Origin of the sequence: Sphingobacterium haloxyli (assembly GCF_002980525.1) — a bacterium.
Classification (GTDB): domain Bacteria; phylum Bacteroidota; class Bacteroidia; order Sphingobacteriales; family Sphingobacteriaceae; genus Sphingobacterium; species Sphingobacterium haloxyli.
Genome location: NZ_PVBQ01000001.1, coordinates 403,700 through 461,370 on the forward strand (window position 1 = coordinate 403,700; position 57,671 = coordinate 461,370).

Below are 57,671 nucleotides of genomic sequence, written 5' to 3' on the forward strand. Positions count from 1 at the left end.
GGCGATACGTCCGGTAAGCGCTGCCCCGATATTAGTGGCAGGTAAATCCTGGATGGCTTCCATGTCCACTGTCTCCACCGCACCCGTCAAGTGGGCTTTTTTCTGTGTGCCGTATCCTACTACCACGACTTCGTCCAATGCATCAACAGGTTCTAAAGTCACGGATACGTTCTTCTGGTTGTTTACTGGATACTCTTGGGTTTTATACCCCACGTAGCTAATCACCAATATCTCATCTCCCTGTGGTAGGTTTATTCTAAAAACACCATCTACGTCTGTTTTAGTGCCCGTCGTCGTCCCTTTTATAGAAACAGTGGCTCCTATCACAGGATTTCCGTCCGGGTCTATTACCTTTCCTGTGACGTTTACAAAAAGTTCCGAATGTATCGCTTCACGATGAAACGACCCTGCCGCCATCGCCATTTGCAAAGAAAATATAGCAAGCAAAAGGCAAAGCAACCCGACTCCTCTTCGCAAAAGTTCCCTTCTCAAAAAAAATTGACTCTTCATGGTTTATCTGATTCTCTATGAAATAATATAGGTTTAACGCTAAATTTATAATTGCTGTGTGTAGGTAAGTTTACTTTCAGTTTGACACCTTACTTAGCTCCTGTTTTCTCTTTTTCCCGACGCGCTTTCCATGCATCACCTTCTTTTTGCAGATCGTATCCCCGTTTTGACAGGTAGTTATTAATACGTCCTTTGTATTTACCAAAAATCTGATGTTTTCCCTTCGAATCCGGCGCGTCCATCGCCAGCTCACGTGCTTCTGTAAGCCAGAGTAATATCCATGCTTTCTCTTCGCTCTTTAATGTCGGAATCATCTCCTGAAATGCACGATAGGTTAGCGGCAATACACCATACGTCATTCCGTTCTTCACGCCTTCAATCTGCATAGGTGCTAGCACGTCTTCCAACTTCTTGATAAATGCTGCATGTAATACCCCCAGCCTCGCATCTTCTTCCGCTTCGTAAGCCGCACGTGTCTGGTCAAGCAAAGCTTCCTGCCCTGCGAACTTCTCTTTAATTTTTTTAATCTCCGCCTCCCGCGCTTCATGATGTGCGTTGATCGCCGCATATTGGTTTACGACAAGCGCCCGTGCCCGATAATAAGTTATGGAATCTAGAATCCCCAATTCCGCGATAATCTTGTCGGACCGCTCGGTAATTACCTTGATATACTCGTCCTGTTCTGTCTGAGCAAAACCTTTACTCAAAAAAAGCAAAAATAGTATTCCTGCGAACCATTTCATCCTAATTTTCATATATACAAATGATTATATCGTGTTTGGCTATTCGGGTGAAGAGAGAACTGTTAAAAACGTACAATAAAATCTACCCCTAACTGATAAACGGGAAAGCATAGAGCAATACTAGCAATCACCTCTCATTACAACCAACAACCTAAAAAACAACCGATTAACATTAAACAAACTCACCATAGCTCAAATAAAGCTAATCGTAGGATCAAAATAACGTAACATTATCGTGTTAATAATGTGTTAATTTAGCCAATTAATATAATATATTATCATTAATCTATTCTAACACTTAGGTTCATGCGGAACCATGGCTTCGTTATCATATTAGAAAAAAAACAAAACACCGTCCAAAAGGTTGCACATTATATTATCTGGAAGCCCGCTCTTTGTACTGAATTTAGCCGCCGACGATTACTACTAGCACGGCGCCAACACCTGTTAGAAAATCTATACATCAATGTAACAATCTCCTTTCATTGTAGCATATTGTCATTTAAAGACAAAGAAAAACGCTATATTCGAAAAATAAAATGATAATCGTACATAATTCATAAACTTCATGCATAATTAGTAGGTAGCATATGAAGCCTTTATATCGAAAACTTCCTGCAGAGTTAGAAAACTCATTTTCCGCCCGACATGACATCATGCCCAATTTTGGGAATGTATGGCATTATCACGCTGAACTGGAGTTACATTATACCATCCGTGGTGAGGGCATTCGTTTTATAGGTGATAATATCAGTCAGTTCGCACCGGACGAAATTATCTTGGTTGGCGAGAAGCTTTCGCATGCCTGGCGGTGCAAGGACGAGTATTTTCAGAACAATCCGGACTACAATATCGAAGCGATCGTGTTACAGTTTCTTCCAGATTGTCTGGGGAAACAATTACTCCAACTCCCAGAGTCTTACTTGATTCCGAAGTTATTTGAAAAAGCTAAAAGTGGATTGCTCGTTAAAGGCGAAACGAAACGGATAGTCGCTCAGTTGATGTATGAATGTGTGAACGAGACGGGGCTCGGCAAGGTAATTTCTTTATTGCAAATTTTGAAAACACTCGCTGAAAGTGATGAGTGCGAAACGATTGTCAAAACACAGACGACCTTCCATCAATCTAATGAAGCAGACAACATCCGCTTGAATAATATTTTTAACTATACCCATACCCATTACAAAAACGATATCACGCTGGAGGAGGTTGCTAATATTGCGAACCTAAGTATTACTTCGTTTTGTCGGTACTTCAAAATGATGACCCGTAAGACGTATTACGATTTCCTGGTAGAAATCCGTATTAGCCATGCTTGCCGGCTGTTAGTTGAAAATAAGTTGCCGACAGAGGTTATCTGCTTTGAATGCGGATTTAACAATGTATCGAATTTCTATCGCCATTTCAAAAAAGTTATGGGATTGACCCCGTTGGAGTATAAAAAGAGATATCTTAATCGCAATTGATTTATGTTCTTTTTTCCCTCAAAAAAGAACCAAAAAAATCGTCGCTTCGGATCTTTGACAGAGGGGATATTACTAAGAATGAATTTCTACAGATGTCAAAGTTCCGGAGGCGACATTTAGTGTTAAAGAAGGGATAGTACAATACGTAACTAAAAGCGGCTAACATCGCTTCGCGATTACACGAGTAAAACGGCCTTGTATTGTTCGGCGGCCATCTTTGAGCTGGCTATTCCGTTAAAAACAGAATAATGCCTGAACGAAGTGAGTTTTATTCTGTTTAGGAATAGTCAAACAAAGATAGCCGAACCATACTCAGCCTTGATTTTTTTGCTTCGTTTTTTTATCAAGAAAAAAATGAAGAAAAGACTACTTGACTTCAATAGCATCAATATAAATATCCTTGGCGTCAATAGACTTTACCCTGACCCGGTAAGTACCTGCATTGATCATCGTGCCGGTATCGGTATCGATATAATTCCATTTACCGTCTCGGGTAGGCTCTAAACGAACGCGCTCCTCGGGTTTCAGTACCACATCATCCATCGTGATCAGCTCAATAGTGGCTTCCCTCGTCTCGTCGAATGGGTTATGGTATTTTAACATGAGGGCGTACACATCGGCTACTCCTACCTTAATTTCGAATTCTACCCAACCGTCATTTTCCGTATACTGTAAACGTTCTTGCTTCTGAAAATCTACTTTTTTCATGTCCTGATGGGCCGTAGCTTGATTCGCTTTATATGTCACAGATTCTTTGAGATCAAACGCCGGTTGCAAACCACTCTGCTGCTGGAATACCACGAGGTCGGCTTTGGTGCCTTCCGACAAGTGCCACTCTTCGTCATTATCCAATACCTTTCGGTACACCTGTAAATATTCACCTCTGTTATTCATTATGGAATCTCCCATAAACTCGTATCCAGGTTGCTCTTCATTCGAGAGGAGATAGAAGTTTGTCGGCCGACGGAAAGAAAGGGTGAGATCGCCTTCCACGTCGCTGATCGGAAAATAGTCTGCACCATAGAGATATCCAGGCAATTGTTGGAAAGATAGCTTTTGTAGAGAGTCATACTCCAGTCCGATATCCATCCAACGTTTTATGTCAAGATTTTCTCCGCCTTTCAGCATCGCATTAAAGTGCGTTAATTTCTTGTCGTTTGCAGGCTGCGTCTCTGCAGAAGCGATAGCAATGGCGTGAATTACGGCCTGCCCCGCCGCTACGTGCGGAAAATGAATTTTCAACTGCCCGTCTTGCACAGTTACCTCATAAACACGTTTTAGGGCAGCGTCGTGGCCTACGCTTTTCCATATATCGAGATCTTTTTCTTGTGCGACATCATTGATTGCTACATCAAAAAGCCGCATCGCGGTGCCGTCTTTTAGTCCTGCTCCCCCCACCCACGGTTCGGCAAAATACAGCTCTACACGGTACTTCCCATCAGGTACGTCAAAACGGTAAGCTAATTTATCCAGACCATAGCGAAATGTTTGAAACAGCGGCCAGTCGGCTACTCCCTTAATCGGGTCAAAGATGCGCCGTTGGCTTGCAAAAGTTGAGGAAATATCCTCGTAGCTGTCCGCCCAAGATATCGATCCCCAACCTACTTCGTTTGTATACGGCTGATCTGCCATCCAATGCTGCTCGAATCTATCGGTATAGGCTGGTCCGCCGCTGTTCACGCGATATAGATAATGCATATCTGCTTCACCCTTCAACAACCTTGACGATACATCGCGCATCTGTTCAAAATTCGGGCTCTGCGGTAAGGTGAACAGAACAATAGTGTCCCGGACGACGGTCTTGCCGCCATTTCTTCCTTCTGCGTATAACACGTTATACTGTATATCCACTCCATTGAACTCAAATGGCCTACCAAATCCTGGGTGCTTTTGCACGCCTAAGGAAACATTCTCCAAATCATTGAAGAGCTCTACCTCTTCACAATTGGAGAAGATGCGGATAGCATCTTTAGTACCTGCCGTCAACCAGCGGTTGGGCCATGTATGCGATGCGATGTGAACCATCGGATCCTGCTTATTACTGTAATGTGCGCGGTACATATAATACGCATCAGTCGGTTCCCCCCAAGGCGTTAGCAACCCTTTGTAATTAACCGGCCCAATCTTGTCTAGATCGCGAAGCCCCTCGCCCCCTTGTATTCGGCCGGGGTTATCGTGCGAATTCCACAACCATTGATAGTGCCCGATGGCTTCATTTTTCACGGAATCGGCTAACCGCAGTTTGGTTTCCAATATTTCCGTAAAACGCGCCTCGCTGTAGACCGGGTGATTGGGGAGATAGGGAGGTTCGGCATGTAGCTCCAAGGTACGCCACGCCCCGTATTCGCCTACCAACAGTTGCCGCTTTAAGTCTTCGCCGTAGGTATTATGATCTCCGCCGTACGTGCCTGTCCAGTTTTGCGGCACGTCCCAATCGGTACCACTGCCGCCGTTACAAGTTGTCACCAATCGTTGAATAGACGCAGTAGGATCTAGGGAGCGTATAATTTCCATACATTCTCGTGTAAATTCTTCTGGCAAGGTACTTTCGTTCTCTATACCCCAAAGAAAAACAGATGGACTGTTTCTACGCTCTTTCACCCAATCGCGCAGCAGGTCTTTGAAGTTGGTCCGGAACGCTTCGTTGTCGAACCAGATGTGCGCTGCCATTTGTGTCCATAGCAGGATGCCGTTTTCATCCCAAAATTGCTGATAGCGGAGGTTGTGAGGCTGGTGGGCATCCCGGAAGGAATTGAAGCCTAAGGCTTTCATATCCCGGACGCGCGCCGATATCTCTTCTGCTGTGAAGGCATGGGAGCCGCCTAGTTTATGCTCATATTCTGCAATGCCATGGATGAACACCGGTTTCCCGTTAACGATCAACTGATTGGTACCGACCGGTTTTAACCCTTTCGGCCAACGTATCGAGCGTATCCCATAAGGTGTTTCCACCCTATCAAGCACACGGCGTCCTTCCTTTACAATGGTTTCCATTGTATACAAGTAGGGATCTTCCGTATCCCACAGCGATGGTCTAGCCACATGAATGGCCGACAACTTAAACTCGTTCGTTGTCCGCGCATCGATTTGCTGCACATCTTTGCTACTATATACTTTTTTTCCCTTTGCATTACGCATCTCCGTCACAATGGTCAACCGTCGAGCTTTGTTTGACGTATTCTGTATCTCTACTGTTTGCTGTATATCTGCGTCGTTTTCGTCCGCCGTTTCATCATTCCAATAATGCACACCAAAAGGCGCAATATTGACGTCATTTTTTACAATGAGGCTGACAGGCCTAAAAATTCCCATGGGTTGAGAACCTTCGGAAAATCCACGCTCGGCAGATCCTCCACCGTCTACCCAAGGTAGGTCCCGAATCAGTGTCGGATGATCGGCACGAACGGCTAATAGATTTGGCCGTCCATCAGCGTATATCGCGTCGGTCACATCCAACGTAAATGTCGTCCGTCCACCGGCATGATACCCTACCTGCTTTCCATTCAGCCAAACGGTAGCATACGATCCTACCCCTTCAAAGAAAACGTAGAAACGCTTTCCCTCGGGTTTCTGTCGGATGGTAAATTCTTTACGGTACCAAGCGTATCCAAATTGGTTTCCGCGAAGCAAACGACGATATCCGCCATACTGGTCCCAATTATGTGGAACGTCTACGGATTTCCAATCCCCAGTTTCTACGAAGGATACTTGCTCAAAACCTTGATAACGGGACGAATCATGTTCGTCCATAATCGTTTGCCAACCTTCATCAAGTGATACCATTTGACGCGGCGATTGGGCAAAAGCGGAGGTTATGAAAATAAGAAATAAAGAAATACCGGCAACAATGTTACGCATTATTTTAAGAGATTAAGTTCGGTATCGAACATATATGTTTTATTCTTTTTTGTGGGAATCTCGACGACCTTCCCGTTGTATCGAAGTTTGAGAGGCTTACCTGCAAGTGAACGCAAAGTCACTGATGTTAACTGATGATTTTCCCACGCAAGGTCAATTTCAAAATTACCCCGCGCTTTGAGCCCACTAACTTTCCCTTGAGAAAGCTCTTTGGGAAGAGCGGGTAAAATATCCACAATATCCGTATGGCTCTGCACCAACATCTCGCCAATACCCGCTGCTCCACCAAAATTCCCATCTATCTGGAACGGCGGATGGGCATCAAACAAGTTTGGATAAGAACCGCCTGCACTTCCCGCAGGTCGCAATAGCATTTTTATCATTTTATACGTATGCTGTGCATCTTTTAGCCGCGCCCAAAAGTTTATTTTCCATGCCAAACTCCAGCCAGTCCCATCATCGCCACGCATAATTAAGGATTGCTTCGCGGCTTCAACTAGCTCGGGTGTTTGGTCCATATTGATTTCGTTGCCGGGATGTAACCCCCATAAATGGGAAACGTGTCGATGTTTATTATCTGGATCATCAATATCCTCCAACCATTCTTGCAACTGCCCATATTGACCAATTTGGTTTGGTGCAATCTGCGGGATCATCGTTTGTATGGAATCCCTCAATGGCGCATCTTTATTCACCAGTTTTGAAGACTCGGTGAAAATATGGAACAATGCCCGGATAATCTGATGATCCATGGTTGGTCCTTTTACTAATCCGCCATTCTCCGGAGAATTGGAAGGCGTGCTCACCAGCCAGCCCGTTTTCTTGTCTTTGATCAAAAAGTCTTTAAAGAAAAGGGTCGCACCTTTTATGACATCGTAATATTCGGCAAGGAATTTTGGATCTTGGTTGAACCGATAATGTTCCCACAAGTGGGTAACCAACCACGCGCCACCAGTAGGCCATATGCCGTGATTAGAATTGTTAATCGGAGCTGTTCCTCGCCATAGATCCGTATTATGGTGATGAACCCAGCCCCGTGCGCCGTAGTATTCCCGCGCTGTTTCTGTTCCTGCCTCACTTAATTCCCGGATCATTTGAAACAAAGAATGATGTAATTCGCCTAATTGGAGCATTTCTGTGGGCCAGTAGTTCATCTCCAAGTTGATATTGGTGGTGTACTTGCTCCCCCACGAAGGCTCTAGCCAAGGGTTCCATATCCCTTGCAGGTTGGCGGGACGGGTCCCTTCGCGCGCGCTGGCTATCTGCAAATAACGCCCGTACTGTATGTAAAGCGCTATCAGATCGGGATCTGTTCCGGTGACAAATCGTTCGAGACGCTCGTCGGTCGGCGTAGCGCGCACCTCTGTTCCGCCGAGATTTATATTAAAGCGACCATATAACTGCTGGTAATCATGCTCGTGAGCACGCAGTAATTGGAGAAAACCTTTTTTTCGCACGTTTTGATGGTGGTCCTGGGCCGAGCGCTTATATGCAGGAATCAATTGTCTATAGTTACCATAATTGGTAGCTCCTGTTAGCAAGATATCGGCGGTATTCGCACCTTGGACATGCAGCTGACCATCTTTCTCGGTCATCGTTCCACCCTGCAACTTCACCGTAAGATAGGAAGTTCCCTCTAAGGCGCCACCTTTGACGTGGACCGTCATGGCAAGCGTTTGGTCATCTACTTTCCAGACGCGGTGTTTTTCGTGTTTTGTTTCCAGCGCTAACGCGAAGGAGACTTGTTGCGGTTTATCTGCTGCTATACGAATAGCGATTGCGTTATCAGGGTGACTAGCAAAATAAGTGCGGGTATATTCAACACCGCCTTGTTTATAGAGAACTTCCGACACGCCACGCTCTATATCCAACCTACGTTTATAGGATTCGGTATCTCCTTCGGGGAAACGGAATTTCAATATCCCAAAAGGTTGATATGACGCCTGATACGAGCCCACCTTTGGTACATCAGAATCCTGTATCCAATATTTCCATCGCCCGACCAAGGAAATAAATTTTCCCGATGCGTTTTTTACGCCGATGTGGTTCGTGGTGTCTTTATATCCAGCTATCCCCCCCTTCCCGGTAAGATTAATGATCTGGACTGCCACGACATTCTTACCTTCGCGAAGAAGCTTCTTGGGGATCTTGTATAGACGTTTTGTATGGTCACCACGCTCATGCCCGATCAATTGCCCATTGACGTAAGTATAGTCCTCCTGCCTAGCTTTATTTAAATCCAATAGCCAGTCGTCACTAGCGAGATCTTCCGCAGTCAGTTCAAAGGTCGTTCGGAACCAAACGGCGCCATCAAGTGCTTCCAAACCAATTTCCTCCCAGCCTTCATAGCTTGGTACCGGAAAGCTGGGCCATTGACTATCATCAAATGCAAAAGTATACGCTCCGTTTGGCTTTTCACGCTCTGTGCCTACACGATCTAACCATGGTTTCGGATCTTCCGTTTCGCTCTTCAAGCCCATGAACTCGCGCATGGCTAACTCTTCTGCATCCTGTTGCTTGCCCTGTTCGAGCAGAAGTCTAATGGTATCCAAGTACTGGCTTGCGTTAGCCTTGTTGTAATTCCGCGGCTCCCCCGTCCAAAGCGTTTCCTCGTTGAACTGGACCTCTTCTACCGTATCTCCCCCAAATATCATAGCTCCCAGGCGCCCGTTTCCGATAGGTAAGGCTTCTTCCCACTGCTTAGCGGGCTCATCATACCATAGTTGGTGCTGCCCGTGCACATGCAGGTTTGCGGTTATTATTACAAAAAGGATAAAAAACGTTAAACGCATATTATATTATTTCTTTTGTGCTTCGATATTGTTGGTTATAACAGTAGACGTCGTAGAACCCTTGACGGTGTTTTCTACATGCATAAGATTATTGCCATGTATAAAGACTTCGCTGTTTTCATCCCCAATAAGCTCCAAAAATGTATTCGTACCTAAGCTTGGGTAATTTTGCTGTATATTAGCTTTTTGCACACCTTCAAACACCAACATTGGCCGGTCTACTTTTGGTGTATTATTTTGGACACTGGTAATGTGTAAACCTTCAATATTCTTCGCCTTGATAAGCGATTCATCTACCACATCTACCTGTACATTATTAAACGAGATATTCTTTGCATTTTCAATCGAAAAACCAGATTTCGATTGCATATTGATGTTGTTAAAGCTCACGTTTTCCACCGGCATTTCCTCCAGTCCGAGTATTAAACCCACGCGATTGGCCGTTCCTGCCATATCACTGATATAGACATTTTTAAACAACGGTGTACGTTCAGAAACTGGCTCGTTGTCAGTTTTTGCATACTGCATATTTAATACAATTGCTTGATCGCGTATGTTACGCATCACAATATTGCTTACGCGAATATTTTCCACCACACCGCCACGACCGCGAGCAGTTTTTAACCGTATACCGCGATCTGTTCCGTCAAATATACAATTGGAAATGACGATATTCTTTACGCCGCCTGACATTTCACTACCAATGACTACACCACCATGTCCACGCAACATGGTGCAGTTGGTGATTGTGTAGTTTTCTGCCGGAATATTCACTTTACGACCAGAGCGATCTTTTCCGGATTTGATGGTGATACAGTCATCCCCAACGGAGATATGACAGTTAGCGATATGCACGTTGCTGCAAGATTCTGGGTTAATCCCGTCGGTATTTGGTGAAGGCGGGTTGTCTATGGTCACACCATCAACTGTTACATTATCACAATACTGCGGATTGACTGTCCAGAAAGGCGAGTTTTGAATCTTGATGTCTTTTATTTGTACGTTATTACAATGTAGAAACTGTATAAAAGGCGGGCGTAAAAAACCGCGTTCAACCCATCCCGGCAAATCCGGCGCCAACACGTCCTTGTTTAGGCGTTTAAACTCCTTTTGCCATTTGGTTAATTCTCCCTCTTTTTGTTCACGAATAGTCACTTCGGAGTACCCCCACCATTTCTTGCCGTGTCCGTCAATCAAACCGCGGCCAACAATAGCTATATTTTCGAGATCTTTACCATAGATTAGTGGAGAGAAGTTAGTCACTTCGGTTCCTTCCCAACGAGATTCCACCATCGGAAGATAGTGATCGAAATCATCGCTGAAATGCAGCTCTGCGCCCGCGTCAATAAAAAGGGTTATGTTGCTTTTAAAATGGATGGGGCCGGTAATATACTTACCTGCCGGAAAATAGACCGTTCCGCCTCCCTTGCTCGCGGCGGCGTCAATGGCTTTGGCAATAGCTTCGGTATTAAGCCCGGTACTGTCATTGCTTCCGCCGTAATCCAATACGTTGTAAAATTGTTGTGCCTGCACCGACATACCCATAGCGGCAACAAACAACCATAATGCAATAATTCCTCTCTTTATCATCTTAAGTTAACTTTTAACGATTTTAATTTTTTAGACCTAGCAACACGCTCGCCGTCCACGTAGACGGTCAGTCCTTTTCCTTTTCCATACGTTGACCCGTTCTGGTCCCAATAGATATCTACTACCTTATCCTTGTAGGACACACCTTGTAGGGTAAAATAAGCCCATTGATCCTGTGGAATAAGGGGCTTTAATTCGAAACTGTTACCCAGCTGCGGCTTGAACCCGACAAGATCTTGAATAACCACATCCGCGAACGTCGAGTGATTATAAAATTTGCTACGAGGGTGGTCTCCTTTCAACCAGTAGCCAGTGCGCTCGTCTTGATATTCACCAATATATGGCTTACCATCCATGACGTGAGATGCGGCATACTGTTGTACGGCTTCATAGAAGTCATCTTTTGTGATCGTGTTGCCGCGTTTGTAGTCTACAAGAAAGTTCGCCATCCCCCGTAAGGTTTGCGTACTGGCGAACGGCCAGATAGCGCCGTCCCACTCGCAGCCATGACCGGATCCACGCGTGCGGAAGGTTGGCTCTCTGCGTTCGGCGGTGGTGAGCCCCCAGGGAGCCTTAAACCCTGCCGTATCAGTAACCTGCGACCATGCTTCGGCATAGGAACGATGGTCAGGCACAATATGAAAGCTCCAGGGAATAAATCCGATAGCTTCCCGTGCTGGGTGTAAACCCTTGCCGTTCTCAAGGCGTGTCTTAAAGAAACTATCTTTTTCATCCCAAAGTGAATCTACTAACAATGTTGCTAGCCGCTCCGCCTTTGTTTCGTAATTACGCTTCAAGCTATCATTACCGACCATTTCTGCAATCGTCGACAGCGCTCGTGCATTGGCAACCATATAGCTATTGATGGTTGGCCGCATGTTTTCCTCTCGGCGCCCGCCGGATACGGATTCTTCCATACCGTCCTTAACATCATGCTGCCAAAATAGGCCGCTCGGCAACTGGCGTTCTTCTTCCCATTTCAAATAGTCTTTATCCAGATCGTTCAAACGACTGGCTAAGTATTCTTCGTCGTCTTGCACCATGTGATAGGCCAGCAAAGCATCCGGCAACCAAGAGCTAAATTGATGAAAACGTGGCCTGCTTTCACCTTTATCAGCGTGGTACAACCAAAAGTCAACATACTCTTTCAAAAAAGCATTGTTGCGCAGCCATCTTCCTTCATAGATATGATGACCCAGTGCGCAACTGATAGCATTATATCTAGCAGCGTGTTTTACGGGTTCGATAAATTCCGTCACAATCGTCCCCTCTGGCGTCTCTTTGATATGTTTTCGGTAAGACCACCACCGGAAATAATAAGTTTCTTCTATCGCACTGTCAGGACAGGCAAATAACGGAATGTTGTCTTTCATCCAAGCTGCGGAGCTCTTGTTATCAATCTTGTTAACGACAGCCTCGTTGTCTTGATTATTAAATTTATCGACGTAGGTATCGAGCTTTCTGTTCAATTCCTCCTGAGCAGCTAGGGTACCTGGCAAAAAGAACAGCAGCATACCTGCAAGTTTATTCATTCTCATTTGTTTTCTTTTTTATTACAGTTTAGTCTCTTCATAATAACCGAAGAGGTCATCCATATCATCGCCCTGATTATCGACATCGGCGTTATAAGCGTGTTGGAGCTCGTCGTCCGCAACAAAGCCTAAAATCAATGCTTCTCCTTTCGGAATTTTCAACTCATTTTTCCCTTTGGGAAACGAATAGGTGTGGATGTCGAGCATCGGCATGTACTGCACACGTAGCGCGTTACGAATTTTAGCTTCTGCCTGCCCGTAATCATTCGCAGAGGCATCAATTTCCAATACTGGCTTAGGCGCAAATACCTTATCCGTATTATTAAAATATCCTACCAAAACTTTCACGTTTTGATCACTTTCAAATTTCAACGTCGTGCCATTCAATTTCTGTTCTTCCGAATTGATCATTACGGCCTTCATCCCTTCCAGTTCATTAGCCAAGTGTGTAACAACCAATTCCTGATCTAAATGCAGTTTAGCGCCTTTCTTTAAAACCGCATACTGAACATCTGCCTTTACTGCAACTTCTTTATCGTTGAGCAACTTCCGCTCTTTTTTAGGTTGACCAACCGTGGCGGCTATCGAGTCTATTGCTTCCTGGAAATTACGCAATTCGGTTTCGAATACGGGCAGCATCTCTGTCCAATGTTTGAATGTGGCGTCTACACCACGCATCGGAATTTTCCGTTGTTTTGTCTGCATACTATTTGCATACAAATAGGTGTCCTTCGTCAAGTCCGTCAATCTTTTGTAGGCCACTACACTTTTTTCAAAATCGGGCAGTGCTTTTCGAAGCGACTCAACATCCGCGGTGTACTTGTATTCCAACAGCTGAATAGCCGCTTTTACTTTAGAACTATAATGCACGGCAAGTGCTTGATGGATATAAATATCATTTATCAGACGCTCAAACTCTGCCTTGTTTTTGTGTACCGCTTTTTGCATACCTTGTATGGCCTGTACCGCTTTATCCGCATGAGCTACAATCTCATCGGCAACCCGCATCGGCGTTTCGCCAATGTGCTGCTCGCCCTTAAATTGTTTTTCGGCATATTCGATAATCATTTCGCCTTCGGGTGCTTCTGATTCATACAGCAATGTAAAGAGCCCGTAGCGGTATGGATTGATAAGCTGTGTCATCAGCATTCCTAGAGATGACGTCTGTCGATTGCCATCGGTAATACCGAAACGTCGGAGGATCTTAGGTGATATTTCGCCAACTTCGTCCAACGCTGTTAGTAGATTTGTTGCCGCCTCGGCGGAAAGACCATAGTATCCACTTAAAACAGATGCCCAATAGGCTTTCTCTTCGCTATTAGAGCGATCAGCTTTCCATGCGTAGCGTGCCCAGGCTTTATACCACATCCAATCCCTTTCCACCTGCAATAATCGTTCGTCTGCTTTATCCGCCGTGTACGGCCAATCCCAATAAGAAGCTTGGGGATAGAGGTGAAGACCATTGGAAAAATGGGTCTTGTGCATCGATTTAACCGATTTCTGTATAAAGTCGGGAGCGGCATACCTAAACGGTTCCAGATTGGCCAGAATGTGTACATTCTGTATATGTACCGTACCGATACTACCTAATGTCTGATGAAGTTCAGCCCATTTTCCACGTGTTTCATAGGTGGTGAGCGCCTCTCCATTAAATTTGGCCGTTGTGTATAAATTTCTGTAAATGGGCAACGCAGCCTTCATCACCGCCGGCGCATCGGTATCGTGGGCTCTCAAGATGATAGGTGGCTCTATTCCACTTTTTATGGTAGCCAACCCGTCCTTTACCCCTGGAATAATCGTCTTTGTAAACCAATCAACATCGTCTTGCCCCACACCTTCCATAGCCTCTCCTAGCGTAACCAACAGGCCTACGTTGGGGTACTTTTCGACAAACGCTGCTATGGATTTGCGGGTATAATCTTCGATCAATGGTGTGATGATCCGATTTCTTTCTTGCGTTTTCAGACCGTGCTTATCAGCAAAAGGTTTGGGCAACAAAATATTGTAAAACATTTGGATAACCCAGATTCCACGTTTATTTGCCTCTTCGGTCAGAAAACGATAGATTTCCTCGTTCTTCACAAAAGTTGCCTCGTCGACTTCCAGTGCATACGGATAATCCTTTAATTTAACCAAAGAGGAAAAGGGATGCCCGTTCCATAAATACAATGTATTGTAACGGTTTTCGAGCATCATATCTAAATACTGTATCCAAAGCTCTTTATCGTAGAACCATGGAAACAGATCTTCGGTGTAAGGATACTCATACACATCGCGCCCCGGAAGGTATTCCGTTTTCTGCAAACCGATGGCCGTTCCTCGCAACACCATTTCGGGTGCGTCTGCAAAGGAAACAGGATCCTTCCCGTAAAAGGTATTTTTGGATGCCTCCTCACAGCCATATAGCAGCCCCGTTTCGTCCTTTCCAAGGATAATGAGAGGCGATGTTTCATCCTTTCTATAAATAATGAAGGACTCTTTGTGTTCGAGGTTTTTTAGTAAAACCGCGGGCACTAACTTTTTCCACTGCTCCCCTGTACCCAGCACACCGATTAAAAGATCATCTTTCTGCAGCTTATTTTCTTGAAAGTGATAAACGTTTGCCTCTAGCCCTGTAATCGCAGCTATTTTATCTACCGCGTACCGTAACCGATGTTCATTCGCCACAGCGTCCCGGACGTATAGGATGCGGAGGGGCTTGGCAATTAGATCTGTCAGACCCGCCAATCCACTTAAACAAAAAACTAAAACATATCTATAAAACCAATTCATTTTTTCTATCCCTCATGTTAAATGCATCCGTCAGGGCAACAACGTGTCTTATATAAAGTTTAAACGCTAAAGCACCTTGATATTGGCTATTCAAAACAACAATTAAAATTGCAATTATTCCTCTGTATAATTATCTTATTATTACAGAATGTTATCATCACAATCCTTTATAACACGGAAGTTACAAACAAAAGAAGCAAACATGATATAAAAAACATCATCCCGAAGAGCAAAAATTTGCAAATACCTTATTTATTTTTCAACTTTAGCGTTCTATTAAGAAGAAATTATTTTAGATACCTCCATGTTTATGTTAAAAAAACTCATGTTTTTCGCTTTTATCGTATTGTCAACCACTCTATTCGGACAACAAAAACGCATGCTGCCTTACGCCATACAAGAAGGCACATTGAATGAACAGTTCACCAACCTCAGCACGATGTCGAGATCGCAGGCCGGTGATTTCAAGCTTATCCGCAGGACGAATTTAGAAATTGTTCAAAAAAATGTATTGGACTCTATAGCACGGTACCAAAAAGAGATTACAACGCTAAAAGCAAACACTTCTTCATCGACAGGCACCATAAATGCGTTGCGGGATTCGGTTACCACATTGGATGCTGAATTGCAAGCGGAACGACATAAGACGGATAGCATTTCTTTTTTGGGTATTGATTTTGCTAAAGGATCGTACCATACCATGGTGTGGAGTATTATTATTGTCTTTTTATTGGCCTTTTTAATAACGCTAGCTTCCTTCAGAAAGGCAAAGGTAGACACAAACGAACACCAAAAGACCGCAGCTGAACTACAGGAGGAATTGCAGAATTTACGCAAGAAATCACTGGAAAAAGAGCAGCTGCTCAAACGCCAATTGCTCGACGAGCAGATGAAGCGGAATTCGTAAAAAATCATGTTTATCCCCGATTATTTCCAATAGAGGCATAAAATTTTATGCCTCTATTGTAGTGGCACCTCTCTTCTCTACAAGCCCATTTTACACATTATATTTTAATAACCTTTTGTTAACATACCCTTAACACGAGATATCTACTATTGCAACAATTTTCTAAAACGATCATTTGCAATCATGTTATTACGTTCGACAGATAAAAACACACTACTAAGCTTTCGTTTTGCTGCGGTTATAATATATTTATTTACGATATTTTTGCGTATTAACTTTTTTATAATTAACATTGCATTTGAAACTGACTATTTCTCTAATAAATTAAAGAACAACAAGTAAGCCTCAAGCAGTAAGCATAATAATACGACAGAGACAGGAATATATTATGGTCTAAAACGTAAACCTTTCGTAGAGTTTCGTTTCAAGAAAAAGGACGCACGTTAAAATGACTAACACTAGTTTACACACTAACTCGAAATAATAACAAAACACACCAAATATGATGAAGACTTTACTCGACCAAAGAGCATTAAGCCGCCATATAGTTTCCAAGCGAAGTTGTATGCTACAGCTGTCTGCGCTTTTATTATTCGCTCCGTTTGCATCGGCAGATGCAAATAATACCGAGCGAATGCACATCTACCAACAGAATCAGGAACACGTAACTGTACGGGGCCAAGTGCTAGAGGCCGCTAATAGCAATCCGCTAGGATCAGTCACTATAACGAGCCAAGGCAAAACCTTAGGGACAACCGATGCTTCTGGAAATTTTTCTATTAGGGTGCCACGGGGAAACGAGGTGACATTTTCCAGCATCGGATACACCGCCCATACACAACGGATCACCGTTGGAGGAGAAATTATAATCCGCTTAACATCTGCTATGCAGGAAGTTGAAGAGGTTGTGGTGACGGCATTGGGAATAGAACGCGAGAAAAAAGCATTAGGCTATGCCGCAACTGAGTTAAAAGGGGAGCAACTTACCGAAGCGCTTCCTAATAACTGGTCAGAGGCATTATCCGGTCGCGTTGCTGGTGTAAACCTCGTTCGTTCTGGTGGTGGCCCTGCCGGGTCTAATAAAATTATCCTACGTGGGGAAAATAACTTAACCGGATACAACGAAGCTTTAATCGTAGTCGATGGGGTTGTCATATCTCACAGTAGCGGAAATCAGGTCGGCACAGGTCATGGAGCTTACCTAGGCGGCGATTCACCTTCCGATTTCGGTACAGGCATCAACGATATCAACCCAGAAGACATCGAGTCACTAACCGTATTAAAGGGTGCCAATGCAACGGCATTATATGGACAGCGCGGAGCCAACGGCGCGATTGTTATCACGACAAAGAAAGGCCGCTCAAGAAAAGGTGTTGGTGTTACAATAACTTCTAACGCTACTATGGAATCGATTTCTAGATGGCCGGATTATCAATTTGAATATGGCCAGGGAACAGAGGGGGTACGCTATTATTCGTTCTTGGCTGGACCAGATGGCGGTAGTACGCGGAGCACGAGTTCAGCATGGGGTCCCAAATTTGACGGACAGTATTATTTCCAATACGACCCCTTAACGCAAACACGTGCAACAGAACGAACTTTATGGCAAGCCTACCCGGATGAGCGCAAAAAGTTTTTCAATACGGGCACGACGTTTACAAACTCGATCAGTCTAGATGGCGGCGACGACAAAACCCAGTTCCGTTTCTCCCTTACTGACTTACGAAACAACTGGATTATTCCCAATACAGGATATGAAAGAAACAACGTTTCCCTGACGGCAAACCATAGCGTAACCGATAAACTAAAAATACAGGCAAGAATTAATTATCGTCAAAACCGCAGTGATAATTTACCTTCTACAGGATATAACAACCAATCGCTTATGTACTGGAATATGTTCTGGCAGCCTAACGCTCCTTTGGATTGGTTACGACAATATTGGCAAACCGGACAAGAAGACCAATTGCAAAACTATCCTTTCAGTAGTTTAGTAGATAATCCATTCTTGATCGTCAATGAAATGCTAAATAAAAACAAGCGCCATGGATTAACAGGTAGCGTAGAAGCATCGTATCAATTCTCAGACAACTGGCAATTGATGGCACGTACTTCCATGGATCTAAATGCAGAACAACGTAGCCAACAACGGCCATACGATACGGAGAAATTCCGAAAAGGTATGTTTCGCACACAAACAATAAACAATACGGAAATTTCCTCAGATATCATGCTAACATATAACAAGGAAATCAATGAAGATATCAAAATTAGTGTGACTGCCGGAGGAAGTAGCCTGCGAAACGAAGGTTTATTGGAACGCAATGCTGCAGATTCATTGGCCTACCCCGGTATCTATAATTTAGGGAATGCAGCAGGTATACTGGTAAGCACTCCTTACCGTTCTCACTATGCATTCAATAGTATATACGCATTAGGTACTATATCCTATAAAGATTATTTATTTGCAGATTTTTCACTTAGAAACGATTGGTCAAGTACCCTTGCATCACCGCTGAGTAAAGGGAAACCGTTCCAGTACCCATCTTTCAATCTTAGCTTTGTACTGTCCGATGTTGTGGAATTGCCTAGGCAGTTTTCTCTTGTCAAATTTAGAGCATCAGCTGCAGAAGTTGGTAGCGGTTCGATGACACCTTTCCGAACTTCTTACAATTATACGGTCGATCCTACGTTTCCCGGCGGACGATCCAACCCGACCTCCATGCCAAATCTATACTTACAGCCGTTGTCGACGTGGAGCTACGAAGCTGGTACAGATATTAATATGTTCCAGAACCGCTTTTCGCTAAACATGACGTGGTACACGGCCAAGACCTCATATCAGCATCTAACGGCCCAAGTAGACCGTTCTTCCGGTGCAAATAGTGTCCTTGTGAACGCTGGCCTCCTGCAAAACACCGGGCTTGAGATCGAATCTAGAATCGTTCCGATACGCATACAGGACGGCCTGCAATGGACGGTGAGCCCAACATTTAGCACGAATAAAAATAAGGTGCTTGAATTAACGGATAATCTAGACACCGAGATGATACTCCAAAATGGACCTGGAAGCCGCGGAACGATTCTTGCACGGGTAGGCGGCCGCATGGATGAGTTATGGGGTCGTGGCTATAAACGTGCACCTGATGGACAGATCATCTATGAAAATGGGCTGCCCGCCATTACCGAAGAGGTACAATATATCGGGCAGACCAATCCCGCTTGGCGTGTTGGATTGCATAATGAATTCCAATACAAACAGTTTCGCTTAGGATTCATGTTTGATGCTGCTTTTGGCGCCGTGGGGTACTCCCTTACTTCTGCCGTATTATCCGAGCAGGGAAAAACGAAAAACACCCTTCCAGGTCGCTATAACGGCATTATCGGGAATGGGGTTATTGACAATGGCGATGGCACATATCGTCCAAACGATGTTATTGCGACCAATGTATGGGATTACTACAATGCCCATTTAGGACGCGACAATGTAGAAGGAACATCCTATTCCACAGATTTCCTAAAGCTTCGCGAAGTACGTTTTGATTACAGCTTAAACAAGACGCTACTTAGTCGTATAGGCTTACAACGTGCGACGGTAGGTGTTTTCGGCAGAGACCTATTCATCTGGTCTGATTGGCCAGCTTTCGACCCCGAATTTGGTACACTCGGAAATGGAGAGATTACACGCGGGTTCGAATTAGGGCAGTTCCCGGCTACACGTACGTTCGGTTTTAATTTAGTAGTTGGTTTATAATAAATACTGTTATGAAAAAGACATTCATTTTTAAAACGATATATTTTCTCGCCATGGGTTTGGCCAGCATGGTCTTATCTATATCATGTAATAAGGGCTTTCAAGAATTAAATACCAACCCGAATACAAGCCCCAAAGTACAGCCCGAAAACCTGTTGGCACCGGCAATCACAAAATCCGTCAGTTATGGCATGAGCCGAGCGCAGCGTGTCACCAACGAACTCATGCAGGTAACGGTAAACATGGGGGATGGTGAAGGCAGAATATTTCGATACGACATCCGGGAAACAGAAGCGGTTTACCTTTGGAACAACCTGTACCTCCAGTTACGAAACTTTAGAGACGTCTATGAATTCGGTGAAGAACTCAACCAACCCGAGTACATGGGGATCGCGCAGATATGTGAAGCTTGGCTATTTTCCATATTGACGGATACCTACGGTGACATCCCTTTTTCCGAAGCTCTACGAGGTAAAGATCTTAACAATTTCACGCCTGCATTTGACAAACAAGAAGATATTTATCCGGCTTTGTTTGAGAAATTAGAAGAAGCCAATGAGTTGTTAGGAGGCTTAGCTCCTGATTTTAAAATTTCAGAGAATGCAGACCCGATCTTCGGTGGTAATATTAGAAAATGGCGACAATTCGGAAACTCTCTTTATCTCCGGTTAGCGTTACGCTTATCCCATAAAACAGAACTAAATACATCTGCCATCATCACCAAGATTGTAGATCAAGCGCCACTAGACTATCCTATCATGATCAGTAACGATGATTCGGCGATTCTACGATGGACAGGGTCTGCGCCATACGTATCACCTTTTGCTACGTGGCGACCGGCGGATTGGTACGCTCCTAAATCGGCTAGCTTTTTCGTTGATAATTTGAACGAAAGAAGTGATCCCCGGATAAAAACATGGTTAGCATTAGCGGGTGGAGATTATTTCGGCGTGCCGAGCGGATACCCCATTGGCCAACCTCCCGTGGCCGGTTCAACGCTTCATACGGGACTATTGTCACACCCTCTAATGGGAAATATTCTAAATTACGGCGAGCTTCAATTTATTCTGGCTGAGGCGGCAGTTAAAGGATGGGTAAGTGCTAAACCAGCCCAAACGTATTATGAAGAGGGCATCATATCCAGCATTCATCTCTGGAATCACGAAGTACCGCCCTTTTATCTGACAACAGAACTTACCGCATGGGATGATGGCTACAGCGAATATGAGAAAATGGAGCTAATCCATTTACAAAAATATTATGCTCTATTTTTTACAGATTTGCAATCATGGTTTGAATACCGCCGTACCGGACATCCGACCCTTCCAATAGGCCCAGGACATCTCAATGATGGAAAAATGCCGGCACGATTAATCTATCCGGTATATGTACAAACAGCCAATCGCGACAATTATCAGAAAGCGGTAACCGAACAGGGACCAGATAATATCAACACCTTGGTTTGGTGGCAACGACCATAATTTAGATGAATAAAAAACTTATACAGATGAAAAAGAAATTATTATACATACTTCTGTTGCCCGTCTACTTACTACTCTCCCAGTCGTGCGAGAAAAGAGACTTTATCAACGGCACTCCAAGTCCCTATATTGCCATCGAAGATCTAAGGCAGATACATAAGGGCGATGATGTACAGATGACAGCGGAGAAGCTTTCCGAAGCACATATGACAACCGGCGTAGTCATATCCGACTACGAATCAGGCAACTCACCAGAGGGTGTCATCGTGGTACAGCAGGCTCGGCCCGGTAAGTTACATGGAATAGCTCTGAAGGTCGGCAGCATCGCGTCCAATTATGGACTAGGTGACTCGATTTTGATTCGTATTCAAGATAAGCAATTAAAACGACAGGGATTTTTGCTAATCGATGGTATTAATGCATCGGATATTGAAGTCGTCGGTAGAGCATCGTCTTTTTACAGAAGGAACGTAACAGGATCCGCTATCTATCAACGTCCTAACGAATATGAAAGTACTTTAGTAAAGGTAGTCGGTGGCGAAATGTTTCCTCGCCCGGAGGCCGGACAAACATTCAACGGTGTCAAAAGAATGGTCAACGGTGCTGATACTTTAAATATTCGAACCTTAGCCTCCGCACCATTTTCAGGTATGGAGGTCCCTCGAAATATCAATGTGCAAGGTATTCTTTTAGGAGATCCTGACAAGGAGGGGATTATGGCAATATGGCCACGATATACCACTGATATTGAAGATATATCTGACCCCGAAATACCCGGTGATTTGGGCGATATGCCTCTTATATTCACCGGCTATTGTGCTGACCCGGAGGGGGGCGATGGTAATTATGAGTACATCCAACTTCGTGCAAACGCCGATATCGACTTCTCCGAAATACCGTTCTCTGTCGTTACGACCAACAACGCGGGCGGAAACCAACCAAATGCAGGTGCGCCTCCGGGAGCTGGATGGGCAACAGGCGGCATGCGTACATTAAAATTCAACTTAACTGAAGGTACCGTGAGAAAAGGAGAATTCTTCTATGTCGGAGGGCATCAGAAACGTATCAATGGAGCAAACTCTACACAAATTACCGAGCTAAACTGGATTAGAGCTATTCCTTATGCGACAAGTGGAGGGGATGGATTAGGTGATGCCAATGCCAACATATTGGCAAATAGTGGTCATCCAAGTGGCATGGCATTATTCGTTGGAACAAATATTAACGAAGCAAGCGTGCCGGTTGATCTCGTGATGTTCGGCGGGACAGGAACTGTTACAACGATCGATTCTGTCAATAACTTAGGCTATCGCGTAGCGAACAACGACCATTATAGCCCGTTCCACAGAGAGACCGGAGACGCTCAGCCGTTCTTCTCTATGGGTACCAATCAATATAGAATACCACACTTTTTGCCAGCTAACATAGGAATATTCGTACAGCTGGGAGGTGTATTTAACACGACATTGCGGAAATGGGAAACCCCGAGAGGTTACAATGGGCACATATTAACGAAACAATCTTCCGCAAGCGAACTTGAGGAAGGTGAATTCATCACGCAACAAATTGAATAGCTAAAAACGGCTCAACTTCTACAGATACCTGTCGTCATTTAGCGACAGGTATCTTATTTTTTCGCTAATTATGAATGGCTAAACTTTAATACTAACCGAAAATGAAGAAACAATACCTAAAATATACCTCCTGTCGGTCGTTACATTTATATACGCTTTTCCTTGTAATTTCATTTTTTACCTTCTCGTGTGAGAAAACAACAACAAAGCCTAACGAAGATGAAAAACCACCGGAACAGATTGACAAATTACAACTGACCGAGGTTTCCATTCCAGCCGCATTTGATATAAAAAAGGGCGCAAAAGCAAAAATAACCGGCAAGGGATACCAAGCTAACGATGTTATTGCGCTTACACCCCTAGATGAGTTAACGAAATCGTATACCATAACTGTAACAAAAATAGAAGGCGATCACATTGTCGTCGTTTTTCCCGAAGATCTCATTGAAGGACGATACACTTTGGTGGTTAAACGTGGGGAGCTAAGCCAGACATTGGGCACAACGACGTTCAATTACGTATTACGTACAGATATTCCTGATCGTGAAGGCAAAAACGTGAAAGGTGTCGTGCACATTAACGGAGAAGGCCTCGCCAATGTCGTCGTCTCTGACGGTTACAATGTTACCAAAACTAATGAAGAAGGCGTATATTACCTTAACTCCAATAAAAGAACAGGATATGTATTTATTTCTATTCCCGGAAATTACGAGATAGTCAGCACAAACAACAATCTCCCGCTGTTTTATCGTTATTTGAACGCGAACCCTAATATAATTGACACCAAAGATTTCGAGCTAAAACCCGTTGATAACGACAGCCACGTATTGCTTAGTTTGGGAGATATGCATCTAGCCGCTAGAAACGACGATCTAGCTCAATTTCATAATGGTTTTTTGAGCGATGCAAATCAACAAATAACCCACTATCAAGCACAAGGAAAGAAAGTGTATGCAATCACATTGGGAGATCTCACCTGGGAAACGTATTGGTACAGTAACAACTTTACACTGCCCGAATATGTACAACAGATCAGCAACCTCAAGGCTCCCGTATTCAATGCGATGGGCAACCATGACAACGACCCTTACTTCGCTAGTGATTGGCTCGCTGAAAATGCTTACCGTCGCACCCTAGGGCCTACATATTATTCTTTCAATCTAGGCAAAGTACATTATGTGATACTGGACAATACCGAATATGTCAACATTGGCGGATCTACAGGCAATGTAGGACAAAGAAACTATAATGCTAAAATCGCAGACCAACAGTTGACTTGGCTGGAAAAAGATTTAGCAGCAGTCAGTTCTTCAACGCCCATTATTATCGTTACACATATCCAATTGCACAACGCGCCATCGGCTAATGGAAATACACCTAACTACCGCACAAGCAATGCACAGCAGCTTGTGGACTTATTAAGCCGATTCAATGAAGTACATGTTATGACCGGCCATACCCACGTCAACTACCGGGTACCGAGGGGCGAGAAATTTATGGAACACAACACAGCGGCGATCTGTGCAACCTGGTGGTGGACAGGCCGAAACGGTTATTCCGGCAATCACATTTCTCCCGACGGTAGTCCAGGAGGGTACGGAGTTTGGGAAATGAACTCCACCAGCATCAAATGGCATTATAAATCCATCGGTTACGAAAATAAATATCAATTTCGAACCTACGATCTTAATAATGTCCATATAACTGCTGACAAATATGCCTCCGCTGCGAATAGCCAACACAAAGGCATGGTTCCCCAATATGCATTTGACTTCGCTACGGAAAACAAAAATGATGAAGTATTAATCAATATTTGGGGTTACGACCCAAAATGGAACATTTCAGTTACCGAGAATGGATCATCATTGACCGTACAGCGTATTGATTCGCGAGATCCCCTGCATATTATATCTTATGCTATGCAACGACTAAACGTAAATGCTGTACCCACTTTCAGTTCAGCAAACACATCACATATGTTTAAGGTAAAGGCGAGTGCCCCTACTACCACGTTAGATATAAAAGTAACAGACAGATTCGGCAACGTCTATTCCGAAACAATGGAAAGGCCCAAAGCATTTAATTACAGTGTGCGCTAGAATCTCTCTTACATTAAAACGATTGTTAAAATGAACAGAAGACACTTCTTAAAATCATCCGGACTCCTCATCGGCGGGCTCTACCTTTCGGGTAAAGCTTTTGCTGTCATACCCCCGCAAGATCAGGGCAAATTAGTCAAAGGACGAATTAGAGCACGCCGGAAAAATATCGCCAACGCCATCGTATCCGACGGGTACAATGTGGCCGTAAGCGACAGAAGAGGAAGATATACGTTACAGCTGCACAACAAGGCTAAACATATTTTCTTATCGAATCCATCGGGCTATAATATAAAAAACGTGGATGGTTTCGCAGCTATTTACCGTTCCCCCAACAGTGGCGCCTATAATTTTGAGCTGGAAAAAACAACCTATAACGACAATCACCACTATTTCCTCGCCCTAGGCGACCCCCAAATACGGGATAAGGAAGACGCCCAGCAATTTAAGGAAGAATCACTTCGGGACATAGCACAATTCCTCACGTCCATGCCCAAGGAAAAATTTCACGGTATCAGTTTGGGGGATTCCATTTGGGATAAACCAAAGTTGTGGCAAGATTACAAAGAAACAATAGGTAAGGTAGGCATTCCTTTCTTTCAGACGATTGGGAACCACGATAAACAGGAAATAACAGCCGATGAACCCGATGATGCTGCACTCTTTAAAGCACATTTTGGTCCCTCCTATTATTCGTTTAACCGAGGAAAAATACATTATATAGTATTAGATACAATTCGCTACACCAACATCAAACAATACGACGGCCATATCAGTGCCGAACAGCTTTCCTGGCTGGAAAAGGATCTGCAGCACGTCCCCAAAGACCGCGTGTTGATTATTAGTGTGCATATCCCTATATACAATAGTATAAAAAACCGAGACGAGCTGTACACACTTCTCGAGGGGTTTCAGCAGATTCATGTTCTTTCCGGCCATACACACAGGAACGCAAACCATGTTAATGGGCATATATACGAACATACCCATGCCACGTTATGTGGTGCTTGGTGGACAGGCCCTATTTGCACAGACGGTACACCCCGCGGTTATGGTGTCTTTGAGATAAACGGCACATCAGTAAACTGGTTTTATAAATCCATCGGTAAAGACCGCAGCTATCAATTCCGTAGCACCGTCCAAAAACTTAACGGAGGCATGAACCGCGTGATGGTTAATGTATGGAATTACGACCCCGCTTGGAAAGTGACCTGGTTTGCCGATGGCCTTGCCAAGGGCGAATTAGAACAAACGAAAGGTTTCGATGAACTGGCTGTTGCCTTATATAAAGGTAAGGAATTACCCAAGGACCGAAGGGGCTGGGTAGAACCCGGACGTACGGATCATCTATTCTACACCCAAACCGATGCTAAAACAGTGAAAATTGTGGTCATCGACCGTTTTGGCAATGAATATACGGAGGATATTCAACTTTCTTAACCGTTCAATACATTGAACTATACAAGATTGTCAATACAAGTACTGCCCCTCCCCTCAAAGATTTGAAGCGACGATTTTTATGAACAAGTGTTTATTTTGGTGTTCACGAGCTCCCGTTGATCGGTTTTTATTTCTTTTTTTGGAGTAAAATCACGAAGTGCTCATCCATACATTTAAACACAAACACTAATGGATAAAAAGAAAAATAAAATATTATCAATAAGCGTTTTGCTTTTAATAAGATATAGCTTATTTTTGCCATCCAAAATGCGGGTGTATAAAAACCATCTGCTGTAAATTGATTAATAATTATTTAGTCCCTTATAATATGCCCAATATTGGTAAAATAGCGCAAATTATCGGTCCAGTAGTTGATGTCAACTTCGCCGATAATGAGAATCTTCCTAAGATTTACGACGCCTTGTATATTGAAAAAGACAATGGACAACGCATCGTTCTAGAAGTTCAACAACACTTAGGCGAGGATCGTGTTCGTACTATCGCGATGGATGCAACTGAAGGTTTGGTACGTGGAATGAAAGTGGTTGACACTGGCGCTCCGATTAAAATGCCTATTGGTGAAGAAATCAAAGGTCGCGTATTTAACGTAGTTGGTGGTGCCATCGATGGTATCCAAGACTTGGACACAACAAACGGGCGTCCTATCCACAACGAACCTCCAAAATTCGAAGATCTTTCTACCGAAACGGAAGTATTGTTTACAGGTATTAAAGTTATTGACTTGTTAGAACCTTATGCTAAAGGTGGTAAGATCGGTTTATTTGGTGGTGCCGGAGTTGGAAAAACGGTATTGATCCAAGAATTGATCAACAACATTGCTAAAGGGCACGGTGGTCTTTCTGTATTTGCGGGTGTTGGAGAACGTACACGTGAAGGAAACGATCTATTGCGTGAGATGCTTGAGTCAGGCATTATTAAATATGGAGAGCATTTCATGGAGGGCATGGAAAAAGGTGAATGGCCATTAGACAAGGTAGACAATGAACTGCTTAAAGATTCAAAATGTACCTTCGTTTTCGGCCAGATGAATGAGCCTCCTGGAGCACGTGCTCGTGTAGCATTGTCGGGACTTACGGTGGCGGAATATTTCCGCGACGGTGACGGACAGGGTCAAGGACGTGATGTACTTTTCTTTATCGATAACATTTTCCGTTTCACGCAAGCAGGTTCCGAGGTATCCGCACTTTTAGGTCGTATGCCATCGGCAGTAGGTTATCAACCTACATTAGCAACAGAGATGGGTTTGATGCAAGAGCGTATTACCTCGACTAAAAACGGGTCTATTACATCGGTACAAGCGGTATATGTACCTGCCGATGACTTAACTGACCCTGCACCAGCGACAACTTTCGCTCACTTGGATGCGACAACCGTATTGTCACGGAAAATTGCTGAATTAGGTATTTATCCTGCGGTTGATCCATTGGATTCAACTTCTCGTATTTTGACTCCGACCGTACTAGGTGACGAACACTACAATACGGCACAACGTGTAAAAGAAATCCTGCAACGTTATAAAGAACTTCAGGATATCATCGCAATTCTAGGTATGGACGAATTGTCAGAAGAAGATAAGCTGACTGTCCACCGCGCACGCCGTGTACAACGTTTCCTATCACAGCCGTTTCACGTAGCAGAACAATTTACGGGCCTAAAAGGTGTGCTTGTTGATATCAAAGATACAATCAAAGGCTTCAACATGATTATTGACGGTGAAGTAGATGAGTATCCAGAAGCGGCATTCAACTTAGTAGGTAACATCGAAGAAGCTATCGAAAAAGGTAAAAAATTATTGGCGGAAGCCGTTTAATTACGTTATAGAAGCAAGTGTATATACTACAAACATGAAATTAACAATTATTACTCCAGATAAATTAGCTTACGAAGGTGACGCTACAGCGGTAACAGTACCTGGCAGCGCCGGTTCTTTTCAAATTTTGCAGGACCACGCTCCTATTGTGTCGACGTTGGAAGACGGAAAAGTTATCATTCGGGAAGCGCAGGGCCAAACTGTCTTCGTCATTCAAGGTGGTGTTGTAGAAGCAAAAGACAATAATATTACGGTCTTAGCGGAAGGAATCGTGGAAGAATAATAGTTAAAAAAATACATTTTAATTTATAGCCCACGGTTTAAACCGCGGGCTATTTTTTTTAACTTTCCTTTGACTTTTGTCCATTTTAAGAAGAATTTTGCACTTTTTCGGTAAAGACGTCATTTTGAACAACTATACCAATTTTAATTTTAGTCTACCAACATAAAAATTTTAAATCACAAAATCATAATATATCAAAACAACATTCTTTACAACTCAATAAATCAAAATAATAAACTTTTTCAAAATACTTTGTTTTCCTATTGTAAAGAATTTTTAATAGCGCTAACTTGACCATAGCGAAAAGGGGAGGGCTCTAGCATGCAGTATTATAATCAAGACACTTACATTTATTTGGACGGAAATTTTGTAAAGGCTACAGATGCTGGAATAGATTTATTCGGTCAATCGTTGCATTATGGGTACGGCGCTTTCGAAGGGTTGAGAGCGTACAGTACACATCATGGCACAAGAATTTTTAAAGCTGAAGAACATTTCGCCCGTTTACAGCGATCATGTCAAGCCATCGATCTTCCTTACCATTGGAACGTTCCGGTATTGATAGAAAAATCGTACGCGTTATTAGAGGCAAATAATCTGCGATCTGCTTATATCCGCCCGCTTGTGTTTTCTGGCTCAAACATGCACCTTACTTCGGCAAAAGACGCACATATCATGATTGCTGCGTGGGAATGGGGACCGTATCTAGGACAAAATCTTCTCCGCGTGTGCACTTCTGAAATTCAGCGGCCCAATCCGAAGTCTTTTCGGATAGAAGCAAAAGTATCGGGGCAATACATCAATGCTATCCTTGCTTCAAGCGATGCTATCAAACAAGGGTTTGATGAAGCGCTTATGTTGAGCCAAGATGGATATATTGCGCAGGCCTCCAGTGAAAATCTTTTTATCGAAAAGGATTTTAAGCTATACACACCACCATTGGATCATGTATTCCCGGGAATTACCCGGCAGACCGTCATGGAGTTGTGCAAGAACTTAAACATTGAGGTAGTGGAAAAAAAATTGACCGTTCAAGATGTCCACGAAGCAGATAGTGCTTTTTTGTGTGGAACTGCAGCTGAAATTATCGGCATCAAAGAAGTGGACGGCATTACATATAGAGAAGACTGGGAGCATACAATAGGCGCTTCCGTACAAAGGAAATATAAAAAATTAGTTTTAGAAGAAGAGAATTATGAAGTCATCATCTGACGAGAAAAATGTCATGAACAAGTACAGTCGCATCTTTACACAAGATGAAACACAGCCTGCAGCAAAAGCTATGTTGTACGGCATCGGGCTTACGGATGCCGATATGGATAAAGCGCAAGTAGGTATAGCCAGCATGGGGTACGATGGGAATACCTGTAACATGCACTTGAATGATCTGGCCCAGTTGGTAAAGCAAGGCGTATGGGGTAGTGATTTAGTCGGACTTACTTTTGGAACAATCGGTGTAAGTGATGGCATGAGCAACGGTACAGAAGGAATGCGCTATTCGTTGGTATCACGTGATGTCATTGCAGACAGTATCGAAACAATTTGCGGTGGTCAATATTATGATGGTGTGGTAGCGATTCCTGGTTGTGATAAGAACATGCCGGGCGCCATTATGGCGATGGGTAGATTGAACCGTCCTTCTATTATGGTATACGGAGGCACGATAGCTCCGGGTCATTACAAAGGTGAAGAATTAAATATTGTATCCGCCTTTGAAGCCTTGGGCAAAAAAATTGCGGGCACCATTTCGGATGAGGATTACGATGGTGTTATCCGTCATACTTGCCCCGGCGCAGGTGCTTGTGGCGGAATGTACACCGCCAACACGATGGCATCTGCTATTGAGGCCTTAGGCATGAGCTTACCATACTCCTCTTCTAACCCTGCGATATCAGAGGAGAAAAAGAACGAATGTTTAGCGGTTGGAAAATACATGCACACGCTTTTGGAGAGAGACATCAAACCCACGGACATTATGACGCGCAAAGCGTTCGAAAATGCAATGCGTGTAATTGTTGTCATGGGTGGATCGACAAATGCGGTCTTGCATTTTATCGCGATCGGCAAAGCGGTCGGTGTTGATATCACACCAGACGACTTCCAGCGTATGTCTGACGAAACACCTGTGTTAGCAGACTTCAAGCCATCGGGCAAATTCTTGATGCAAGACCTACAGCAGTACGGTGGCACTCCTGCCGTCATGAGGTATCTGCTAGATGAGGGTCTACTACACGGGGAGTGTCTAACCGTAACTGGAAAAACCGTGGCGGAAAATTTAGCGGGTGTCAAATCGATTATGGCATACGATCAATCGATTATACAACCGTTGGACAACCCGATCAAGAAAACAGGACACTTACAAATTCTTTACGGAAACTTAGCTGAAGAAGGTTCGGTAGCGAAAATTTCAGGTAAAGAAGGGGAGAAATTTACGGGTACAGCCCGCGTGTTTGACGGAGAACAGGATTTGGCAAAAGGCGTGGCTTCTGGCCGTGTTAAGCCAGGCGATGTTATTGTCATCAAAAACGAAGGTCCGAAAGGTGCGCCTGGCATGCCTGAAATGCTGAAACCAACTTCTTTGATTATAGGAGCAGGTCTCGGGAAATCCGTTGCTTTGATTACAGACGGCCGTTTCTCTGGGGGTACTCACGGTTTCGTCGTCGGTCACATCACCCCTGAAGCATACGAGGGCGGACTTATTGGCCTCGTCCAAGATGATGATATCATCGAAATTGATGCGATAAACAACACCATAAATGTAAACTTGTCGGATGATGAGATTGCTGCTCGCAGAGCAAACTGGAAGCAACCGGCGTTAAAAGTAAACAAAGGTGTATTATATAAATATGCGAAGACTGTTGCCAACGCTTCACAGGGATGTGTAACGGATCTTTAAAAGAGTGATGAGTGAAGCGCGATAAGTAAAAGTACTAAAACATAGATACTAAAGGAATATGAGTACACTGGAAAAAACACGATCAAAGCCACAAGAACCCAAAGCTTCCACCACCCAAATCAGTGGATCGCAAGCTGTATTGGAGGCTTTGATTCAAGAGGGAGTAGATACCCTATTTGGTTATCCCGGGGGGGCGATTATGCCTATATACGATGCATTATACGATTATAATGACAGACTAAAACATATCTTGGTTCGCCATGAACAGGGAGGGATTCATGCTGCCCAGGGCTATGCCCGTACCTCCGGCCGTGTTGGTGTCGCTTTTGCGACAAGTGGCCCAGGGGCAACTAATCTAGTTACCGGTCTAGCTGACGCCATGATCGATAGTAATCCTATCGTATGCGTTACGGGACAAGTGTTTGCCTCCTTATTGGGAACAGATGCCTTCCAGGAAACGGACGTCATCAATATTACCACACCGGTCACTAAATGGAACTATCAAGTTACCGATGCTACAGAGATCCCAAGTGTGTTAGCAAAAGCTTTCTATATAGCAAAAACCGGACGTCCCGGTCCCGTTTTAATTGATATTACAAAAAACGCACAAATACAATTGTTTGATTACAAGGGCTATGAAAAATGTGATCATGTTCGCAGCTACAGGCCAAAGCCGATTGTGCGCAACGAATATATAGAAAAGGCAGCTGAGCTTATAAACAGCGCGAAGAAACCTTTCGTTTTGTTCGGGCAAGGTGTCATTTTAGGCAGAGCAGAACAAGATCTCAAAAACTTCATCGAAAAGGGAGGATTTCCCGCAGCTTCGACGGTGATGGGATTGAGTGCTTTGGAAACCGATCATCCATTACATGTTGGCATGTTAGGTATGCATGGGAATTATGCTCCTAATGTCATGACGAATGAATGTGATGTTTTAATTGCCGTTGGGATGCGCTTTGACGATCGGGTAACCGGTCGATTGGACAAATATGCCAAACAGGCAAAAATCGTCCACTTGGATATTGACCCGGCTGAAATAGACAAAAATGTGGCAACCACCGTGCCCGTATGGGGTGATTGTAAGGAGACTCTTCCTATACTCACACAACTCATCCAACGGCATGATCATAGTGCGTGGGTGACGGAATTTCGGGAATTAGAAAAAAAGGAACTTAAAGAAGTCATCCAGGATGAACTGAACCCAACATCGGACGTTATGACGATGGGAGAAGTAATCAAAGTATTAAATGAGCTGACCGGAGGCGATGCCGTTATCGTCACAGATGTAGGACAGCATCAAATGGTTACTTGCCGCTACGCAAAATTCAATAAATCGAAGTCGAACGTTACTTCCGGAGGATTAGGCACGATGGGCTTTGGATTACCTGCGGCTATCGGCGCATGGTATGGAACCCCAGAACGTGATGTCGTAGCGATCATTGGCGACGGTGGAATTCAGATGACCATTCAAGAACTAGGAACAATCATGCAGTTCGGCGCGAAAGTCAAAATTCTGATCCTCAACAACGAGTTTCTAGGCATGGTGCGTCAATGGCAGCAATTATTTAACGATAAACGGTATTCATTTGTCGACATAACGAGTCCAGATTTTGTAACAGTGGCCAAAGGATATCATATTGAAGGAAATAAAATCTCCGAACGTAAAGATCTACGTTCAGCATTAAAGACTATGCTCGACCACGATGGATCATATTTATTGGAGGTTATGGTTGGCAAAGAAAACAATGTTTTCCCGATGGTTCCACAAGGTGCATCGGTATCGGAAATACGTTTAAAGTAAAAACAAAGAAAATGGAAAAACAAGAATATACGATCACGTTATACACAGAGAATTCTATCGGTATGATAGGACGTATCTCTGGCATCTTTTCCAGAAGAAAAATCAACGTAGAAAGCTTGAACACCTCACCCTCAGAGGTAGAAGGGATCCACCGATTCACAATTTTGATTAACGAGAGTGAAGACGTGGTCCGCAAACTGTGTCGACAGATCGAAAAACAAGTGGAGGTCTTAAAAGCTTATTACAATACAGACGAAGAATTAATTTGGCAAGAGCAAGCTCTTTACAAAGTTCCAACAGAGGTTATTGCCGAAAAAGCATCGGTGGAGCGTTTGCTCCGCGAGTACGGCGCCTCCGCCGTGGTTATCCGGCATGATTATACCGTGTTTGAAACGGCAGGCCACCGCGAAGAAATCGACCGTCTAACAGCGGCCCTAGGTGAATATGGACTTATTGAATTTGTGCGTGGTGCGCGTATCGCCATCATCAAAGACAGTGCTGGCTTTCATACCAAAATAAAACAATTTGAACGCGAAGAACCTTCTCCAGAGATCGTAGAAAATGAATATCTTGATCAGCAGGAGAGAGTGTTTACTATGTAGATGGAAAGAAAATGACAGAAACTTTTAAATTTATCCTAGATACGAGGAAAGCTTTTATCCAGTTACTAGAGGGACTTTCTTTAGAACAAATCAACCAAATTCCAACTGGCTTTAATAATAACATCGCCTGGAACTTTGGACATATCGTTGTGAGTACACAAACTTTGTGTTATGTGCGGACAGGCATAACCTCCGATACATCATCCGTCAAATATCTAGAAGCCTATAAAAAAGGGTCAAAACCCACCTATTTTGTCTCGGAGGAAGAAGTAGCGGAACTTAAAAATCTAGCGCTTTCTACGATAGAAAAAATCGAAGCGGACTATAAAAAAGGAATATTCCAAAATATCCAGCCGTACGATACAGCAACTTATGGCGCAACGTTGCATAGCTTCGCCGAAGTGCTGATCACCACTTCGGGGCACGACAACCTGCATTTAGGTTACGCCATAGCGCAACGCCGAGCAATAACAAAATAAATCAATCAAAAACAACGTATTATAATAACAGAAACAATGGCAAATTATTTTAACACATTACCTCTTAGAGAGCAATTAAACCAATTGGGACACGCTGAATTTATGGATTCAAATGAATTTTCAGATGGCGTCAATGCTTTAAAAGGTAAAAAAATCGTAATCGTAGGGTGTGGTGCCCAAGGCTTGAACCAAGGTCTAAACCTTAGGGATAGCGGATTGGATGTTTCTTATGCATTACGTAAGGAAGCTATTGAACAAAAAAGAGATTCTTGGAAAAATGCAACAGACAACAACTTCAATGTAGGAACCTACGAAGAATTGATTCCAACGGCAGATTTAGTAATCAACCTAACGCCTGATAAACAACACACATCGGTTATCAATGCTGTTCAACCATTAATGAAACAAGGTGCTACGCTATCCTACTCACACGGTTTTAACATTGTGGAAGAAGGTATGCAGATACGTGAAGACATTACGGTTATCATGGTAGCACCAAAATGTCCTGGCTCTGAAGTCCGTGCTGAATATTTGAGAGGTTTCGGTGTTCCTACGTTAATTGCGGTACACCCAGAAAATGACCCGGAAGGTAAGGGGTGGCCTTACGCAAAAGCATATTGTGTAGGCACAGGTGGACACCGCGCAGGTGTATTGAAGTCTTCCTTTGTCGCCGAAGTTAAATCTGACTTGATGGGCGAGCAAACAATCCTTTGTGGCCTGTTACAAACCGGCTCGATCTTATCCTTTGATAAAATGGTAGAAAAAGGTATCGAACCAGGTTACGCTTCGAAATTAGTACAATATGGCGTGGAGGTCATCACAGAAGCTTTGAAACACGGTGGTGTGAGCGGCATGATGGATCGTTTGTCTAACCCTGCAAAAATCAAAGCTTTCCAAGTATCTGAAGAACTAAAAGATATTATGCGTCCATTGTTCCAAAAACACCAAGACGATATCATGTCAGGCGAATTTAGCAAAACGATGATGACAGATTGGGCAAACGGAGATGCCAATTTATTAAAGTGGAGAGCAGAAACAGGAGAAACGGCTTTTGAAAAAACGCCTGCCGGTGACGTAAAAATCAGCGAACAGGAATACTTTGACAATTATCTGTTGATGGTCGCTTTCGTAAGAGCAGGTGTAGAATTAGCATTTGAAACGATGGTGGAAGCAGGTATTAAACCAGAATCCGCATATTACGAGTCACTGCATGAAACACCGTTGATTGCAAACACAATTGCTCGTAAAAAATTATTCGAAATGAATCGGGTCATTTCAGACACGGCTGAATATGGGTGTTACTTATTCGATCAAGCATGTAAACCATTGTTGGCAGATTTCATGAAAAAGGTAGATACCGATTTAGTTGGCAAAAACTTCAACGAAGGAAAAGACGGCTCCGTAGACAATGTCCAGCTTGTACAAGTGAATGAAATCTTACGCAACCACCCTGTAGAAACCGTGGGCGTCAGATTACGTAAAGCGATGACAGCAATGAAGGCTATCAAAACCGTTTAAGAGAGCGTTAAGGTGATAAAGGGGTTACAAGGTTACGGGAATAGATATCTATCTTGTAACTTTGTAACTATTTTACAAAAAAGAGAGAAATGGGAAAAACATTAGTAGAGAAGATCTGGGATGCGCACGTCGTCAAGCGCCAAGAGGGCTTCCCAGATATTTTATATATAGATACACATTTGATTCATGAGGTAACGTCTCCTCAAGCATTCGACGGATTGCGGAAACGAGGAATACCCGTTTTTCGTCCGAATCAAACGGTGGCTACTGCTGACCACAACGTACCTACCCTTAATCAACACCTCCCGATTCAAGAAGAACTATCACGCTATCAAGTGGATATGTTGACTAAGAACTGTGAGGAGTTTGGGATTGAATTATATGGTTTAGGTCATCCTTATCAAGGTATCGTCCATGTTATTGGTCCAGAGTTGGGTATCACCCAACCGGGGAAGACAATGGTATGCGGAGACAGCCATACTTCTACGCACGGTGCGTTTGGTGCCATCGCATTTGGGATTGGCACATCGCAGGTAGAACAGGTATTTGCTACACAATGTTTATTGCAGCAAAAGCCAAAAACAATGAAAATCGAAGTTAACGGAGAGCTGGCAAAAGGCGTTGGGGCAAAAGATATTGTCTTATATATTATATCTAAAACAACCGCTGCCGGCGGCACAGGATATTTCGTAGAATTTGCAGGTTCAGCCATTCGTTCGTTAAGTATGGAAGGACGGATGACGGTTTGTAACATGAGTATAGAAATGGGCGCCCGAGGTGGACTAATTGCTCCAGATCAAACCACCTTCGACTATGTTCATGGTCGGGAATTTGCGCCTAAGGGAGAAGAGTGGGATAAGGCTCTTGCCTATTGGCAGACATTATATTCCGATGAAGATGCGCAATTCGATGCGGTACTGGAATTCGACGCGGCCGATATTCAGCCGATGATTACCTACGGCACAAATCCTGGAATGGGGATTGGCATTTCTGATGCAATTCCGGCAACCTCTAATCAACCCGAATCAGAACGTCCATCGTTTAAAAAAGCATTGGATTATATGGGCTTCCGTGATAATGAAACATTGTTAGGACATCCAGTAGATTATGTTTTCATAGGCTCTTGTACCAACTCTCGTATTGAGGATTTACGGGCCGTTGCTTCATTTGTACAAGGAAAGAAAAAAGCAGATAATGTGGAAGTGTGGATAGTTCCGGGTTCTAAACAGGTAGAAACGCAAGCAAAAAAAGAAGGTATCGACAAAATATTCGAAGAGGCTGGTTTTGTGCTTCGTGAACCGGGCTGTTCGGCCTGTTTGGGCATGAATGAAGACAAAATTCCAGCGGGAAAATATTGTGTTTCAACTTCTAATAGAAACTTCGAAGGCCGGCAGGGTCCGAATGCCCGCACCATGCTTGCTAGTCCACTGACCGCTGCCGCCGCTGCAGTTAGTGGTAAGATTGTTGACATTCGGGAATTGATTTAAGGAGGCTGAAATGAAAAAATTTGAAAAATTAACATCTACGGTAGTTCCGCTACCTATCGAAAATATCGACACCGATCAGATTATCCCTGCGCGTTTTTTAAAAGCAACCACCAGAGAAGGGTTTGGCAACAATTTATTTCGCGACTGGCGTTATGATAGCGACGGGCAACCGAAAGCGGATTTTGTGATGAACGATTCTACATACAGCGGAAAAATATTGGTAGCCGGCAAAAACTTTGGCTGCGGGTCTTCCCGCGAGCATGCCGCATGGGCTATCCAAGATTATGGCTTTGATATTGTCATCAGTTCATTCTTTGCCGATATTTTCAAAGGCAACGCGCTAAACAATGGTGTATTGCCCATCACCGTTCCCGATGAATTTTTAGAACAAATATTCGATGCTGTTTTTGCGGATCCCAATGCGGAACTAACTGTTGATTTAGTGGCGCAAACAGTAACTATCAACGCCACTGGAGCCAACTTTGTATTTGAAATCAATCCCTATAAAAAATCTTGTTTAATCAATGGTTACGATGATATAGACTACATCTTGAGCCATAAAAATGTGATTGAAGCATACGAACAACAACGATAATGGAACAGCCTGTCGTCCATATCGCCCAATTGAATCTCCAATACGCCGGTCAGGCGGTGTTGTCAGATTTCAATTGGGCTGTATATCCAGGCGAAAATTGGGTTATCGGCGGTAAAAGCGGGACAGGAAAAACTTCGTTAGCTAAAGCGATTGTAGGAGAAGAGAAAGCTAGAGGAGAGATTATTTTCCATTTTGATGAACATAGCGCGTGCCCACCACGCGCTTATTACGTATCCAATTGGTATCAGTTTACCAACTTAGAAGGAGACCGTAACTTTTATTATCAACAGCGTTACAATAAATTCCAGAAAAACGATACGCTGACCGTTTACGCTGACCTCTTACATTTCGGTCATAAAAATGGTCTGGATTATACGGATGCCGAGCCTATTTTGTATGCACTGGGTTTCGAAAACTGTAAAGATACACAGCTGATCGAACTGTCTAGTGGCGAGCATAAAAAACTGCAATTGGTACAGGCTCTCTGGCTTAAGCCGCAACTTTTAATCATCGACGAACCGTTTACGGGACTCGACAAACAATCGAGAGCCAACCTTTTGGACATTTTCAATGAAATTGCTCATGGAGGAACAACGTTGATCTTAATTACGAATGATTCACAACTCCCCTCTTGCATCAATCGTTTTGCTGAAATTCAAAACGGTCAACTCAAAGTGGTGGAACAGGCAAAGGATTTTTCAAGAGATGACGTTCGCGAAAAGAAACCCCTTCCCTATTTTTTACAAAAGGAGCCAGAAATCATTAGCCAAACGATAGTCGAACTGAAAAATGTATCTGTTCGCTATGGCAACAAAATCGTGTTAAAAAATATAAGTTGGCAAGTACAAGCAGGTGAAAAGTGGTTATTGCAGGGACCAAATGGCTCAGGTAAATCTACTTTACTGAGCTTATTGAATGGGGATCATCCCCAAGCCTATGCTTCTGACGTTTGGCTGTTCGGAACCAAGCGCGGCTCAGGCGAAAGCATTTGGGACATTAAGGAAAAGATAGGCATTATCTCGCCGGAGATGCATTGGTATTTCGACCGAAACGCTACTGTATGGCATACGGTGGCCTCCGGCTTTTACGATAGCATAGGATGGTTTACTAATGTAAAGTACGAAGAGAAAAGACATATGGAGCAATTGTTGGATTTCTTCGATTTGTTGCCCTATAAGGACCAATTGCTTCATACGCTTCCCTTAGGAAAACAGCGTTTGGCACTTTTGGCAAGAACGATTATCAAAAATCCTCCGCTGCTGATACTAGATGAACCCTGTCAGGGGTTGGATGTCGCCCAAACCATACATTTCAATGCGGTGGTAGACGAGTTGTGTGCATATGGCAATACATTGATTTATGTTGGTCATTATGAATCACAATTGCCGTCTTGCATCGAACATAGGCTCGTGTTGGAAAAAGGTGAGGTAGCAACGGAAGTAACGATATAAATAACATATACAGATGAACAAAAATATTTTAATCATCCCCGGAGATGGTATTGGACAAGAAGTAACGACATGGGGAAAACAAGTGCTGGAAACAGTTGCAGCAAAATACGGTCACGAGTTCAGCTTTGACGAGGCTATTATGGGACATACGGCTATCGAGGCAACTGGTAGCCCACTACCCGATGAAACACTGGAAAAAGCGAAAGCCTCTGATGCTATTCTGTTCGGTGCTATCGGACATGCAAAATACGACAATGATCCTTCCGCAAAGGTAAGACCGGAACAAGGCTTATTAAAAATACGAAAAGAGTTAGGCTTGTATGCCAACTTACGTCCAATATTGCTATTTGACGAACTGCTGGAGGCGTCGAGTCTAAAACCAGAGGTTTTACGCGGCACGGATATTTTATTTTTCCGCGAGTTGACAGGTGATGTTTATTTTGGAGAAAAAACACGTAGCGAAGACAACACCTATGCTTCGGATCTAATGAACTATCACCGGTACGAAGTGGAGCGTATTGCCCGTAAAGCCTATGAAGCGGCACGCACCCGCAACAAAAAGCTCTGTTCGGTAGACAAGGCGAACGTACTGGAAACATCCCGGTTGTGGCGAGATGTTGTACAGGAAATTGCGCGGGAATATCCAGATATAGAGACGGAGCATATGTTCATTGACAACGCAGCAATGCAATTGGTGAAGAACCCTAAAAAATTCGACGTGGTATTGACAGCCAATCTTTTTGGCGACATTCTGACAGACGAAGCGTCTCAGATTGCGGGTTCCATGGGTATGTTGGCCTCTGCATCTATTGGTGACGGAACAGGGTTTTTCGAACCTATTCATGGTTCCGCACATGATATTGCTGGGCAGAATAAAGCCAACCCGTTGGCGTCTATATTATCAGCAGCCTTAATGCTCGATATCGCATTCGGCCTACAGGAAGAAGCCAAAGTAGTAACCCAAGCCGTTGCAGATACGTTAAAAGCAGGCTGGAGAACAGGTGATATTGCCAATGCAGAAACACCTTCTACGCATCTCTTGGGTACAAACGAGATGGGGGCTAAAGTATTGGAATATTTGAGATAAGGAAAAGATTTTTTAACTTTAAACAGAGCCTCAATAAGCTCATCGAAGATAATTTTTAACCGATCCGCCGGCTGGCGGGTCATCTTTAGATAATTATAAGACTATGCTACACGATCCTAATCATTTATATATTTTCGATACGACCTTACGCGATGGTGAACAGGTACCGGGTTGTCAATTGACTACCCCGGAAAAGGTAGAAATCGCAAAAGATCTAGAACTTTTGGGAGTTGATATCATTGAAGCGGGATTTCCGGTATCAAGCCCCGGTGATTTCCAATCTGTTGTCGAATTGTCCAAAGCAGTGGACGACGTTATTATCTGTGCGCTGACACGCGCGAATAAGAACGACATTGATGTCGCTGCCGATGCATTGAAATATGCTAAACGCCCCCGTATCCATACCGGCATCGGCTCATCGGATATGCATATACAATACAAATTCAACTCCACGCGTGCGGATATTTTGGAACGTGCCGTTGCAGCGGTAAAACATGCTAAGTCTTACGTTGAGGATGTTGAGTTTTATGCAGAAGATGCCGGGCGGGCAGATTTAGCTTATTTAGCCAGTATGGTGGAAGCCGTTATTGGGGCTGGAGCTACAGTTGTCAATATACCAGACACCAACGGCTATTGCTTGCCCGATCAATATGGCGCCAAAATCAAGTACTTAAAAGAGCATGTGAAAAACATCGATCAAGCCGTCATTTCAGCACATTGTCATAACGACTTAGGGTTAGCCACAGCCAATTCTATTGCCGCTGTTCAAAACGGGGCTCGTCAAGTCGAGTGTACCATCAACGGTATCGGTGAGCGGGCAGGAAACACCTCGCTAGAGGAAGTTGCTATGATCATGCAAGTGCATGCGAGTCAATTTCCTGGCCTAACGTCCAACATCAACAGCAAAATGTTTACGCATATTTCCCGTAAAGTGAGCGCCATGATGCGCATGCCGGTGCAACCGAACAAAGCTATCGTTGGGAAAAATGCATTTGCGCACAGTTCAGGCATACATCAAGACGGGTTCTTAAAGCATCGTGAAAATTACGAGATTATTCGTCCGGAAGATGTGGGCCTAGTGGAAGCCGATATTATCTTGACTGCTCGCTCAGGCCGCCACGCATTAAAACACCATTTGGAGCGTTTGGGATATCAGCTGGATAAAGATAATCTTGCCGTAATCTATGAAAAGTTCCTTGTCATGGCAGATGCAAAAAAAGACATCAATGACGAGGATTTGCACACTTTGTTAAAATAGAAGTGGCTAAGCATTTAGAATTTGGGAGGCATGGTGAATGGGAAGCACAAACGTTCTTACGTTCCCAGGGCTACCAAATTCTACAATTAAATTGGCGATATAAGCGATGGGAAATAGACATCATTGCCAAAGAGGGAGATATACTCGCTTTTATAGAAGTGAAAAGTCGCAGTTCAACCCAATTTGGTGAACCGTTTCAATTTGTTGATTTTAAAAAGCAAAAAAATCTTATCAGGGCAGCCGGTGTTTTCCTAAGGCGAATCAACCACCAGGGCGATATTAGATTTGACATTGTTTCCGTTTATAGTCGTAACGGAAAAAAAGAGATTTCACTCGTTAAAGACGCCTTTTGGGGCAGTTATTCTTAAAAAATGACCTTAAATATAGATTCATTGCAAGCGGCCGAACGCATAAAAGGTATTGTGAACCATACGCCTCTGCAATACAACATACATCTTTCGGAAAAATACGATGCAGCAGTATACTTAAAACGTGAAGACCTACAAGTCGTTCGTTCGTATAAGTTACGCGGTGCGTATAACAAAATTGTCAGTCTGTCAGAGGAAGAAAAGTCCAAAGGTGTTACTTGCGCCAGTGCCGGCAATCATGCACAAGGTGTCGCGCTTTCTTGCAAAAAATTAAATATCAGGGGGGTTATTTTCATGCCTGGCCCTACCCCCCGTCAAAAAATTACACAGACTGAGATGTGGGGCAATGGCAATATCGAAATCGTATTGACCGGAGATACTTTTGATGACTGTCAAAAAGCAGCATTGGAATACACAAAAGAGCACAATATGACGTTCATTCCTCCCTTTGACGACGAAAAAATCATCGAGGGACAAGGTACGGTCGCAGTAGAGATATTGGAAGATCTTCCGGATGTAGACGCTGTTATTATCCCTATAGGGGGAGGAGGGCTATCCTCCGGATTGGGGTACCATATGAAAAAACATGCCCCACACGTGAAACTATACGGCGTAGAGCCCGAGGGAGCCCCGTCCATGATTGCTGCCATGCAAAATAATGGCCCGATAGAATTGGAACATATTAATAAATTCGTGGATGGGGCCGCTGTTAAAAAAATAGGTGTCTTAACGTACGAGATTAGCAGTAAATTACTGGATAGTGTGAAGCCCATACCGGAGGGCAAAATCTGCACGACCATTTTACAACTTTACAATAAAGACGCCATTGTAGCGGAGCCCGCAGGAGCCTTATCGATCGCTGCTTTAGAGTTTCACAAAGAAGAAATAAAAGGAAAAAAAGTCGTTTGTATCGTCTCCGGAGGTAACAACGACATTGACCGTATGAGCGAAATCAAGGAAATGTCGTTGCTCTACGAAGGTTTCAAGCATTATTTTATCGTTCGCTTCCCACAACGCCCAGGCGCTTTACGTTTACTTGTAACCGAAGTACTTGGACCAAAGGACGATATCACCCGATTCGAATATATTAAAAAAACAGAACGTGAAAGAGGGCCGGCATTGATCGGTATCGAACTAAATGACCCAAAGGATTACATCTCTTTTATCGAACGAATGAAATCCTATAAATTTGATTTCATTGAAGTCAATAAGGATCAGACGTTGTTTGAATATTTAGTATAAAAATAAAATGGCGAATCCGCAGATTCGCCATTTTTATTTCTTTTAATTCTTCTTCAAATACTTTTCTAAGAACTGGTCCTGTTCCCACAGGGTATGCAAAATGTTTTCCTCTGCGGCGTATCCGTGTGACTCCAGCGGAAGTAAAACCATACGAACGGGCGCTCCCAAATTCTTTAGTGCCTGAAAGTAACGTTCGGTCTGCAACGTAAATGTACCCGGATTGTTATCCGCATCGCCATGGATCAGTAACATGGGAGTCTTCATCTTTTCCGCGTTCATAAACGGCGACATCCGATTATACAAACCCGGATCGTCCCAATAGTTACGTTGCTCTCTTTGGAAGCCAAACGGGGTAAGTGTACGGTTATAGGCACCAGACCGCGCGATTCCAACCGCAAATAGATCCGAATGGGATAGCAAATTTGCCGTCATAAACGCGCCGTACGAATGCCCACCGACCCCTACTCTGCTCTTGTCGATATACCCCAGGTTATCTACTGCATCAATAGCCGCAGCTCCATTAGCAATTAACTGTTCGATAAAGGTGTCATTGGGCTCTTCCTCTCCCTCGCCTATTATCGGAAAAGCAGCGTTGTCTAATACGGCATACCCCTTAGTTACCCAATATACAAAGGAGCCGTAGGATGGGAAAGTAAATGCATGGGGATTTGCGGTACTTTGCCCTGCCGTGGTCCGGTCTTTATATTCGGTGGGATAAGCCCAGATCAACAAGGGTAGTTTCGCTGACTTCGCCTCTCGGTCATAACCTGCCGGCAGGTATAGTGTACCTGACAAATTTACACCGTCGTTTCTTTTATAATGTATCACCTCTTTATATACGCCTTCCAAGCTTTGGAACGGATTCTTAAAAGCCGTCAAAGCAGTTACTTTGTTCTTTCGGATATTTTTTAAGTAAAAATTGGGATATTCCGTTTGTGACTGTATGGAAACCAAAATATCGCCCTTCTTGACATCGACCAATGAAACGATATCTTCCTTTTTACCGGGGTTGTCCACAGTATAAATGTGCTTTCGGTTCAACGTACTCCAATCCATCTCAGCAATATAGGGAAACTGGCCCTCTTTCGTATAACCGTCGCTCACCCAATAGCTATTGTTCTTATCCATATATATCACATGTCTGCCGTAACCATTACGTGCAGTATATACATCCCCCGGTGCTTTGTATCTATCCTGTGAATTTCTTTCTAAAACCAATCTTTGGTCTTTCGTTTTTGGGTTCAAAGCAAAAATTTTCTCGCTCCGCGTATCATACCAGCTCGTATAAATCAATGCATGCTCGTCATCTCCCCAGATCACGTTAGAAAAGCGATCGGTGACCTTAACTAAGGACACGGGATTCCTATCAAACGGGGCCTCCCAAGAAAATAATTCGTCCCGGTATGTTGCGACTTGTGATGCGTCCCCTCCGTCCAACGCCTCAACATAATATAACGAGGCAGGCTTATCTCCGCGCCAGTACATATGCCGTTTACCTTTCCGTGTAGAAGAAAATCCTTTAGGTTGGATTTCATTCAACGGCACCTCATTCACCACTTTAATTGGGTTCCCTTCTAAATCGTACACCGTGGTTTCCTGCGGAAAGCTACGTAGTGATACCACATAGGAGAAAGGCCTCTTGATTACAGTTACCAATAAATATTGTCCGTCAGGTGAAAACGCATACTGATCGTATAAGGCTTTGTCCAGAAATTTCGACTGCTGACCTTCCAGATTTACTGTATATAGTTCCGACTGGGCTAATGTTTCGAAATTAGCCTCATCATGCGGATTCTTCAACAGGTCTTGATAGGTTCGCAGTTGCGAAATCTGTCCATCACTGGTGGACACTATAGGTCCTATAGGCAGGTCCTTACTGCTATCGATAAGGGCAGGTCTTTCCGTCGGAAGTTTGCTGATCAATAACGCGTTGCCGTCGCCATACCAAGTGTAAGGTCTACCCATAGCCGCGTTTAAATCGGTATCGGTCAATTTTCGCGCTTGGGCAGTTTCCAGTTCTACCACCCACAACTCAACCCCGTCGGCCGCTGTGTGTGTCAAGGCCAAAAACTTATCATCTGGAGAAAAGCTCATATTGGCTATCCGAGGATGCTCCGGCAAGCCGGATACCTCCACCTCTCCATCATCGCCCAATCTCTTTAAACGGATATCATTAACATACGTTACCCGGCTCGAAATATTCGTTATCGGGTTGATACGCAGCCCCGCTAGCCGCACTTCTTGCTGATTTAACTCCTCCAAACTTTTATAAGTAGCTCGATAAGATAAAACCATCCATTGTTTGTCTGGACTCAACATTACACTGGGCGGACGCTTAAAATCGGCTAAAGCTAAAATTTCCTCGCTAGGCTTTTGATAGGTTACGCTTTCCTGTGCATGTAGTAGCCCGAAAAAAGATAGAAGCAAAAAAGCAATCGTGAATCTCATAGAAGTTGTGGTTATTTTAAATTAAGATTTTCAGCGTAAATTTAGTTATTCATTTTCAACATATTTCGTTCTCTCGGTTTATTGATGATGCCTAATTTCGCACCGTGCTGTGTCACGCTGCTCTTTCTGGACGAAGCGCGCATACTTGGCTTAGGGACACCCGCCAAGTCCAAAGCTTTTGCAATCATGTTCTCGGTTGCATCACCAAAATCTTTGAAGATATAATCATCTATATTATCTTCATCGACATTCATCCCGTTCCAATAATCGGTATACCCCCCAGCATTAATGGTCTTGAAAGAAGTAACCCAAAGCGTAACATCGTCCGTTATCTCCTCGGGAAAGAAACCTACAGGTTTGCCATACGTTCTATCCGTCTCGGCAATCAGAACCACGTTTAAATACGGTTTAAGCACACTGATAAGTAATTCAGCTGCGGAAGCCGTTTGCTCTGTCACCAAGACATAGATGTTCTCCAATTCCAGTTGGCTGTTTCGATTTTCCAAATAAACATCTTGAAAACTGGCTTTATGCTGCGAAGATGTCGCCAAATAATCGTTGACTACGTATTTGAACATCAGTTTACCGTCATCTGCAGCATTAACCATTTTGTTAGCAAGATATTCGGCAGTACTCACATAGCCCCCAGTATTATATCGTAAGTCCAAGATAAGATCTTTAATATTGGCATCTTTAAATGAGGCAAAGATCTCCTCGAGCTTTATATAGTTTTGATGTGTATTGGGCCACACCTCTTCAAAAGAGGAGTACGCCAGATAACCAATATTTTTATCTGGGTAAGTATAAACCGAATCTAAAATAACAGGGTCGATTTCATAGGCATCCTCATATCCTAACGTAAACACTTTTTCCTCTCCACTCGCTGTCTCCACTTTTAATTTCAAGGAGCTCGCTTCCAATGCAGCTTCCAACTTTGCCCCAACACGTCGTACATCGGTCTGGTTTAGATTACTGCCATTATATCCAACGGTAATATCCTCATCTTCATTGACAGCGTATACGATCGATCCCCGTGTGACGCCCTCCTTCTGTGCAGGGGACCCTCCTTCAACAAAGAAAATAACGGGATAGGCTACTGTTGCCGAAGAAGAAAGTATACCCCAACCGTAATAAAGTCCATACCCCTCATTGGTATCCATTCGAAATCCGTCGGTATAGCTTAAATTTCCGTCTGCACTAGATTCGTCTAAAAAGGAAAAACGGTCAATACTTCCGTTATACCCAGCATAAAAAGGCGTCATATTTTTCAAGGCAGCCAAGAGATTGTTGTTAGAAGAGTACTTCTTCACAAACTCCAACCGCCCTTCCTCGTCAAGATCGGGAATCTGCTCTGTCCATAAGGAATACTTATTAAAATAATCGTAGATATCTCCCTTAATGAAATCATCTTCGGTAGGTTCTGGCTTTGGTTCTACAGGCGGTTTTATTTCCTTCTTACAAGCAAATAAAAGCCCTAAACAGCATAACAATAAATATTTATATAGGTTCATTTAATGTCTATTTATCGATGACTAAGTTAACAGTTATTTTTTAGATATCCACCTAGTAGAAAAGCAAGCAATACCATAAAAAAACCGACCAATTGGGCTTCCGATAAATAGAGTCCAAAAACGTTAAATTTATAATTTACGCGTATAAATTCAATTAGGAACCGTTCTGTCCCCGTAATAAACAGATAAATAACAAATAGTCTCCCCGGTGTTTTGATACGTTCTTTTATTTTCCAAAGAATAGCAAAAACAAGTAATATGATGAAGGATTCGTAAAATGAAGTAGGAAATACCCCTTCCGGCAGTACATAACAATATTTGCCGTCACATCCCGAGATATATTCTCCTTGCCCAATAACATTATGGGGAAAGCGGAAGGACCACATCCAATCCGGCACCCAGGAGAACGGTTTTTCAGCGGCATTCACGACACCCCAGTCGCCATCGCCGGAAAGGTGGCAACCCATTCTCCCAACACCATAAGCGACTAACATCCCGAGCGATCCAACATCCGTCAGATGTCGCCAATCCATTCCCCTTCGCATGCCAATATATAGATAGCTGGCTGCACCAAAAAAAAGACCTCCCCAAAATGTGAGACCGCTGACATGCAGGATCTCAAAAATGGAATGGGAATGATGTAAATGTCCGTCCTCAAAAACATTAAATACCTTGGACCCGATAAAACCCGTTACGCCCACCCAAAGTAACATCGCAGGCAGTAATTCCTTCGGCCTTACATGTCTGGTTTCCGTCGTGTTCTTTCCAAAAATCAACTTTCTGTATAAGAAGCCTGTTAGCACACAAGCGACCAGCACGAACGCCAATCCGGCCGTCCAGTTTCCTTGTACCGAAAAAATAAAACGAAGCGGGTTATGGGAAAATGCCTCCAGATCCAACAACGCACCAATTCCCTTATAGCCAACCAAAAAGCCCAAAAGACCATATCCTAAAAAAAGGAACGATATAGCTTTCGCGCTCCACTGCATGTGTTCTTCGAAAGCTTTCAATTCTCCCCGTTTTTCTTTCCGCCCAAATTCACTTTTGAATACCAGATAAGAAAGTATAAAAGCCAACGTGACAAAAAAGCCAAAGGTTGGGATCGGCCAGGAAAAGTCCGTACCAAATATGTAATTGATTAACGAGGAGAACGTAGGAAACATATCCTGTCAATTATTGAAAATACAGCCCATCAAAAGAAACTGGTATCCCTCCCAAACTATAGGTTGACAATGAAAGATATTCCAAAGTGTTTGCCGTGAGCTCATCTGGTTTGTTACATTCAAAGTTTTGAGACGTAATACCTGAATAAGAGATTGTTATATTTATCGGGTAATAACTAACTCCCCCATTCCAAGTTATCTGCCCAGTGACCGTAATAGGTGTGGGAATAGGAACATTTATCGTTGTATCATTATCTGCATATACATATGCTACAATGCGATATCTATTCACGGTGGGAGAAGGATCCGGTTCTTTGTTGACAACAACTCGAATCTTATAGCTCGATATGGAAGGTTTGGTGACATCATTTTCTTTTAAATGTGTACCTCTTGCAGATAAAGTAAATACCCCAATTGTCAGGATTGCAAAAACTAAAATTTTAATTAAATTCATAGTATTAATATTAGATATGTTAAAGATTGATAATCACTTATAAGCCTATTTGAATCCCCAAATTAATAACGCGTTGATTTTGATAAGCATCCCCTGCCGTATTCGACGTTACCTCCGGGTCTTGCTGATACAGCGAATAATTTGTCCAGGTAAATAGGTTGTATCCACTCACGTAGGCACGCGCATTATTGATTTTGAAAGGTAACCAACGATCGGGCAACTGATAGCCCAACTCCACTGTTTTTAATCGAAGATAAGTCGCATCGATTAACCAGAAATCCGACATGTACGAGGAAGGACTACTGATCGTTGTAGGGTTCGTCGTTAGGCGCGGAAACTTCGCCGTTGAAGCTGTTTCAGCCGTCCAGCGTTCTTGGTGTATGGGCTGGAATTGGCTTTGGAACGGCTCAATACCACTACCCTGTACACTGAAGCTATAGCCAGTAGTTCCCTGTAACAATGCACTAAAGCTGAAACCTTTATAACTTCCGCCAAGTGTTAAACCAAAACTGGTATTGGGGATGTTCGGTCTACCTATCGTCGTTCTGTCATAATCGTCAATAATGCCATCGCCATTGAGATCCTTGTAGCGCAGGTCACCCGGTTGTACAATATATCCGCCGGTAGGTTTTGGACTATCCGGTATATTCTCTGCTGTATAAAACCCATCAAATAGATAGCCAATGGGCTGATTGATCTGATGGCCGGTCAGCTGTAACCATGGATAAGCCGGCATAGGCTCATCCTGAAATAAGATTTTGTTCTTGAAATAAGTCAATACACCCTTTACATTATAATTAAATTCGCCAATGTGGTTATTATAGTTCAATTCAAATTCCACACCGCGGTTGCGGACACGCGCTATATTCGTTGGAGAAACGCCCACACCGATATGTATAGGCAATGATTGTGATGTTACCAATTGATCATAACGAATATTGTTGAAATAATCCACGACTAAGGAGAATTTGTTTTTTAATAGGTTCATTTCCAGTCCTACATCAAACGAGCGCTGCTTTTCCCAAGTCACGCGCGGATTTCCTAAATTTCCCTCATAGATCGTACCCGAGGATTGATGTGTTTCTCCAAAGGAATATCCCCCTCCTCCGTTGTAGACCTGTTGAAACAGGTATCTATCTCCCGCCACCTTGTCTGAGCCAACAACACCGTAAGAGGCTCGAAGCTTAAACAGATCAACAAAATGGAATGCCTCCTGAAAGAACTTTTCCTGAGACAGGTTATACCCCGCAGAAACAGCAGGGAAAAGACCATAACGTTTATCCGATTGGAAACGATCCGAACCATTATAGGCCAAGGTCAGATCCACCAAATATTTCTCGCTGTAATTATAGCCCGTACGCCATGTAAAACCCTGGAAATTCTGCGGAATCCAGTTCGTGCTCCTGTCACCTTTGGTTTTATACGATTCCCTGTTGTATAATAAAAGCGAGTTAACGCGATGTATGCCAAAAGTTCTGTCGTAATTAAAATTGGCCTGAAAATTCATGCGGTTATTGTAATCACCTTGGTAAGCACGCAACGTATAATTACCTAAAACATAAGGCGAACCACCTTTCAGAAGATAACTATCGGTGTATGGGTAATACCGATACACAGGTATCTCGTCCCTAGCCTGCTCCCGTACGTTAGACTCCACGCTGGCATAGGCTATACGTGTCGAGAAAGACAAGCCTTTCGTCACCATATCCAATTCCTGCGTACCGCCAAATAAGATATTAATATCATTCCGTCTATCCAGATTATATCCTGCGGTGGCTAAGCGTGTGTTAACAGTGGGCAAAAGATCCTGCGTATCATTGGCATACGTATATGAACCGTTCGGGTTCAGGAAAGGAGCTGACCACGGACGTATTTTATTGAAATCAAACACCTCGCCAACGATATTACCTGCCCTAGGCGAATTGATATTACCAAAGTTTGTCCTGAAATCCAACCGTAATTTTAAGCTTTTAGTAGCCTGTACATCCAGGTTTGATCGAAGGTTATATCGTCTATAATAGTAATTATTATTGATCTGATCACCTTCATTGGAAAAGGTATACAAGTTACCATCCTGCGAAAATGCACCCCCTGAAATAAAATACCGAATGCTCTCGCTACCTCCCGAAATATCCACATTGGTATTATATTGAAAGCTCACCGGTTTAAAAATACGTTCATACCAGTTGATATCCGGATGACCATAAGGATCATCACCTAAGCGAAACCGCTCCAGTGATTCTGCACTAAAAGGTTGGTTGGTATTATCTCCATCTGTATTAGCGATAGCTTCATTCCACAGCAATGCACTTTCATAGGCATTTAAAAAATTTAGTCTTGTCACCGGACTCTGCATTCCCGATTCCGCACGGAAATTAATCCGTGGTGTCCCCGACTCTCCGCGACGTGTTTTTACCACAAGCACCCCATTTGCCCCTTTGATACCAAATACGGCTGTAGTCGATGCATCTTTCAGAATGGATATACTTTCGATCTCATTCACATTGATCTGAGACAATTGTTCGTACGTATATTCAATATCGTCCACAATAATCAGGGGTTGATTGCCCTCCGAGTTCAGCGAACTCACACCCCGGATATAAAAGTCGGAAGCATCCCGTCCAGGCTGACCAGAACGTTGAACGGAAACAAAACCAGGCAATCTACCTGTAAGCGCGTTCTGCACACTGGAAGTTGGTACATTGCGAATCTCGGCTCCTTTTATGGAACTGACGGCTCCCGTATTGGTCAATTTTTTGGTCGTACCAAATCCAATAACAACGACCTCATTGATATCCTGACTACTGGATTGGAGGATAATTTCTAAATCCTCCCCGCCTTTTACCGTTCTTTCCTGCGAGACATACCCCACACTTGTAAATACCAATTCTTTATTTCGGCTTAACGACAAACGGAATCGTCCGTTCCGATCCGTTTGTACAGAGTTCCCCCCCTTCTCCGAGATGGTTACGCCGGACAAAGGTCCGGCACTGTTTTTCACAACCCCCGTAACGGTCGATTGTGCAAAGGTTAAAAATGGCACAAAAACCATTATTATGAAGTTATATAATGCTCTTTTCATCACAATAGCTTATAAGATTAAATTGGTACTACCACTCCGGATTTTGTTCCATATTCGGGTTTTTAATGACCTCATTGAATGGAATCGGTGCCAGATACATTTTCTTTTCAAAATTCATCTTCAAAACGGGAACAGCTTGACGAATAGTCCCTGTACCCGTTTCGTAAATAACCATCGCATGTAGTTCCTTATTGAACTCCTGTTCGGCGATTTTCCACCTGCGCACATCGTAAAAACGATGCTCCTCAAAAGCAAGTTCTTTACGGCGTTCGTTCCGAATAACTGCCCGCATCTGTTCCTGACTCAATCCCGAAGGAAGCTCAAAAGGACTTAAACCGGCACGTTTCCGAATATTTTCAACCGCCTGATAAACCGCCTGGTCTGGCACGCTCAACCGTTCGTTTCGTGCTTCGGCATAGTTTAGCAACGTCTCCGCATAACGAAATAGGATATGATCATGGTTTACACCGCTGTAATTGACAGATTCTTCAAAGTTGCCCATGAATTTCCGCAGATAATACCCCGTCTTGGTCTGTTGCCTCGTTCCGCCGGGCTTATCCGCCCCACCTTCAAAAGTCTGAACCGGACGGCTCAACCACATCGCTCCATTATAAAAAACAGTAGCATAGAAACGCTTATCACGACCACTATACGGATCGTCCTCGTTATATCCCGAATTGGGATCTGTAATGTCCAAGCCATTGAGCATACCGAATGCCTCCACAAACTCCTGCGTAGGGCTGGTTCTTCCGTTGTTGACACCCGCGGCATACCCGATTGGCCCATTGTTATTCTCCACACTGGTGTTGTTTCCGCCCTGTTTCGAAAATATCCGCTCATTATTGCGGGTAATGAATACTTGCTTAAATTCCGGCTCCAATTGGAACAAGTTAAGGTCCATGACTTCTTTAGCCGCATGCTCTGCCGCCTGCCACCTAGCTACCGAAAAATCGGCATAACCCGTCAACGGATTCTGTCCGTCGATATTCCCGCCATTGTACAGCGGGCTTGCAGCGTACAATAAGATACGTGATTTCAACGCCAGCGCTGCTGCCTTCGTAGGCCGTCCGTAGTTAGGAAGGTCAAACGGATCCACGCGCAAGCTATCCCTTATCGCATCACATTCAGCTACGATAAAATCCACACATTCCTGAAAGCTATTACGTGGCAACTCTATATCATCGCTCAGTTGATAGACCTTTTCTCCCAGTAAAGGGATCCCACCGTGCCGTCTCAGCAGTTCAAAATAAAACATCGCCCGCAGAAAGCGCGCTTCCGCTTTCCACACACGCTTTAACGGCGTGCCGTTTGACAACTGGCCTTTCAACGGAACCCGATCGATATTTTGGATAAAAATACTGGCAATGCGGATCCCCGTATAGAAATCTGACCATCGATTGTCCGGATAACTATCGTCGGTGTAAGTGCCTAAAGCCAATTGCTGTACCGACGTATTGGTCGGGTTGGAAGATACAGCGTCATCTGTACCCGCGTCTAGGAAATCGCCACCGACCCTATTTCCCGTACTGGGAAGATAGCGGTAACAATCTGTCAAAAAGCGATTTGCATTGGTACCTGCTGAATCATTCGTATCGAAAACCTGCTCCAAGGTTTGTGTCTCGATAGGTATGTTTTCCAAGTCGCTCTTGCAAGAAGCGAATGCGAAGATTGCCACGGCAATCCATAAAGGCCATTTTAATTCTGTATATCTCATACCGGTATCTGTCTTATGTTTATAATTTGATATTGACACCAAAAACGATAGTCCGTTGCGCCGGATAAGCTGCATTTCCGGAAATCTCTGGATCCAGTCGATCATAGGACGTAAAGGTGAAAAGGTTCTGCGCGTTGGCAAAAATACGAAACGCAGAAAGGCTGATCTTGCGGCTTAAATGGGTGGGAATCGTATAGCCCAGGTCTAAATTTCTGACCCGTAGATACTCTCCCGAGCGCGTCCAATAGCTGGAGGTATTGAGATAAGGTGTGTTCGTCGGATCAAAACCAACCGTCAGACGAGGGTAAGTCGCCGTTTCGGCTGTCTCCGGCGTCCAGCGTCCCATCATATACGAATAGCCCTGGCTATCGCCATTGTTGCCAAAGGCGTAATCCATTTGTTGGTAAGTCCGGTTCGCAACACCTTGTAAAAGCACACTAAAATCAAACCCGGAGAAGCTAAACCCAAGTGTAGCACCATAGTAGATCATAGGTTTCGTGTTGCCGATCGCCGTTTGGTCGTGTATATTGATGATGCCATCACCATTCAGATCGACCAGCTTTACATCCCCTGGATGTACCGCATTACCACCTAATAACGGGGCTGCATCCGCCTCTTCCTGCGTCTGTATCAATCCGTTTGCCAAATATCCAAACGTTTGGCCGACTGGCCTACCCGTACGATAATTCCAAGCATAATCGCGCTGCATTTCGTTCATATAAAGCACTTCTGTGCGCATACGGGACGCATTGACCGAAATAAAATAGTTAAACTTGCCCACATTGTTTTGATAGGTCAGGTCGATTTCCTGTCCTTCGAACAGATTTTCGCCGATATTTTCATTGGGATAGCCTATCCCAATAATCTCGATCGTCGACCCTCGCTGTTGAAGCAGGTCGTAATAACGATCTCTGTAATATTCGGCCGTCAGCCGGAACATGGAATTCCATAAAGCGGCATCCAAGCCGATATTGAATTTATTACCTTTCTCCCAAGTGGCGTTCACATTGGCTAACCCCCTCTCCTCCAAACTATTGATATACGAGTATTCCGAACCAAACTCGTAGCCATTGTTACCTCCCTGTCCGTAAGCCGCGCGCCAACTGTAGTAACCCAAAGCGCCTTCGTTGGTATTCCCCGTTTTTCCATAGGTAGCTCTTAATTTCAATTGGTTCAGCCAATCTGTTTGTGTGGATAGAAACGATTCCTGTGCCAAATCCCAGCCTATACCCAGTGCATAAAACGTTCCGTATTTCCTACCCGGCTGAAAGCGATTGAAGCCTGAATAGTTCACCGCCAGTTCGGCATAGTATTTTTGCCTATAAGCGTAGTTACCCGTTGCGGCAAAGTTGGTATGGATAGCAGGCAGATCAAACTGGTAGTTAGCTGTCTGCTGATCGACAAATAACTTTCCGCCTACCTCGTGGTTATCGGCAATTTGTGTATTATATCCAATTGCGCCCTGAAAATAAACAAAATTTGCCGTAGAAGTGGTTGAAAATGAATTGGGCTGATCCGCAATGTTTCCATACCTTATATAGGTCAATTCACCAGCATCATTGTATTGCGCATCAAAAACCGGTTGCTGCCGATATCGGTTAACGAGGCTAGAGGAAGTTGCCGATACATTCACCTTTCCCTTCGCATATAAACCCGGCAACCATTGGTCAAATTTATAGTGGAAATCCAAATTTGCAAAAACGTCCCTTGTATTATCGATCAAGTAACCTGAACCCATTACTTGCTGATAAAGATTCGTTCTGAACTGGGGAGAACCTCCGTAGGAACCATTATCATTAAAGATGGGGTAAGCATTGTTAGGCGTAGCAAAAAGAGCATCCATAATGTTTGACGTTCCGGCTCCCGGCTGTCTACCATCCTGAATACGACCGAAAAGCTGCAATCCGATAGTGAAATCTTTCGTAACATCCACATCAATGGAACTATTTATCAAGTAACGGCGTTGACTCACATTGGTCGCATAGTCAAATTCATCCGACTCCCTAAACATCCCTTCTTGATTTAAATAGCTGAGCGAAAGCGCATACCGGGCATTGCGGATACCTCCGTTTACCCCCAAATTGTATTTTGTAATCGGACTATTGTTCCGCAGCACCGCATCATACCAATTTACATCCGGATACAACAGTGGCGAGTTTCCGTTCCGGAAAAGCTCAAATTCTTCCTGCGAGTAGGCCGGTAGCCGTCCAGTGTTCGCCAAGGCTTCGTTGTAGAGGTAAGCATATTGATAAGCATTTAACGGTTCCGGCACCTTCAATGCTTCCTGCATACCTGTCTGCGCCGTAAAGGAGATCCGGGGAGGGCCTGCCACACCTTTTTTGGTGGTAATCTGCAATACCCCTCTTGAACTACGCTGTCCTAACAAAATGGAGGATAGCGCATCTTTCGCAACGGTAATGGATTCAATGCTTTCCGGGTCAATGGAATAGATTTCCCGTTGCACACCGTCAATAATCGTGACCGGCTGCTGTCCTCTCAATTGAAAGAAGACCTCGCTATTATCACTGAGTGTGGAGCTGTATTTTGTACCTTCCGTAGGCAAGGAACCCGCAAGATCACCATAGGTAATGGCCGTTGACCGTGCCGAGCGAAAACCACTGCTTTCCTGCGTATAAAACCCGGGTAGTCTCCCGGTCAACGCATTTAAGTAAAGTGGTGTCGGTGTTGTTTTAAGCTGATTGTTATATACACTAGATACAGCCCCCAACAGATTTTGATCTGTTTTTTGATCATAAAGCACGTCCCGTGTTTCTTCCTGTTTTAGATAATTGGCCACCATCGCTATCTGGATGCCGGACGCAATCGCGATCTTTTTGGGGTAATATGCCGGATGCCGGACAATAATCTCCGTCCCCGCGCCCACCTCCACATCCACCTCTCCTGATTCGCTCGTTTCCCCAAGTAGCTCATCCGTTAAGGAGTATACCTCTGCTCCCAAGAGCGGTTTTCCGTATTCGTCAACGACCTTCACCGGTAACCCATTCACACTTTGCCGGAAAGAGCGAGCCAAAACACTATGCTGTCCGACAAAAAGACACAACATAGCTATTAAACTGATTTTTATATACTGATTCATCGTATTTCAGATCATTTTTTGATTCATATTCCTTGATTGCTTCAAGACCTTAATCACAGCGGAAAGTATATCGAAAAGGTTCTTCCGTATTGCCATAACCCACCGTCTTTGTACCATCCGCGTCGGTGAAATAATATTCCAATCGGGCGATTTGCTTCCCTTTTTCAAGCGCAAAAAATCCCCTTGGCCAAATATCAATACGAAACTGTCTACCGCCTATACTGCTCATTTTTGTCTTGTCATTCCGCTCAACCACCTCTCCGATCAGCTGATCCTCACCGTCAAATGCATAGGCGTGCAAATAAACTTCATTCAGCCCGTCCAGTGCTGTGTTCATCACTCCCCCATTGAAAACGAGGGTAATAATATCGTTGTCCAGACTTCTTACCGGCTGGATGGTACCCAGCTGCGGGTTGACAAAGTCGATCAGATCACCCTCGCCACCGGTCACCTCAAAGACATCCGAAAAAGTGAATTTCTTATACTGATCGTCCTCAGGCCGTAAATTTTCAATAGAAGACCCCACATAGAAGCCCAAACGGGCCAACATATTTTCAGATCCTACATGACATGCAACCTGCACATCGAAGTCTATATCTTCATTGTTGGAAAACGTATACGATTGTGTACTCCGGTAAATAATCCACTCGAAATCGTCCACGAGGTTTGGACCGATGCCGAACATATTCTTGGCCGCCTGGTGCCAGCTCACACCCGATACCGGCTCTATTTCCGAATCCGGTATCATGCGCAATGTTCCGTTTCCTTTCGGACTGGTATAGGTCA

General features: G+C 43.8%; 37 protein-coding genes (2 of these 37 running past the window's edge). 22 read left to right on the plus strand and 15 right to left on the minus strand.

The window, feature by feature from the left end; translation table 11 throughout:
* Together C5745_RS01390 and C5745_RS01395 are read right to left on the minus strand one after the other, a co-directional pair.
* Window positions 1-510, minus strand: partial view of a SusC/RagA family TonB-linked outer membrane protein gene (locus C5745_RS01390; RefSeq protein ID WP_105715146.1) — the beginning only. 2,760 nt of this gene lie to the left of the window's left edge; 510 of the gene's 3,270 nt are visible here — the first part of the coding sequence; its start codon is at window positions 508-510; its stop codon lies beyond the left edge, outside the window.
* An 89-nt stretch (window positions 511-599) separates the two neighbouring features.
* Window positions 600-1,253 carry a DUF3826 domain-containing protein gene (locus tag C5745_RS01395; RefSeq protein WP_105715147.1) on the minus strand — a complete coding sequence of 218 codons (654 nt, stop codon included), beginning with the start codon at window positions 1,251-1,253 and terminating at the stop codon, window positions 600-602.
* Between the two features lie 590 nt (window positions 1,254-1,843).
* Between C5745_RS01395 and C5745_RS01400 the strand changes: the two genes are divergently transcribed.
* Window positions 1,844-2,719 carry an AraC family transcriptional regulator gene (locus C5745_RS01400; protein WP_105715148.1) on the plus strand — a complete coding sequence of 292 codons (876 nt, stop codon included), beginning with the start codon at window positions 1,844-1,846 and terminating at the stop codon, window positions 2,717-2,719.
* 366 nt (window positions 2,720-3,085) lie between these two features.
* On the opposite strand, the gene C5745_RS01405 is transcribed toward C5745_RS01400, so the two are convergent.
* Genes C5745_RS01405 through C5745_RS01425 form a run of 5 tightly spaced genes read right to left on the minus strand, consistent with a single transcriptional unit; the run spans window position 3,086 to window position 15,263 of the window.
* Window positions 3,086-6,577 carry a malectin domain-containing carbohydrate-binding protein gene (locus tag C5745_RS01405; protein WP_105715149.1) on the minus strand — a complete coding sequence of 1,164 codons (3,492 nt, stop codon included), beginning with the start codon at window positions 6,575-6,577 and terminating at the stop codon, window positions 3,086-3,088.
* Window positions 6,577-9,369 (minus strand): glycoside hydrolase family 95 protein, encoded by a 2,793-nt coding sequence (locus C5745_RS01410; protein ID WP_105715150.1) that lies wholly within the window; start codon window positions 9,367-9,369, stop codon window positions 6,577-6,579. Before C5745_RS01410 ends, C5745_RS01405 begins: the two co-directional genes overlap by 1 nt.
* 6 nt (window positions 9,370-9,375) lie before the next feature.
* Complete coding sequence (locus C5745_RS01415; RefSeq protein ID WP_105715151.1) at window positions 9,376-10,959, minus strand: glycoside hydrolase family 28 protein; 1,584 nt, start codon at window positions 10,957-10,959, stop codon at window positions 9,376-9,378.
* Window positions 10,956-12,491: an MGH1-like glycoside hydrolase domain-containing protein gene (locus C5745_RS01420; RefSeq protein WP_207795682.1), complete on the minus strand. Its 1,536-nt coding sequence runs from the start codon at window positions 12,489-12,491 to the stop codon at window positions 10,956-10,958. Before C5745_RS01420 ends, C5745_RS01415 begins: the two co-directional genes overlap by 4 nt.
* A 21-nt stretch (window positions 12,492-12,512) precedes the next feature.
* The gene (locus C5745_RS01425; RefSeq protein WP_105715152.1) at window positions 12,513-15,263 is read right to left on the minus strand and encodes an alpha-d-galacturonidase; all 2,751 of its coding nucleotides are present in this window, start codon (window positions 15,261-15,263) and stop codon (window positions 12,513-12,515) included.
* A 310-nt stretch (window positions 15,264-15,573) separates the two neighbouring features.
* Between C5745_RS01425 and C5745_RS01430 the strand changes: the two genes are divergently transcribed.
* From C5745_RS01430 to ilvA, 21 genes are all read left to right on the plus strand, one after another.
* Entirely contained in the window at window positions 15,574-16,170 is a 597-nt protein-coding gene (locus tag C5745_RS01430) for a hypothetical protein (protein WP_133166266.1), read from the plus strand.
* A gap of 502 nt (window positions 16,171-16,672) precedes the next feature.
* Window positions 16,673-19,924 carry a SusC/RagA family TonB-linked outer membrane protein gene (locus C5745_RS01435; protein ID WP_243403213.1) on the plus strand — a complete coding sequence of 1,084 codons (3,252 nt, stop codon included), beginning with the start codon at window positions 16,673-16,675 and terminating at the stop codon, window positions 19,922-19,924.
* An 11-nt stretch (window positions 19,925-19,935) separates the two neighbouring features.
* Window positions 19,936-21,405, plus strand: coding sequence for a SusD/RagB family nutrient-binding outer membrane lipoprotein (locus C5745_RS01440; protein WP_105715155.1), 1,470 nt, complete (start codon window positions 19,936-19,938; stop codon window positions 21,403-21,405).
* Between the two features lie 26 nt (window positions 21,406-21,431).
* Window positions 21,432-22,979: a DUF5689 domain-containing protein gene (locus C5745_RS01445; RefSeq protein ID WP_133166267.1), complete on the plus strand. Its 1,548-nt coding sequence runs from the start codon at window positions 21,432-21,434 to the stop codon at window positions 22,977-22,979.
* Window positions 22,980-23,080: 101 nt separating this feature from the next.
* A complete protein-coding gene (locus C5745_RS01450; protein WP_105715157.1) occupies window positions 23,081-25,078 on the plus strand; it encodes a calcineurin-like phosphoesterase C-terminal domain-containing protein in 1,998 nt (665 codons plus the stop codon).
* Between the two features lie 30 nt (window positions 25,079-25,108).
* Complete coding sequence (locus C5745_RS01455) at window positions 25,109-26,518, plus strand: calcineurin-like phosphoesterase C-terminal domain-containing protein (RefSeq protein ID WP_105715158.1); 1,410 nt, start codon at window positions 25,109-25,111, stop codon at window positions 26,516-26,518.
* Between the two features lie 328 nt (window positions 26,519-26,846).
* On the plus strand, window positions 26,847-28,349 hold the full coding sequence (gene atpD / locus C5745_RS01460) for a F0F1 ATP synthase subunit beta (RefSeq protein ID WP_105715159.1): 1,503 nt from the start codon (window positions 26,847-26,849) through the stop codon (window positions 28,347-28,349).
* A gap of 34 nt (window positions 28,350-28,383) precedes the next feature.
* Complete coding sequence (gene atpC / locus C5745_RS01465; protein WP_105715160.1) at window positions 28,384-28,632, plus strand: ATP synthase F1 subunit epsilon; 249 nt, start codon at window positions 28,384-28,386, stop codon at window positions 28,630-28,632.
* 321 nt (window positions 28,633-28,953) lie between these two features.
* Complete coding sequence (locus C5745_RS01470; RefSeq protein WP_105715161.1) at window positions 28,954-29,844, plus strand: branched-chain amino acid transaminase; 891 nt, start codon at window positions 28,954-28,956, stop codon at window positions 29,842-29,844.
* Window positions 29,828-31,528 (plus strand): dihydroxy-acid dehydratase, encoded by a 1,701-nt coding sequence (ilvD, locus tag C5745_RS01475; RefSeq protein ID WP_105715162.1) that lies wholly within the window; start codon window positions 29,828-29,830, stop codon window positions 31,526-31,528. The genes C5745_RS01470 and ilvD overlap by 17 nt, the downstream gene beginning before the upstream one ends.
* 58 nt (window positions 31,529-31,586) lie before the next feature.
* Entirely contained in the window at window positions 31,587-33,329 is a 1,743-nt protein-coding gene (ilvB, locus tag C5745_RS01480) for a biosynthetic-type acetolactate synthase large subunit (RefSeq protein WP_105715163.1), read from the plus strand.
* Window positions 33,330-33,340: 11 nt separating this feature from the next.
* Window positions 33,341-33,931, plus strand: a complete 591-nt coding sequence (gene ilvN / locus C5745_RS01485; protein ID WP_105715164.1) for an acetolactate synthase small subunit — start codon at window positions 33,341-33,343, stop codon at window positions 33,929-33,931.
* Window positions 33,932-33,942: 11 nt separating this feature from the next.
* Window positions 33,943-34,410, plus strand: a complete 468-nt coding sequence (locus C5745_RS01490; RefSeq protein ID WP_105715165.1) for a DinB family protein — start codon at window positions 33,943-33,945, stop codon at window positions 34,408-34,410.
* A gap of 36 nt (window positions 34,411-34,446) precedes the next feature.
* Window positions 34,447-35,928: a ketol-acid reductoisomerase gene (gene ilvC, locus C5745_RS01495; RefSeq protein WP_105715166.1), complete on the plus strand. Its 1,482-nt coding sequence runs from the start codon at window positions 34,447-34,449 to the stop codon at window positions 35,926-35,928.
* Between the two features lie 89 nt (window positions 35,929-36,017).
* Window positions 36,018-37,415, plus strand: coding sequence for a 3-isopropylmalate dehydratase large subunit (gene leuC / locus C5745_RS01500; RefSeq protein ID WP_105715167.1), 1,398 nt, complete (start codon window positions 36,018-36,020; stop codon window positions 37,413-37,415).
* Window positions 37,416-37,425: 10 nt separating this feature from the next.
* A complete protein-coding gene (gene leuD, locus C5745_RS01505) occupies window positions 37,426-38,010 on the plus strand; it encodes a 3-isopropylmalate dehydratase small subunit (RefSeq protein WP_105715168.1) in 585 nt (194 codons plus the stop codon).
* A complete protein-coding gene (locus tag C5745_RS01510; RefSeq protein ID WP_207795683.1) occupies window positions 38,010-39,461 on the plus strand; it encodes an ATP-binding cassette domain-containing protein in 1,452 nt (483 codons plus the stop codon). Before leuD ends, C5745_RS01510 begins: the two co-directional genes overlap by 1 nt.
* 13 nt (window positions 39,462-39,474) lie before the next feature.
* Complete coding sequence (leuB, locus tag C5745_RS01515; RefSeq protein WP_105715170.1) at window positions 39,475-40,548, plus strand: 3-isopropylmalate dehydrogenase; 1,074 nt, start codon at window positions 39,475-39,477, stop codon at window positions 40,546-40,548.
* Window positions 40,549-40,651: 103 nt separating this feature from the next.
* Window positions 40,652-41,806: a 2-isopropylmalate synthase gene (locus tag C5745_RS01520; protein WP_105715171.1), complete on the plus strand. Its 1,155-nt coding sequence runs from the start codon at window positions 40,652-40,654 to the stop codon at window positions 41,804-41,806.
* A 2-nt stretch (window positions 41,807-41,808) separates the two neighbouring features.
* Window positions 41,809-42,174 carry a YraN family protein gene (locus C5745_RS01525; RefSeq protein WP_105715172.1) on the plus strand — a complete coding sequence of 122 codons (366 nt, stop codon included), beginning with the start codon at window positions 41,809-41,811 and terminating at the stop codon, window positions 42,172-42,174.
* Between the two features lie 3 nt (window positions 42,175-42,177).
* A complete protein-coding gene (gene ilvA, locus C5745_RS01530) occupies window positions 42,178-43,416 on the plus strand; it encodes a threonine ammonia-lyase IlvA (protein WP_105715173.1) in 1,239 nt (412 codons plus the stop codon).
* A 42-nt stretch (window positions 43,417-43,458) separates the two neighbouring features.
* Here the strand turns inward: ilvA and C5745_RS01535 are convergent, their stop codons facing one another.
* The 8 genes in view from C5745_RS01535 to C5745_RS01570 are tightly spaced (at most 49 nt apart) and all read right to left on the minus strand, a layout consistent with a single transcriptional unit that may run on beyond the window.
* The gene (locus C5745_RS01535; RefSeq protein WP_105715174.1) at window positions 43,459-45,864 is read right to left on the minus strand and encodes a S9 family peptidase; all 2,406 of its coding nucleotides are present in this window, start codon (window positions 45,862-45,864) and stop codon (window positions 43,459-43,461) included.
* 41 nt (window positions 45,865-45,905) lie between these two features.
* A complete protein-coding gene (locus tag C5745_RS01540) occupies window positions 45,906-47,375 on the minus strand; it encodes a S41 family peptidase (RefSeq protein WP_105715175.1) in 1,470 nt (489 codons plus the stop codon).
* A 26-nt stretch (window positions 47,376-47,401) separates the two neighbouring features.
* Complete coding sequence (locus C5745_RS01545) at window positions 47,402-48,538, minus strand: prolipoprotein diacylglyceryl transferase (RefSeq protein WP_105715176.1); 1,137 nt, start codon at window positions 48,536-48,538, stop codon at window positions 47,402-47,404.
* A 10-nt stretch (window positions 48,539-48,548) separates the two neighbouring features.
* Window positions 48,549-48,992: a hypothetical protein gene (locus C5745_RS01550; RefSeq protein ID WP_105715177.1), complete on the minus strand. Its 444-nt coding sequence runs from the start codon at window positions 48,990-48,992 to the stop codon at window positions 48,549-48,551.
* A gap of 37 nt (window positions 48,993-49,029) precedes the next feature.
* Window positions 49,030-52,074 carry a SusC/RagA family TonB-linked outer membrane protein gene (locus C5745_RS01555; RefSeq protein WP_105715178.1) on the minus strand — a complete coding sequence of 1,015 codons (3,045 nt, stop codon included), beginning with the start codon at window positions 52,072-52,074 and terminating at the stop codon, window positions 49,030-49,032.
* A 28-nt stretch (window positions 52,075-52,102) separates the two neighbouring features.
* The gene (locus C5745_RS01560; RefSeq protein ID WP_105715284.1) at window positions 52,103-53,788 is read right to left on the minus strand and encodes a RagB/SusD family nutrient uptake outer membrane protein; all 1,686 of its coding nucleotides are present in this window, start codon (window positions 53,786-53,788) and stop codon (window positions 52,103-52,105) included.
* Window positions 53,789-53,807: 19 nt separating this feature from the next.
* Window positions 53,808-56,885: a SusC/RagA family TonB-linked outer membrane protein gene (locus tag C5745_RS01565; RefSeq protein ID WP_243403214.1), complete on the minus strand. Its 3,078-nt coding sequence runs from the start codon at window positions 56,883-56,885 to the stop codon at window positions 53,808-53,810.
* Between the two features lie 49 nt (window positions 56,886-56,934).
* Window positions 56,935-57,671, minus strand: partial view of a DUF4961 domain-containing protein gene (locus tag C5745_RS01570; protein ID WP_105715180.1) — the 3' portion only. 253 nt of this gene lie beyond the right edge of the window; the window shows 737 of its 990 coding nt (coding positions 254-990); its start codon lies off the right edge, out of view — the gene reads right to left on this strand; the stop codon is at window positions 56,935-56,937.

Bases quoted from the DNA above. Each gene is read 5' to 3' on its own strand.
- C5745_RS01395 (WP_105715147.1), bottom strand. From the start codon at position 1,253: ATGAAATGGTTCGCAGGAATACTATTTTTGCTTTTTTTGAGTAAAGGT.
- C5745_RS01400 (WP_105715148.1), top strand. From the start codon at position 1,844: ATGAAGCCTTTATATCGAAAACTTCCTGCAGAGTTAGAAAACTCATTT.
- C5745_RS01405 (WP_105715149.1), bottom strand. From the start codon at position 6,577: ATGCGTAACATTGTTGCCGGTATTTCTTTATTTCTTATTTTCATAACC.
- C5745_RS01410 (WP_105715150.1), bottom strand. From the start codon at position 9,369: ATGCGTTTAACGTTTTTTATCCTTTTTGTAATAATAACCGCAAACCTG.
- C5745_RS01415 (WP_105715151.1), bottom strand. From the start codon at position 10,959: ATGATAAAGAGAGGAATTATTGCATTATGGTTGTTTGTTGCCGCTATG.
- C5745_RS01420 (WP_207795682.1), bottom strand. From the start codon at position 12,491: ATGAATAAACTTGCAGGTATGCTGCTGTTCTTTTTGCCAGGTACCCTA.
- C5745_RS01425 (WP_105715152.1), bottom strand. From the start codon at position 15,263: ATGAATTGGTTTTATAGATATGTTTTAGTTTTTTGTTTAAGTGGATTG.
- C5745_RS01430 (WP_133166266.1), top strand. From the start codon at position 15,574: ATGTTAAAAAAACTCATGTTTTTCGCTTTTATCGTATTGTCAACCACT.
- C5745_RS01435 (WP_243403213.1), top strand. From the start codon at position 16,673: ATGATGAAGACTTTACTCGACCAAAGAGCATTAAGCCGCCATATAGTT.
- C5745_RS01440 (WP_105715155.1), top strand. From the start codon at position 19,936: ATGAAAAAGACATTCATTTTTAAAACGATATATTTTCTCGCCATGGGT.
- C5745_RS01445 (WP_133166267.1), top strand. From the start codon at position 21,432: ATGAAAAAGAAATTATTATACATACTTCTGTTGCCCGTCTACTTACTA.
- C5745_RS01450 (WP_105715157.1), top strand. From the start codon at position 23,081: ATGAAGAAACAATACCTAAAATATACCTCCTGTCGGTCGTTACATTTA.
- C5745_RS01455 (WP_105715158.1), top strand. From the start codon at position 25,109: ATGAACAGAAGACACTTCTTAAAATCATCCGGACTCCTCATCGGCGGG.
- atpD (WP_105715159.1), top strand. From the start codon at position 26,847: ATGCCCAATATTGGTAAAATAGCGCAAATTATCGGTCCAGTAGTTGAT.
- atpC (WP_105715160.1), top strand. From the start codon at position 28,384: ATGAAATTAACAATTATTACTCCAGATAAATTAGCTTACGAAGGTGAC.
- C5745_RS01470 (WP_105715161.1), top strand. From the start codon at position 28,954: ATGCAGTATTATAATCAAGACACTTACATTTATTTGGACGGAAATTTT.
- ilvD (WP_105715162.1), top strand. From the start codon at position 29,828: ATGAAGTCATCATCTGACGAGAAAAATGTCATGAACAAGTACAGTCGC.
- ilvB (WP_105715163.1), top strand. From the start codon at position 31,587: ATGAGTACACTGGAAAAAACACGATCAAAGCCACAAGAACCCAAAGCT.
- ilvN (WP_105715164.1), top strand. From the start codon at position 33,341: ATGGAAAAACAAGAATATACGATCACGTTATACACAGAGAATTCTATC.
- C5745_RS01490 (WP_105715165.1), top strand. From the start codon at position 33,943: ATGACAGAAACTTTTAAATTTATCCTAGATACGAGGAAAGCTTTTATC.
- ilvC (WP_105715166.1), top strand. From the start codon at position 34,447: ATGGCAAATTATTTTAACACATTACCTCTTAGAGAGCAATTAAACCAA.
- leuC (WP_105715167.1), top strand. From the start codon at position 36,018: ATGGGAAAAACATTAGTAGAGAAGATCTGGGATGCGCACGTCGTCAAG.
- leuD (WP_105715168.1), top strand. From the start codon at position 37,426: ATGAAAAAATTTGAAAAATTAACATCTACGGTAGTTCCGCTACCTATC.
- C5745_RS01510 (WP_207795683.1), top strand. From the start codon at position 38,010: ATGGAACAGCCTGTCGTCCATATCGCCCAATTGAATCTCCAATACGCC.
- leuB (WP_105715170.1), top strand. From the start codon at position 39,475: ATGAACAAAAATATTTTAATCATCCCCGGAGATGGTATTGGACAAGAA.
- C5745_RS01520 (WP_105715171.1), top strand. From the start codon at position 40,652: ATGCTACACGATCCTAATCATTTATATATTTTCGATACGACCTTACGC.
- ilvA (WP_105715173.1), top strand. From the start codon at position 42,178: ATGACCTTAAATATAGATTCATTGCAAGCGGCCGAACGCATAAAAGGT.
- C5745_RS01535 (WP_105715174.1), bottom strand. From the start codon at position 45,864: ATGAGATTCACGATTGCTTTTTTGCTTCTATCTTTTTTCGGGCTACTA.
- C5745_RS01540 (WP_105715175.1), bottom strand. From the start codon at position 47,375: ATGAACCTATATAAATATTTATTGTTATGCTGTTTAGGGCTTTTATTT.
- C5745_RS01545 (WP_105715176.1), bottom strand. From the start codon at position 48,538: ATGTTTCCTACGTTCTCCTCGTTAATCAATTACATATTTGGTACGGAC.
- C5745_RS01550 (WP_105715177.1), bottom strand. From the start codon at position 48,992: ATGAATTTAATTAAAATTTTAGTTTTTGCAATCCTGACAATTGGGGTA.
- C5745_RS01555 (WP_105715178.1), bottom strand. From the start codon at position 52,074: ATGAAAAGAGCATTATATAACTTCATAATAATGGTTTTTGTGCCATTT.
- C5745_RS01560 (WP_105715284.1), bottom strand. From the start codon at position 53,788: ATGAGATATACAGAATTAAAATGGCCTTTATGGATTGCCGTGGCAATC.
- C5745_RS01565 (WP_243403214.1), bottom strand. From the start codon at position 56,885: ATGAATCAGTATATAAAAATCAGTTTAATAGCTATGTTGTGTCTTTTT.